The organism is Janthinobacterium rivuli, assembly GCF_009208735.1.
Taxonomy (GTDB): Bacteria; Pseudomonadota; Gammaproteobacteria; order Burkholderiales; family Burkholderiaceae_D; genus Janthinobacterium.
Genome location: NZ_WFLJ01000005.1, coordinates 227190 through 282626 on the forward strand (window position 1 = coordinate 227190; position 55437 = coordinate 282626).

Annotated in this window: 56 protein-coding genes (1 of these 56 cut by a window edge); 30 read left to right on the top strand and 26 right to left on the bottom strand. The window is 63.2% G+C overall.

The window, feature by feature from the left end:
• Positions 1–41: 41 nt before the first annotated feature.
• Positions 42–878, top strand: coding sequence for an alpha/beta fold hydrolase (locus GCN78_RS08655; RefSeq protein ID WP_193316664.1), 837 nt, complete (start codon positions 42–44; stop codon positions 876–878).
• Positions 879–923: 45 nt separating this feature from the next.
• Here GCN78_RS08655 and GCN78_RS08660 read toward each other — a convergent pair whose 3' ends face one another.
• A complete protein-coding gene (locus GCN78_RS08660; RefSeq protein WP_152251345.1) occupies positions 924–3011 on the bottom strand; it encodes a 3-hydroxyacyl-CoA dehydrogenase NAD-binding domain-containing protein in 2088 nt (695 codons plus the stop codon).
• Between the two features lie 556 nt (positions 3012–3567).
• On the opposite strand from GCN78_RS08660, the gene GCN78_RS08665 reads away from it, so the two are divergent.
• The 4 genes from GCN78_RS08665 to GCN78_RS08680 are packed head-to-tail and all read left to right on the top strand — an operon-like array spanning position 3568 to position 8490.
• A complete protein-coding gene (locus GCN78_RS08665) occupies positions 3568–5631 on the top strand; it encodes a methyl-accepting chemotaxis protein (RefSeq protein ID WP_152251346.1) in 2064 nt (687 codons plus the stop codon).
• Positions 5632–5634: 3 nt separating this feature from the next.
• Positions 5635–6459, top strand: coding sequence for a CheR family methyltransferase (locus GCN78_RS08670; protein ID WP_152251347.1), 825 nt, complete (start codon positions 5635–5637; stop codon positions 6457–6459).
• The gene (locus tag GCN78_RS08675; protein WP_152251348.1) at positions 6456–6995 is read left to right on the top strand and encodes a chemotaxis protein CheD; all 540 of its coding nucleotides are present in this window, start codon (positions 6456–6458) and stop codon (positions 6993–6995) included. Before GCN78_RS08670 ends, GCN78_RS08675 begins: the two co-directional genes overlap by 4 nt.
• Positions 6982–8490 carry a chemotaxis protein CheW gene (locus GCN78_RS08680; RefSeq protein ID WP_226939536.1) on the top strand — a complete coding sequence of 503 codons (1509 nt, stop codon included), beginning with the start codon at positions 6982–6984 and terminating at the stop codon, positions 8488–8490. The genes GCN78_RS08675 and GCN78_RS08680 overlap by 14 nt, the downstream gene beginning before the upstream one ends.
• Before the next feature lie 6 nt (positions 8491–8496).
• Here the strand turns inward: GCN78_RS08680 and GCN78_RS08685 are convergent, their stop codons facing one another.
• Positions 8497–10149, bottom strand: coding sequence for a 3-(methylthio)propionyl-CoA ligase (locus GCN78_RS08685; RefSeq protein ID WP_152251349.1), 1653 nt, complete (start codon positions 10147–10149; stop codon positions 8497–8499).
• A 297-nt stretch (positions 10150–10446) separates the two neighbouring features.
• Here GCN78_RS08685 and GCN78_RS08690 point away from each other — a divergent pair, with 297 nt between their 5' ends.
• The 7 genes from GCN78_RS08690 (at position 10447) to GCN78_RS08720 (ending at position 15869) form a co-directional block, all read left to right on the top strand.
• Positions 10447–11841 carry a protein adenylyltransferase SelO gene (locus GCN78_RS08690; RefSeq protein ID WP_461419036.1) on the top strand — a complete coding sequence of 465 codons (1395 nt, stop codon included), beginning with the start codon at positions 10447–10449 and terminating at the stop codon, positions 11839–11841.
• 9 nt (positions 11842–11850) lie between these two features.
• Positions 11851–12252, top strand: a complete 402-nt coding sequence (msrB, locus tag GCN78_RS08695; RefSeq protein ID WP_034756083.1) for a peptide-methionine (R)-S-oxide reductase MsrB — start codon at positions 11851–11853, stop codon at positions 12250–12252.
• Between the two features lie 75 nt (positions 12253–12327).
• Positions 12328–12957 (top strand): septation protein A, encoded by a 630-nt coding sequence (locus GCN78_RS08700; protein WP_046682773.1) that lies wholly within the window; start codon positions 12328–12330, stop codon positions 12955–12957.
• Positions 12954–13256 carry a BolA family protein gene (locus GCN78_RS08705; protein ID WP_226939537.1) on the top strand — a complete coding sequence of 101 codons (303 nt, stop codon included), beginning with the start codon at positions 12954–12956 and terminating at the stop codon, positions 13254–13256. The genes GCN78_RS08700 and GCN78_RS08705 overlap by 4 nt, the downstream gene beginning before the upstream one ends.
• Positions 13257–13341: 85 nt before the next feature.
• Positions 13342–14121 carry a peptidylprolyl isomerase gene (locus tag GCN78_RS08710; RefSeq protein WP_131686481.1) on the top strand — a complete coding sequence of 260 codons (780 nt, stop codon included), beginning with the start codon at positions 13342–13344 and terminating at the stop codon, positions 14119–14121.
• Positions 14122–14226: 105 nt separating this feature from the next.
• On the top strand, positions 14227–15003 hold the full coding sequence (locus tag GCN78_RS08715) for a peptidylprolyl isomerase (protein ID WP_034756072.1): 777 nt from the start codon (positions 14227–14229) through the stop codon (positions 15001–15003).
• Between the two features lie 185 nt (positions 15004–15188).
• Positions 15189–15869, top strand: coding sequence for a DNA alkylation repair protein (locus GCN78_RS08720; protein WP_152251350.1), 681 nt, complete (start codon positions 15189–15191; stop codon positions 15867–15869).
• On the opposite strand, the gene GCN78_RS08725 is transcribed toward GCN78_RS08720, so the two are convergent.
• Positions 15850–16506, bottom strand: coding sequence for a TetR/AcrR family transcriptional regulator (locus GCN78_RS08725; protein ID WP_152251351.1), 657 nt, complete (start codon positions 16504–16506; stop codon positions 15850–15852). The two genes, GCN78_RS08720 and GCN78_RS08725, sit on opposite strands and share 20 nt — an antisense overlap.
• Positions 16507–16613: 107 nt before the next feature.
• Between GCN78_RS08725 and GCN78_RS08730 the strand changes: the two genes are divergently transcribed.
• Positions 16614–17318: a DAPG hydrolase family protein gene (locus GCN78_RS08730; RefSeq protein ID WP_193316666.1), complete on the top strand. Its 705-nt coding sequence runs from the start codon at positions 16614–16616 to the stop codon at positions 17316–17318.
• 9 nt (positions 17319–17327) lie between these two features.
• Here the strand turns inward: GCN78_RS08730 and GCN78_RS08735 are convergent, their stop codons facing one another.
• On the bottom strand, positions 17328–18215 hold the full coding sequence (locus GCN78_RS08735; protein ID WP_152251352.1) for a GNAT family N-acetyltransferase: 888 nt from the start codon (positions 18213–18215) through the stop codon (positions 17328–17330).
• 146 nt (positions 18216–18361) lie between these two features.
• Between GCN78_RS08735 and GCN78_RS08740 the strand changes: the two genes are divergently transcribed.
• Both GCN78_RS08740 and ypfJ read left to right on the top strand, forming a co-directional pair.
• Positions 18362–20884, top strand: a complete 2523-nt coding sequence (locus GCN78_RS08740) for an excinuclease ABC subunit UvrA (protein ID WP_152251353.1) — start codon at positions 18362–18364, stop codon at positions 20882–20884.
• A 108-nt stretch (positions 20885–20992) separates the two neighbouring features.
• Positions 20993–21886: a KPN_02809 family neutral zinc metallopeptidase gene (gene ypfJ / locus GCN78_RS08745; RefSeq protein ID WP_152251354.1), complete on the top strand. Its 894-nt coding sequence runs from the start codon at positions 20993–20995 to the stop codon at positions 21884–21886.
• Positions 21887–21906: 20 nt separating this feature from the next.
• Here ypfJ and GCN78_RS08750 read toward each other — a convergent pair whose 3' ends face one another.
• From GCN78_RS08750 to GCN78_RS08790, 10 genes are all read right to left on the bottom strand, one after another.
• On the bottom strand, positions 21907–23364 hold the full coding sequence (locus GCN78_RS08750) for a LamG domain-containing protein (protein ID WP_152251355.1): 1458 nt from the start codon (positions 23362–23364) through the stop codon (positions 21907–21909).
• 43 nt (positions 23365–23407) lie between these two features.
• Positions 23408–23794: a hypothetical protein gene (locus tag GCN78_RS08755; protein WP_152251356.1), complete on the bottom strand. Its 387-nt coding sequence runs from the start codon at positions 23792–23794 to the stop codon at positions 23408–23410.
• Positions 23791–24681, bottom strand: a complete 891-nt coding sequence (locus tag GCN78_RS08760; RefSeq protein WP_152251357.1) for a 2OG-Fe(II) oxygenase — start codon at positions 24679–24681, stop codon at positions 23791–23793. Before GCN78_RS08760 ends, GCN78_RS08755 begins: the two co-directional genes overlap by 4 nt.
• Positions 24678–27989, bottom strand: coding sequence for a phage tail protein (locus GCN78_RS29265; protein WP_193316667.1), 3312 nt, complete (start codon positions 27987–27989; stop codon positions 24678–24680). The genes GCN78_RS08760 and GCN78_RS29265 overlap by 4 nt, the downstream gene beginning before the upstream one ends.
• Positions 27990–28062: 73 nt before the next feature.
• Complete coding sequence (locus GCN78_RS08770; protein ID WP_152251358.1) at positions 28063–28482, bottom strand: hypothetical protein; 420 nt, start codon at positions 28480–28482, stop codon at positions 28063–28065.
• Positions 28483–28670: 188 nt separating this feature from the next.
• Positions 28671–28817, bottom strand: coding sequence for a hypothetical protein (locus GCN78_RS29270; RefSeq protein WP_193316668.1), 147 nt, complete (start codon positions 28815–28817; stop codon positions 28671–28673).
• 227 nt (positions 28818–29044) lie between these two features.
• Positions 29045–29803 (bottom strand): substrate-binding periplasmic protein, encoded by a 759-nt coding sequence (locus tag GCN78_RS08775; protein ID WP_152251359.1) that lies wholly within the window; start codon positions 29801–29803, stop codon positions 29045–29047.
• Complete coding sequence (gene nadC, locus GCN78_RS08780; protein WP_152251360.1) at positions 29803–30669, bottom strand: carboxylating nicotinate-nucleotide diphosphorylase; 867 nt, start codon at positions 30667–30669, stop codon at positions 29803–29805. Before nadC ends, GCN78_RS08775 begins: the two co-directional genes overlap by 1 nt.
• Positions 30666–31799 carry a quinolinate synthase NadA gene (gene nadA / locus GCN78_RS08785; protein ID WP_070218383.1) on the bottom strand — a complete coding sequence of 378 codons (1134 nt, stop codon included), beginning with the start codon at positions 31797–31799 and terminating at the stop codon, positions 30666–30668. Before nadA ends, nadC begins: the two co-directional genes overlap by 4 nt.
• 136 nt (positions 31800–31935) lie before the next feature.
• Complete coding sequence (locus tag GCN78_RS08790; RefSeq protein ID WP_034756044.1) at positions 31936–33534, bottom strand: ABC-F family ATPase; 1599 nt, start codon at positions 33532–33534, stop codon at positions 31936–31938.
• Between the two features lie 220 nt (positions 33535–33754).
• On the opposite strand from GCN78_RS08790, the gene GCN78_RS08795 reads away from it, so the two are divergent.
• The gene (locus GCN78_RS08795) at positions 33755–34303 is read left to right on the top strand and encodes a DUF2939 domain-containing protein (protein ID WP_193316669.1); all 549 of its coding nucleotides are present in this window, start codon (positions 33755–33757) and stop codon (positions 34301–34303) included.
• A 53-nt stretch (positions 34304–34356) separates the two neighbouring features.
• Here the strand turns inward: GCN78_RS08795 and GCN78_RS08800 are convergent, their stop codons facing one another.
• The 6 genes from GCN78_RS08800 to GCN78_RS08825 all read right to left on the bottom strand — a co-directional run bounded on the left by GCN78_RS08800 (position 34357) and on the right by GCN78_RS08825 (position 40897).
• Positions 34357–35697, bottom strand: a complete 1341-nt coding sequence (locus tag GCN78_RS08800) for a PspA/IM30 family protein (protein WP_152251362.1) — start codon at positions 35695–35697, stop codon at positions 34357–34359.
• A 115-nt stretch (positions 35698–35812) separates the two neighbouring features.
• Positions 35813–36316: a hypothetical protein gene (locus GCN78_RS08805; RefSeq protein WP_226939538.1), complete on the bottom strand. Its 504-nt coding sequence runs from the start codon at positions 36314–36316 to the stop codon at positions 35813–35815.
• 29 nt (positions 36317–36345) lie between these two features.
• Positions 36346–37083 (bottom strand): C39 family peptidase, encoded by a 738-nt coding sequence (locus GCN78_RS08810; protein WP_226939539.1) that lies wholly within the window; start codon positions 37081–37083, stop codon positions 36346–36348.
• A 2-nt stretch (positions 37084–37085) separates the two neighbouring features.
• Positions 37086–37538 carry a hypothetical protein gene (locus GCN78_RS08815; RefSeq protein WP_152251363.1) on the bottom strand — a complete coding sequence of 151 codons (453 nt, stop codon included), beginning with the start codon at positions 37536–37538 and terminating at the stop codon, positions 37086–37088.
• 61 nt (positions 37539–37599) lie between these two features.
• The gene (locus GCN78_RS08820; protein WP_152251364.1) at positions 37600–39147 is read right to left on the bottom strand and encodes a hypothetical protein; all 1548 of its coding nucleotides are present in this window, start codon (positions 39145–39147) and stop codon (positions 37600–37602) included.
• Positions 39148–39514: 367 nt separating this feature from the next.
• Positions 39515–40897: a sigma-54 dependent transcriptional regulator gene (locus GCN78_RS08825; RefSeq protein ID WP_226939540.1), complete on the bottom strand. Its 1383-nt coding sequence runs from the start codon at positions 40895–40897 to the stop codon at positions 39515–39517.
• Between the two features lie 302 nt (positions 40898–41199).
• Here GCN78_RS08825 and GCN78_RS08830 point away from each other — a divergent pair, with 302 nt between their 5' ends.
• Together GCN78_RS08830 and GCN78_RS08835 are read left to right on the top strand one after the other, a co-directional pair.
• On the top strand, positions 41200–41910 hold the full coding sequence (locus GCN78_RS08830; RefSeq protein WP_152251365.1) for a hypothetical protein: 711 nt from the start codon (positions 41200–41202) through the stop codon (positions 41908–41910).
• 6 nt (positions 41911–41916) lie between these two features.
• On the top strand, positions 41917–42129 hold the full coding sequence (locus GCN78_RS08835; RefSeq protein WP_152251366.1) for a hypothetical protein: 213 nt from the start codon (positions 41917–41919) through the stop codon (positions 42127–42129).
• Positions 42130–42165: 36 nt separating this feature from the next.
• On the opposite strand, the gene GCN78_RS08840 is transcribed toward GCN78_RS08835, so the two are convergent.
• From GCN78_RS08840 to GCN78_RS08850, 3 genes are all read right to left on the bottom strand, one after another.
• Positions 42166–42858 carry a DUF3334 family protein gene (locus GCN78_RS08840; protein WP_034756036.1) on the bottom strand — a complete coding sequence of 231 codons (693 nt, stop codon included), beginning with the start codon at positions 42856–42858 and terminating at the stop codon, positions 42166–42168.
• A gap of 303 nt (positions 42859–43161) precedes the next feature.
• The gene (locus tag GCN78_RS08845) at positions 43162–43419 is read right to left on the bottom strand and encodes a DUF1488 family protein (RefSeq protein WP_152251367.1); all 258 of its coding nucleotides are present in this window, start codon (positions 43417–43419) and stop codon (positions 43162–43164) included.
• 15 nt (positions 43420–43434) lie between these two features.
• Positions 43435–44586: a sensor histidine kinase gene (locus tag GCN78_RS08850; protein WP_193316670.1), complete on the bottom strand. Its 1152-nt coding sequence runs from the start codon at positions 44584–44586 to the stop codon at positions 43435–43437.
• Between the two features lie 173 nt (positions 44587–44759).
• On the opposite strand from GCN78_RS08850, the gene GCN78_RS08855 reads away from it, so the two are divergent.
• The 11 genes from GCN78_RS08855 to GCN78_RS08905 all read left to right on the top strand — a co-directional run bounded on the left by GCN78_RS08855 (position 44760) and on the right by GCN78_RS08905 (position 52447).
• Complete coding sequence (locus GCN78_RS08855; protein WP_152251368.1) at positions 44760–45077, top strand: hypothetical protein; 318 nt, start codon at positions 44760–44762, stop codon at positions 45075–45077.
• 126 nt (positions 45078–45203) lie between these two features.
• The gene (locus GCN78_RS08860) at positions 45204–46874 is read left to right on the top strand and encodes a DUF6138 family protein (protein ID WP_152251369.1); all 1671 of its coding nucleotides are present in this window, start codon (positions 45204–45206) and stop codon (positions 46872–46874) included.
• 98 nt (positions 46875–46972) lie between these two features.
• Positions 46973–47665, top strand: coding sequence for a hypothetical protein (locus GCN78_RS08865; protein ID WP_152251370.1), 693 nt, complete (start codon positions 46973–46975; stop codon positions 47663–47665).
• Between the two features lie 25 nt (positions 47666–47690).
• Positions 47691–48017 carry a hypothetical protein gene (locus GCN78_RS08870; protein WP_152251371.1) on the top strand — a complete coding sequence of 109 codons (327 nt, stop codon included), beginning with the start codon at positions 47691–47693 and terminating at the stop codon, positions 48015–48017.
• 84 nt (positions 48018–48101) lie between these two features.
• On the top strand, positions 48102–48743 hold the full coding sequence (locus GCN78_RS08875) for a hypothetical protein (protein ID WP_152251372.1): 642 nt from the start codon (positions 48102–48104) through the stop codon (positions 48741–48743).
• Between the two features lie 87 nt (positions 48744–48830).
• Positions 48831–49697, top strand: coding sequence for an alpha/beta hydrolase (locus tag GCN78_RS08880; protein ID WP_152251373.1), 867 nt, complete (start codon positions 48831–48833; stop codon positions 49695–49697).
• Positions 49698–49792: 95 nt separating this feature from the next.
• Positions 49793–50647, top strand: coding sequence for an undecaprenyl-diphosphate phosphatase (locus GCN78_RS08885; protein ID WP_152251374.1), 855 nt, complete (start codon positions 49793–49795; stop codon positions 50645–50647).
• Between the two features lie 47 nt (positions 50648–50694).
• Positions 50695–51264: a manganese efflux pump MntP gene (mntP, locus tag GCN78_RS08890; RefSeq protein WP_152251375.1), complete on the top strand. Its 570-nt coding sequence runs from the start codon at positions 50695–50697 to the stop codon at positions 51262–51264.
• 95 nt (positions 51265–51359) lie between these two features.
• A complete protein-coding gene (locus GCN78_RS08895) occupies positions 51360–51566 on the top strand; it encodes a hypothetical protein (RefSeq protein WP_152251376.1) in 207 nt (68 codons plus the stop codon).
• A 232-nt stretch (positions 51567–51798) separates the two neighbouring features.
• Positions 51799–52128 carry a hypothetical protein gene (locus GCN78_RS08900; RefSeq protein ID WP_152251377.1) on the top strand — a complete coding sequence of 110 codons (330 nt, stop codon included), beginning with the start codon at positions 51799–51801 and terminating at the stop codon, positions 52126–52128.
• Between the two features lie 73 nt (positions 52129–52201).
• Complete coding sequence (locus GCN78_RS08905; protein WP_152251378.1) at positions 52202–52447, top strand: hypothetical protein; 246 nt, start codon at positions 52202–52204, stop codon at positions 52445–52447.
• A 21-nt stretch (positions 52448–52468) separates the two neighbouring features.
• On the opposite strand, the gene GCN78_RS08910 is transcribed toward GCN78_RS08905, so the two are convergent.
• Positions 52469–52690 carry a hypothetical protein gene (locus GCN78_RS08910; protein ID WP_152251379.1) on the bottom strand — a complete coding sequence of 74 codons (222 nt, stop codon included), beginning with the start codon at positions 52688–52690 and terminating at the stop codon, positions 52469–52471.
• Between the two features lie 147 nt (positions 52691–52837).
• Between GCN78_RS08910 and GCN78_RS08915 the strand changes: the two genes are divergently transcribed.
• The gene (locus GCN78_RS08915; RefSeq protein WP_152251380.1) at positions 52838–53551 is read left to right on the top strand and encodes an SOS response-associated peptidase; all 714 of its coding nucleotides are present in this window, start codon (positions 52838–52840) and stop codon (positions 53549–53551) included.
• Here the strand turns inward: GCN78_RS08915 and GCN78_RS08920 are convergent.
• Complete coding sequence (locus GCN78_RS08920; RefSeq protein ID WP_226939541.1) at positions 53548–54726, bottom strand: DUF418 domain-containing protein; 1179 nt, start codon at positions 54724–54726, stop codon at positions 53548–53550. The genes GCN78_RS08915 and GCN78_RS08920 overlap by 4 nt on opposite strands.
• Before the next feature lie 5 nt (positions 54727–54731).
• On the bottom strand, positions 54732–55437 hold the 3' portion of the coding sequence (ldcA, locus tag GCN78_RS08925) for a muramoyltetrapeptide carboxypeptidase (protein WP_152251382.1). It continues 212 nt past the right edge of the window; the window shows 706 of its 918 coding nt (coding positions 213–918); its start codon lies beyond the right edge, outside the window — the gene reads right to left on this strand; it ends in the stop codon at positions 54732–54734.

The following is a 55437-nucleotide window of genomic DNA, read 5'->3' on the forward strand; positions in this document are numbered from 1 at the left end:
AGCCATACCGGTCCCCGGTCCGTGCACCAAGAAGGAGTTTCATGCATCATCTATTCGTCGCACGCCCCGCGCGCACCATGCTCCTCTCCAGCGCCGGCTTGCTGCTGGCAGGCTGCTCCCTGTTGCCATCGACCCCGGTCATGCCCGGCGTGCCGGCCACGGCCGCCCTGCCCGACGCCAGCATCGCCTACACCGTGAGCGGCCAGGGCGGCTTGCCCGTGGTCTTCCAGTCGGCCATGGGCGACGCCAAGGATGTGTGGGCCACGGTGGTGCCCGAAGTGGCCAGACAGCACCGCGTGCTCGTGTACGACCGTCCCGGCTACGGCGACAGCAAAAAAACCACCACGCCGCGCGACCCGTGCACCATCGCGGCGCAGCAGCGTGCCCTGCTGGCCCAAGCGGGCTTGACGCCGCCGTATGTGCTGGTCGGCCATGGCTTGGGCGGGCTGTACCAGTATGTGTATGCGAAGCTGTACCCGCAGGACGTGGCCGGCCTGGTCTTGCTCGATCCCACGCACCCGCAGCAATGGAACCGCCTGCAGACGGACGCCTCGACCTACGCCATGCTCGTGAAGACGCGGCGCAAGCTGATGTTCAATAGTGTGGAATCGGCCGAATTCGATGCCCAGACACAATGCCTGCAACATGTGGACATGGCCAGCCCGCTGCGCGTGCCCGCCATGCTGCTGGTGCGCGACAAGTTCGGCATCGAGGAAATGGGCTCATTTGAAAACGTGGTGCGGGCCCAGGAAAAGGATTGGCAGCGTCTGTCCGGCGCGCCAGCCATCGAGCGCATCACGGGCGCCGGCTACTACATCCAGAAGGACAACCCCGTCATCGTCAACGAGGCCATCAAGATGGTGGCAAAGAAGAAATAAAAAAAGGGCAGAGAAATCTGCCCTTTTGCATTCAGCGCGCATCAATCAGCTATTGAAACCCTTGCCCTCGCCCGCCAGTTTCACCAGCAGGGGCGCCGGCGTCCACGCTTCGCCGTGGCGGCCTTTGGCATAGCCGGCAATCGTATCGAGCACGTTCGGCAAGCCGACCGTGTCCGCGTAGAACATGGGGCCGCCGCGGAACAGCGGGAAGCCGTAGCCCGTCAAGTACACCATGTCGATGTCCGACGCGCGCAGGGCGATGCCCTCTTCGAGGATGCGCGCGCCTTCATTGACCAGCGCATATACGAGCCGTTCGACGATTTCCTGGTCGCTGATCTTGCGCCGCGCCACGCCGATGTCGGCGGAGTGCTGGACTATCATGGCGTTGACCTGCTCCGACGGATACGCCTTGCGGTCGCCCGGCTTGTAGTCGTACCAGCCGGCGCCCGTCTTCTGGCCGTAACGCCCCAGTTCGCACAGCAAATCTGCCGTCTTCGAATACGTCACTTCCGGTTTTTCCACGTAGCGGCGCTTGCGGATGGCCCAGCCGATGTCGTTGCCGGCCAGGTCGCCCATGCGGAACGGGCCCATGGCGAAGCCGAATTTCTCGACCGCCTTGTCGACCTGTTCCGGCAGGCAGCCTTCTTCCAGCAGGAAACCGGCTTGGCGGCTGTATTGCTCGATCATGCGGTTGCCGATGAAGCCGTCGCACACGCCCGACACGACGCCCGTCTTCTTCAGCTTTTTCGACAGCGCCAGCGCGGTGGCCAGCACGTCTTTGCCTGTTTCCTTGCCACGGACGATTTCCAGCAGCTTCATGACGTTGGCCGGGCTGAAGAAATGCGTGCCGATCACGTCTTGCGGGCGTTGGGTGAACGCGGCGATCTTGTCCAGGTCCAGTGTCGAGGTGTTCGAGGCGAGGATGGCGCCCGGCTTCATGACGGCGTCGAGCTGTTTGAACACGGCCTCCTTGACGCCCAGCTCCTCGAAGACGGCTTCGATGACGATGTCCGCTTGCGCGATATCGGCATAGGCCAACGTGCCGGAAACGAGCGCGATGCGCTGCTCGGCCTTCTCTTGCGTCAGCTTGCCCTTCTTGACCGTGTTCTCGTAATTCTTGCGGATGGTGGCCAGGCCCTTGTCCAGCGCTTCCTGCTTCGTTTCCAGCAGGGTCACGGGAATGCCCGCGTTGGCGAAATTCATGGCGATGCCGCCGCCCATGGTGCCGGCGCCGACGATGGCCGCGCTGGCGATGCTGCGCACGGGCGTGTCGGACGGTACGTCGGGCACCTTGCTGGCGACGCGCTCGGCAAAGAAGGCGTGGCGCAAGGCTTTCGATTCAGGCGACTGCACCAGCTGCATGAACAGTTCACGCTCGTACTTCAAGCCATCGTCGAATTTCATCGTCACGGCGGCCGCCACGGCATCGACGCATTTCAGCGGTGCGGGGAACGGGCCGGACATGGCTTTCACGGTATTGCGCGAAAACTGCAGGAACGCTTCGTGGTTCGGGTAGTCGACCTTGCGCTCGCGCACTTTCGGCAGCGGGCGCACGTCGGCCACTTTCGTGGCGAAGGCGACGGCGGCGGCCAGCAGGTCGGCGCCGGGTGCGATGACTTCATCGAACAGGGCCGTGCCGGCCAGTTTCTCGGACGCCACGGGCGTGCCGGAGACGATCATGTTGAGGGCCATTTCCAGGCCCAGCACACGCGGCAGGCGCTGCGTGCCGCCCGCTCCCGGCAAGATGCCGAGCTTGACTTCAGGCAAGGCCATCTGCGCGCCCGGCGCGGCCACGCGGTAGTTGCAGCCCAGCGCCAGCTCCAGGCCGCCACCCATGCAGACGCTGTGGATGGCCGCCACGACAGGCTTGGTCGACTGTTCGACCACGTTGATCAGGGTGTGCAGAGTCGGTTCCGTGAGCGCCTTGGGCGAATTGAATTCCTTGATATCGGCGCCGCCCGAAAAGGCCTTGCCGGCGCCCGTGATGACGATGGCTTTAACGGCCTCGTCCGCCAGCGCCTGGCGGATGCCGGCCACGGCGGCAGTGCGCGTCGCCAGGCCCAGGCCATTGACGGGCGGATTAGTCAGGGTAATGACGGCAACGGCGCCGTTCACTTGATATTCAGCACTCATGTCTCTTCCTTATTGGTTTTACTCAACATATGAGGTGGTTGCAAGGGATGAAGCTGCACTATACCGCATAAAAGAACGCTCGTATTATTTTTGTCGCGTGCGCCCGGGCGCCAGCATGGTACGCCATGGTACAACATCGTTTATGAAAAGATTCTGCTGCAATCGGCCGGCGCCAGTAGAAGCTATCACTTGCATATTCATTTAAATAATAAAACTACAATAATAATAACGGCGTTTTATTATGCGAAAGAATGCGTTTGTTATATGCCGGCAAGGGCCAATTACGACAGTTTTTACATTATTTATTCCCGCCCCTTGTTTTTCGCCATATGCTGAGGAATAATAAAATTGTTGATTCAAATCAATACTCTACAATTTATCCACTATAAGGCACACCGCAGGGCAAACATGCGCGGCCGTTCATCGCGCACATTCTCACCGATTGTCACCCGATATCGACCGAGGCAATAACATCGCTGCCTTATATGGATAGCAGAAAAAATAATAACAGCAGCCTTATCGCTCCCCTTCCTCTTCTCACACCGAAGGAAATATGATGGACGCAGCCAGCCATGTCAGCCACTCCCAGGATCTGGACTTACAAGCGATAAATACTGCATTAAACCGTGTCCAGGCCGTCATCGAGTTTGAACTCGATGGCACCATCCTGCATGCGAATGATAATTTCCTGCGCGTCGTCGGCTATACCCTGGCCGAAGTGCAAGGCAAGCACCATGCCATCTTCTGCGACCCCGAATATGTGAAAACGGCCGAATACGCCGACTTCTGGGCCAGACTGGGCCGTGGCGAGTTCGACCAGGGCGAATACAATCGCCGCGCCAGGGATGGTCGCGAAGTGTGGATCAACGCTTCCTACAACCCCATCCTCGACGCGGATGGCAAGCCGTATAAAGTCATCAAGTTTGCCACCGACATCACCGCCAGCAAGCGCCGCAATGCCGATTACGAAGGCAAGATCGACGCCATCAGCAAGGCCCAGGCCGTGATCGAGTTCCGCCTCGACGGCACCATCCTCGACGCCAACGACAATTTCCTCAAGTCCGTCGGCTACACGCTCGACGAGATCAAGGGCAAGCACCACCGCATGTTTTGCCTGCCCGACTACGCCAACAGCGAGGAGTACGCGCAGTTCTGGCACAAGCTGGGGCAAGGCCAGTTCGACGCGGGCGAATACAAGCGCGTCACCAAGGATGGCCGCGAAATCTGGCTCAATGCCTCGTACAACCCCATTTTCGACGCGGAAGGCCGGCCCTTCAAGGTGGTCAAGTTCGCCAGCGACGTGACGGCCCTGAAAAAGCGCAACGCCGAATACGAAGGCAAGGTCAGCGCCATCGGCAAGGCGCAGGCCGTGATCGAGTTCGACATGCAGGGCAAGGTGCTCGATGCGAACGACAATTTCCTCGCCGTCATGGACTATGACTTGAGCGACATCCAGGGCGAGCACCACCGCATGTTCTGCGAGGCCGAGTATGCGGGCAGCGCCGAGTACAAGAAATTCTGGCAAAAGCTCAACCGGGGCGAATTCGACGCGGGCCGCTACAAGCGCCTGGGCAACCATGGCAAGGTGGTGTGGATACAGGCCACCTACAACCCCATCCTGGACCTCAACGGCAAGCCGTACAAGGTGGTCAAGTTCGCCATCGACATCACGGACCAGGTGAACCTGGAAAACAGCATCCAGTCCAAGGCCGCCAACGACAGCCGCAAGGTCAATGCCCTGCTCGACTCGGTGGCGCGCGCGGCGCAAGGCGACCTGACGTGCAAGATCGTGCCCGAGGGCGACGAGCCGATCGACCTGCTGGCGGGCGGCATCAGCAAGATGATCGGCGACTTGCGCGGCGTGATCGGCAACGTGGTGTCGGCCGCCAACGGCTTCGCCGACGCCTCGCACGCGATCGCCGAACGGGCCACGGGCGTGGCCGTGGGCACGCAGGCGCTGGGCGCCACGGTGGAAGAAATGAACGCCTCCATCGACGGCTTGACCTTTTCCATCAATTCCATCGCGGAAAACACCTCGAACGCCGACTTCCTGGCGAAAGCCACGCAGCAGGAAGCGGAAGCGGGCGCGCGCGCCGTCGCCAAGTCGATCGAGGCGATGGACTTGATCAACCGCTCCTCGGAAGACATCGGCGAAATCGTCAAGGTCATCAGCGAAATCGCCAACCAGACGAACATGCTGGCCTTCAATGCGGCCATCGAGGCGGCACGCGCGGGCGAGCACGGCCTGGGCTTTTCCGTCGTCGCCGACGAGGTGCGCAAGCTGGCCGAGCGCTCCTCGCAAGCGACCAAGGAAATTTCCAAGCTGATCAACGAATCCGTCAAGCGCGTCTCGACGGGCAGCGAAATCTCCCGCCAGGCCAGCGACGCCTTCGACAAGATCGTCTCGGGCGTGGCGAAGACCACCCTGGCCATCTCCGATATCTCGAAGGCGGCCAACGAGCAGCTGCTGACGGCCCGCGAAGTGTCGACGGCCATCCAGTACATCGCCGAGGAAACGGAAAAGTCGGCCGCCAACTGCGACAGCATCGCCCGCTCGACGGATGGCTTGAACGAGCGCGCAGGCAGCCTGAACCAGACTGTCTCCGGCTTCGTGGTGTAGGCCATGAACCATGCGGCCACCTTGACGCCCGAGGTGCTGACGACCCTGATCGCGCTGGTGCGCCAGCATACGGGCATCGCCATGACGGCGCGCAAGAGCGTCTTGCTGGAGCGGCGCTTGCAGCCACGGCTGCAGGCGCTGTCCCTGCACAGCTACCAGGCCTACCTGGAGCGCGTGGCCAGCGACCGCGACGAGGTGGCCCATTTCATCGACCTGGTGACCACCAACGACACCCTGTTCTTCCGCACGCCGTCCATCTGGGATTACTTCCGCGACCGCTACCTGCCCACCTGGACCCGCGCCCATCCGGACGGCTGCCTGGCCATCTGGTCGGCGGCCGCGGCCAGTGGAGAAGAACTGTATTCGATCGCCATGCTGTGCGAGCAATTCAAGCTGCAGGCGCCCGCTTTCCGCTACCAGATCCTGGCCAGCGACATTTCGCAGCAGATCCTCGGTGCGGCGCGGGCCGGCCAGTACAGCGGCCGCTCCGTCGAGCGCATCCGCCTGTCGCACCCGGACTTGCTGCGCAAATATTTCACACCCGCGCCGTATGGCGTCAAGGTCAACGAGGAATTGCGCCAGCACGTCAGCTTTGCCCAGCACAACCTGCTCGACGCGCTGCGCCCGGCCCAGCGCTTCGACCTGGTCTTCCTGCGCAACGTGCTCATTTATTTCGACGCCGAGCACCAGGAAACCGTGCTGCGCCAGGCACGCCTGAGCCTCAAGGACGAGGGCCGGCTGATCCTGGGCGAATCGGAAACCATCGCGCGCCTCAGCACCGGCTACCAATTCGAGTTTCCCATGATTTATAAGGCGGGTACCGCATGAGCATCATCATCGAGCATGGCCTGCCGCTGCAACATGTCGGCATGGGGCAACTCAGCGTGGGCTCGCATGGCGAGCAGTTGCAAGCCTTGCTCGGCTCCTGCATCGGCATCGGCTTCCTCTGGAAGAACGGTCCCTGCTGCGGCCTGGCCCACTGCCTGCTGCCGGAAGCGCCCGACGCCGACAGCGCGCCTGGCATCCCGAATGCACGCTATGTGAGCCAGGCCGTGCCCTCGCTGCTGCGCCTGATGGGCGTGCGCCAGGCCGATTACCCCGACATCGACGTGGTGCTGGCGGGCGGCGCCAGCATGTTTGGCCCCCCGAATGGCCATGGGCGCCTGCAGGTGGGCCGGCAAAACGCGCAAGCGGCGCAAAAATACCTGGACCAGTGCGGCTTGCGCGTCAGCTTTTGCGCGCTGGGCGGCCGTCACGGGCGCCAGTTGCTGATCGATTGCGCCAAGCACAGCTATGTCGTCACCGATGTGGTGGCGCCACCCGATTTGATTCCACGCAAGGAAGGCCTCTATGGATATGCATGAAGAAGGCGCCAGCGACACGGCCACCGAACTGTTCGGCTCCTTCCACCTGGGCGACGATGAATTCGCCCTGCCCGCCAGTTGCATCCGCGAAGTCGTCAATTACCCCGCCAAAGTCACCGCCCTGCCCCTGTCGCCCGCGTATCTGGAAGGCATGTTCACCTTGCGCGGCAGCGTCATTCCGGTGGTCAACCTCGGGCGGCTGTTCCGCGCCGATGCGCCGCGCGCCGTGGCCACGGACAAGATCGCCATCCTCGACTTCCAGCACGTGCTGATCGGCATCGTCTTCCAGGACACGGGCGAAATCCTGCGCGTGCCCGCCAGCGCCCGCAGCGCCCTGCAGTATGCGGCCGGCGACAGCCACGCCGTCATCGCCGGCACGATCCTGCTCGATGGCGGCGCGCGCCTGCTGCAGGTGCTCGACCCGCACGCCCTGCTGCGCATCGAAAACGTGCCCCACGTGCTGGCCCTGCGGGCGACGGGCGCCAAACTGAGCACGGCCCGCTACCATGCGCAAAGCGAACGCCGGCAGTGCGTCAGTTTCCATGCGGCCGGCGCCACGTTTGCCTTCGAAATGCTGGCCATTCAGGAAATCATCCGGGTGCCTGAACTGCACAGCTCCCTGCTGAATAGCGAACTGTGCCTGGGGCGCATGCATTTCCGCGGCAGCCAGGTGGCCGTCGTCGACTTCGGCGCCCTGCTGCAGGCGGCCAGGTCCGGCAAGCAGGCGACCGGCGAGCAGCGCGTCATCGTCGTGCGCCTCGATGACACGAGCGTGGGCTTCCTCGTCGACTCCGTCGACAGCATCGTGCATTTCTTTGGCGACGAAGTGTTGCCGATTCCCCTGCTGAGCAAGGCGCGCGCCGCCATGTTTGCCGGCTGCATCACGAAAGAAGGCCTGGGCGATATCATTTTCCTCGACCACAAGGGCATCCTGTCGCAGGCCGAGATCGTCGAGATGCGCGACGGCCACAAGCGCCTGTATCCGGCCGACACGGAAACGGCCAGTGCCGCCACGCGCCAGACGCAACGCCGCGTCTACATCACGTTTACGGTGGAAACCCGCTTCGCCGTGGAAATCGGGCAAGTACGCGAAATCATCGATTTCAGCGGCGCCATCACCACGCCGCCGGGCATGCCGGCCTGCATGCGCGGCATGCTGAATTTACGCCAGCAAATGATCAGCATCATCGACTTGCGCCAGTTGTATGCGATGGAACCCCTGGCGGACGCCAGCGCGGGCAAGATCCTGATCGTGGAACGGGGCGCCGAGCGCTACGGCTTCCTCGTCGACCATGTCGACAACATCATGACGATTTCCGACAGCCAGCGCTTTGCGGCGCCGCAAATCATCCGCACGGGAGCGCATGACGACTTGCGCAGCGAAATGGATGAAATGATCGATATCGGCACGGAGGCGCAGCGCCAGACCCTGTCCGTGTTCCAGTGCGATCATTTGCTGGAAAAGCTGGGGTCGGCGCTGCCGCAAGCGGCCTAGGCTGGTCTACATGCCCGGCAGCTGGTGCCCCTTGAACTGCTCGCGCAGCTTGTTCTTCTGGATCTTGCCCGTCGCGCCCATGGGCAAGGCGTCGATGAACAGCACGTCGTCCGGCGTCCACCACTTGGCGATCTTGCCCTCGAAGAACTGCAGCAAGGCGTCGCGCGTGACCGTCATGCCGGGACGCAACACCACGACGAGCACGGGCCGTTCATCCCATTTCGGGTGGAACACGCCGATACAGGCCGCCTGCAGCACGGCCGGGTGGGCCATGGCCAGGTTTTCCAGGTCGATGGTGCCGATCCACTCGCCGCCCGACTTGATCACATCCTTGCTGCGGTCCGTGATCTGCATGTAACCGTCGGCGTCGATGGTGGCCACGTCGCCCGTGGGGAACCAGCCATCCTGCAGCACCTCGCCGCCCTCGTTCTTGTAGTACGACGAGATGATCCACGGCCCTTTCACCAGCAGATGGCCGTAGGCGACGCCATCCCACGGCAATTCCTTGCCGTCGTCGTCGACGATCTTCATGTCCACGCCGTAGATGGCATGGCCCTGCTTTTGCAGTATCTTGCGCTGCTCGTCCTTCGGCAAGTCCAGGTGCTTGGTTTGCAAGCCGCCGGCCGTGCCCAGCGGCGACATTTCCGTCATGCCCCAGGCGTGGATGACCTCGATGTCGAACTTGTCGATCAGGGTATCCATCATGGCGGGCGGGCACGCGGCGCCGCCGATCACCGTGCGGCGGAAGGTGGAAAACTGCAAGTTGTTCTGCAAGGCATGGTTCAGCAGGCCCAGCCAGACGGTGGGCACGCCGGCCGAGAACGTCACTTTTTCCGCCTCGAACAGCTCGTACAGCGACTTGCCGTCCAGCGCCGCGCCGGGAAACACCATGCGCGCGCCGGACAGGGGCACGGAGTACGGCAAGCCCCAGGCGTTCACGTGGAACATGGGCACGACGGGCAGCACGGTGTCCGAAGCGCGCACGTTCAGGGCGCTGGGCATGGCCGACGCGTACGCGTGCAGCACGGTCGAGCGGTGCGAATACAGGGCGCCCTTCGGATTGCCCGTCGTGCCCGACGTATAGCACAGGGTGGCGGCCGCATTTTCATCGAACAGGGGCCAGGCGTAATCGTCGGAATGCGTGGCGATCAAGTCTTCATAGCACAGCAGGTCGGGGATGCTGCTGCTGGCGGGCATGCGCTCGCGGTCGCACATCAGGACGAAATGGCGCACGAAGGTGCAGTCGGCGGCGATTTTCTCCACCACGGGCAGGAAAGTCAGATCGAACAGCAAGACCTGGTCTTCGGCATGGTTCGAGATGTAGGCGATCTGGTCGGGAAATAGGCGCGGATTGATGGTGTGCAGCACGGCGCCCGAGCCGGACACGGCGTAATATGCTTCCAGGTGGCGGTAGCCATTCCAGGCCAGGGTGGCGACCCGGTCGCCCATGCCCACGCCGAGGCCATGCAAGGCGTTCGCCAGGCGGCGCGCGCGCTGGTGGCAATCGCGGTAGGTGTAGCGGTGCATATCGCCTTCCACGCGCCGCGAAATGATTTCGCTGCCCCCATAATGACGCGCTGCAAACTCGATAATGCTGGAAATCAGCAGGGGCTGATTCATCATCTGGCCCATCACTGGACTCAAGGGGAATGCCGACATCGTGTCTCCTGGTTTGGATACTCGGTTATTGTTGGAATTGACAGACTTTCCTTAGTTTCGTACGGTCGTGCGGAAATCGTCAACGGATTTCGATATTGCATTGCAGCATGGAATTTTTGATTCCGTTTTTTAAGCGCCCGGCGCCGCGCCACGCGCCTGGTCGCCGTGCGGTAAAATCGCCTTCCAGGCTGGCGCACCTTGCCGGTCCATTTTTTGAATGGAATTGCCATCACCGCTCATACCTTACCACTGGATAACGCCTTCGCGGCCTTGCCGCCCGCGTTCTATACGCGCTTGATGCCCACGCCCCTGCCCGCCCCGTATTTCGTGGCCGCCAGCGCGCAGGCAGCGAGCCTGGTCGGCCTCGATGCCGCGCGCCTGGCGCAAGCCGATTACGTCGAGCTGCTGAGCGGCAATACGGTTGCCGAGCGCTCCCTGCCCCTGTCGGCCGTGTATTCGGGCCACCAGTTCGGCGTCTGGGCCGGCCAGCTGGGCGATGGCCGCGCCATCTTGCTGGGCGATATCGCCACCGAACACGGTCCGATGGAGCTGCAGCTGAAAGGCGCCGGCGCCACGCCGTATTCGCGCATGGGCGACGGGCGCGCCGTGCTGCGCTCGTCCATCCGCGAATTCCTGTGCTCGGAAGCCATGGCGGCGCTGGGCATTCCCACCTCGCGCGCGCTGTCCATCATGGGTTCGCAGCAAGGCATCATGCGCGAAACGGTGGAAACGGCCGCCGTGGTGACGCGCATGGCACCCACTTTCGTGCGCTTCGGCTCGTTCGAACACTGGTTTTACCGCAAGAAGCCGGACGAGCTGAAAATCCTGGCCGATTACGTCATCGACGGCTTTTATCCCCATTTGCGCGCCGCATCCAATCCCTATCAAGCCTTGCTGGCCGAAGTGTGCGTGCGCACGGCGCACATGATTGCGCAGTGGCAAGCCGTGGGCTTCATGCATGGCGTGATGAACACGGACAATATGTCGATCCTGGGCCTGACGCTCGATTACGGCCCCTTCGGCTTCATGGAAGCGTTCGACGCCGAGCACATCTGCAACCATACGGACCAGCAGGGCCGCTATTCGTATTCCAACCAGCCCCAGGTGGGTCACTGGAACTGCTATGCGCTGGGCCAGGCCCTGCTGCCGCTGATCGGCGAAGTGGAACTGGCGCAGGCGGCGCTGGACAGCTACCAGCCCGCGTTTGCGGACAAGATGAATGCCTTGCTGCGCGCCAAGCTGGGCTTGCAAACGAGCGAGGACGACGACACGGCGCTGTTCGACAGCATGTTTGCGCTGATGCAGGCCAATCACGTGGATTTCACCAACTTCTTCCGCGCGCTGGCGACCTTGCAGGTGGCTGCTCCCGAGCATGACACGGCGCTGCGCGACATGTTCATCGACCGCCCCGCCTTCGATACGTGGGCGGCACAATACCGCGCGCGCCTGCTGCAGGAGCACAGCGTCGATGCCGAGCGCCAGGCGGCGATGAACCGGGTCAATCCGAAATACGTGCTGCGCAACTACCTGGCGCAAGTAGCCATCGAAAAAGCCCAGCAGCAGGATTACACGGAAGTGGCGACATTGCTGGACGTTTTGCAAAAGCCATTTGACGAACAGCCCGAACACCAGCACTATGCGGCCCTGCCGCCCGACTGGGCCAGCCACCTTGAAGTCAGCTGCTCATCCTAAGGAGTCATTATGACCACCAATAAAGTCAAGAAAACCGACGCCGAATGGCGTGCCATGCTCGACTCGATGCAATACGAAGTCACGCGCCACGCGGCCACGGAACGGGCCTTCACGGGCAAGTTCTGGGACCACCATGAACACGGCGTCTACACCTGCGTCTGCTGCAACACGCCACTATTTGCCTCGGACACGAAGTTCGATTCGGGCTGCGGCTGGCCCAGCTATTTCCAGGCGCTCGACCCGGCGAATGTCACGGAAATCGTCGACCGCAGCCACGGCATGGTGCGCACGGAAATCGTCTGCGCCGTCTGCGACGCCCATTTGGGCCACGTCTTCCCGGACGGCCCGCCGCCGACCGGCTTGCGCTATTGCATCAATTCGGCCTCGCTGCGCTTCGACCCGCAGCCGTGATGCTGGCAATGGCTTGGGACTTGCTCCTAAGCCATTCCTAAGATGATTTTAATAAGACCAGTGTAAAGTCTCGCCATGAAATTTCTATTCGACCTCTTCCCCCTGATCGCCTTCTTCGCCGCCTTTAAACTGGGCGGCATGTATGAAGCGGCCACGCACGATTTCGTGCAGCAATATTTGTCCGGCTTCGTGTCTGGCGGCCTGATCAAGGCCGACCAGGCGCCGTGGATACTCGCCACCCTCGTCGGCATCGTCGCCACGGCTTGCCAGGTCAGCTATCTGCTGCTGCGCGGACGCAAGGTCGACGGCATGCTGTGGCTGTCGCTGTTCATCTTTGTCGTGTTCGGCGGCGCCAGCATCTACCTGCATGACGATTTCTTCCTGAAATGGAAGCCGACCCTGATCTACTGGCTGTCCGGCCTGGCCCTGTTGATCGCCCATGTGGGATTCAAGAAAAACCTGATCCGCAAGACCATGGAAGCGCAAGTGCAATTGCCGGACGCCGTCTGGAACCAGCTGCTGGCCGCGTGGATCATTTTCTTTGGCGCCATCGGCGCGCTGAACCTGTTCGTCGCCTTCGTGCTGTACAAGGGCGACATGGCAGCCTGGGTCAGTTTCAAGGCGTTTGGCGCGACGGGCATCTTCTTTGCCTTCATCGTGGCGCAAACCCTGTTCCTCGCCAAACATATCAAGGAAGACGCATGATGAGCACCACCACCGAGAATACTTCGCCGGAAACGCGCATGCAGCGCATTCGTACCCGCCTGGAAACAGCCCTTTCCCCTCTGGAATGCGTGCTGGAAGACGACTCGGCGCGCCACCGGGGCCATGCGGGCGCCGCCTCGGGCGGAGGCCATTACAATCTGCGCATTATTTCTAGTCAATTTGAGGGGCTCAGACTCGTCATGCGCCATCGACTGGTGTATGATTCCGTGCACGATATGATGCATAATGAGATACATGCATTGGCGATTGTGGCATTGGCGCCGTCCGAGGTAGCATAAGGATGGCGTTTTTGGCGTACCCGAGCCATGTTATAGATTTCTTTCCATGCGTTTTTTACGAAACTTTCCCTAACAGGATTTAATAATGACTTTTAAGCCAGCCCGCTTGCTGATCGCACTACTCGCCGTTGTCGCGGTACCTGTTTTTGCGCAAAATGTTGCCGTTGTTAATGGCAAGCCTATCCCATCGTCGCGCGTTGATGCAGTCGTCAAGCAAGTCGTCGCCCAAGGCCAGCAACCGGATTCGCCGCAACTGCGCGAAATGATCAAGAAAGACTTGATCGGCCGTGAAGTGCTGATGCAAGAAGCGGAAAACAAAGGTTTCGGTAAAGATGCAGCCGTCAAGCAGCAAATCGAGAACGCACGCCAGGCCATCGTCATCAACGCCCTGGTCGGCGATTACCTGAAAAAGAACCCTGTCAACGACGCTGAAATCAAGGCGGAATACGACAAGTTCGTGGCCCAGACCGGCGACAAGGAATACCATGTGCGCCACATCCTGGTCGCCACCGAAGCGGAAGCGAAAGACATCATCGCCAAGCTGAAAGGCGGCGCCAAGTTCGAAGACCTGGCCAAGCAATCGAAAGATGCCGGCTCGGCCGACAACGGCGGCGACCTGGACTGGGCAGCACCATCGTCCTTCCCGAAAGTGTTCTCCGACGCCTTCGTGAAACTGCAAAAAGGCCAGGTCACCGACACCCCGGTGCAAACGCCTAACGGTTTCCACGTGATCAAGCTGGACGACACCCGCGCGGCAAAACTGCCAACCCTGGAAGAAGTCAAACCACAGATCGCCGAAGCGCTGCAGCAAAAGAAACTGCAAGCGTATCAGGAAGAAATGATCAAAAAAGCGAAAGTTCAGTAAGAACTGACCTCCCCGGCGCCCTTTTCGGCGCCGGTCGTGTATTCTGCGCCTGAATGCGCACTGCACGGCAGACGCAAACTTTTTGTATATCTATTAGGAATGAACATGATTTTGAAGCCAGCCCGCCTGATCTTAGCCCTGGTCGCCGTCGTCGCGATCCCTGCGTTCGCGCAAAACGTGGCCACCGTGAATGGCAAGGCCATCCCATCGTCGCGTGTCGACCAGGTCGTCAAGCAAGTCGTCGCCCAAGGCAAGCAAGCCGATTCGCCGCAACTGCGCGAAGCCATCAAGAAAGACCTGATCGGCCGCGAAGTGCTGATCCAGGAAGCCGACAAGCAAGGCTACGGCACGCGTCCGGAAGTCAAGTCGCAGATCGACAATGCCCGTCAAAGCATCATCATCAACGCCCTGCTGGCCGACTACGTGAAGAAAAACCCTGTCAAGGACGCTGAAATCAAGGCCGAGTACGACAAGTTCAAGGCGCAAGCCGGCGACAAGGAATACCATGCACGCCACATCCTGGTGGCCACCGAAGCGGAAGCGAAAGACATCATCGCCAAGCTGAAAGGCGGCGCCAAGTTCGAAGAACTGGCAAAAGTATCGAAAGACGGTTCGGCAGCCAATGGCGGCGACCTGGACTGGGCTAGCCCTGCTTCCTACGTGAAGCCATTCTCCGACGCCATGGTGGCCCTGAAACCAGGCCAAGTCACGCAAACGCCAGTGCAATCGCAATTCGGCTTCCACGTGATCAAGCTGGAAGAAACCCGTCCGACGAAGTTGCCGGCACTGGAAGAAGTCAAGGGCCAGGTGGCCGAGTCGCTGCAACAGAAGAAACTCGCCGCCTACCGCGACGAACTGATGAAGAAAGCCAAAATCCAGTAAAAACGCCTGATCTAAGCTACTGCGCGTCGCGCTTTGCGGCCTGCGATGCTCACCGTACTATCCGTACGGTTGCGCGTCTCGGCCACAAATCGCTGCCGCTCGCTACGCTTCTATCAGCCGTTTGGATGGCTGGACAAGAGCGCTCTTCGGGGCGCTTTTTTTACGCCTGCAAAAAGCGAGTTGCGATGGATTTACATGCAGAACTGAAAGCCGCGCTGGAAGCGGTTGCCGACCCCAGCCGCGCGGCGCCCATGCAAGCCTATATGCGCGACCAGTTCGTGTTCCTGGGCGTGGCGGCGCCGCAGCGGCGGCTGGCCGCCAAGGCCTTGCTGGCGGGCTTGAAGGGCATCGGTGCCGATGCCCTGCTGGAACACGCGCAGCTGCTGTGGCAACAGCCGCAGCGCGAATACCAGCACGTGGCGCTCGATATGCTGGCCCTGCACCGGCGCCAGCTGGGTATCAAACACATCCCCGCCCTGCTGGCGCTGGCGCGCGAGCGGGCCTGGTGGGATAGCGTGGACGGCATGGCGGGCATCGTCGGCGAGGTGCTGAGGGCGGAACGGCAGCGCGGCGGCGACGGCCATGCGCACATGGATGACGCCCTGCGCCATGCGGACTTCTGGCTGCGCCGCATCGCCATGCTGCACCAGCTGGGCTGGCGCGCCGACACGGATGCCGCCTGGCTGTTCGACGCGGCCCTGGCGCTGGCCCATGAAGACGAATTTTTCATCCGCAAGGCCATCGGCTGGGCCTTGCGCGATTATGCGCGCCACGCGCCCGAGGCCGTGACGGCCTTTGCCAACGCGCACCGCCAGCAACTCTCCACCCTCACCCGCCGCGAAGCGCTCAAGCACCAGCCACCTTGAACGCCTGTCCGCCCAGCAATCGCAGCGCCGCGTCGATGCGCTGCGCGGCATCCCAGGCCGGCACGGGTGCCAGCAAGCCCAGCGCCATCTGCCGCAGCGGCTCGGCGATCACCATGGCCAGCATCAGGCCGGCCACCTCCTGCCCATCCGGCAGCAGCAGATGGCCGCGCGCCGCCTGGCGCTGCAGCCAGTCGGCCAGCAGGGCCGTGCCCCGCTCGATGCCGTTGCGCTGATACACGGCCAGCAAGTCCGCGCGGGCGGGAAACTCCGTGCACAGCAGGCGGAACAGTCCCACGGCGTCCGCCGTCAGCACGCGCGCCGCCACCGTCTGCAAGATCTCTTTCAACAAGGGCAGTACTTCGCCAGGCGCGGCCGCATCGTGCGCCATGGCCGGCAGGAAAGCGTCCGTCCAGCCGCGCACCACCAGGGCAACCAGTTCCTCGCGGTTGGCGGCATATTGATACAGCGACTTTTTTGCCATGCCCGCGTGGCGCGCCACCGCTTCCATGGTCGTGGCCGCATAGCCTTCGTTCAGCAACAGCCAGGTGGCCGCCTGCACGGCCGCTTCGCGCCCCTCTTCGGGCGGGCGCGCCGGACGGCCTCGCCCGCGCAAGGCCTTGCTCTCTTCTTCCTGCATGCCGTCTCCAAGCTTGATAGATGGGCAATTCTACACCGAAACACATTTAGGAAACGTAAAACGTTTCTTTAATATATAATTGGTTCACCTCAACAAAGGAGAACGACATGACGAGCTACACGCATACTGAATTCCCATGGAGCATCACCGGCACGGGTGACTTGCTCGATCCCTTCCCCCTGCACCTGGAAACGGGCATCACGCGTCTGGAAAATGGCTGCCTGCTGGTGGCGGCGCGCACGGAACTGCACGGCTGCAGCGGGCGCATGCTGGACTGGTGGTTTACGTTTTTCGAGACGACGCAGCACATCAAGTGGTGGCACCCGCACGATCACGTGGCCCATCACGGCTGGAACAGCGCGTGGAAAAAGGGAGAGCGTTACTACGGCGCTTCGATCGAGGCGGTGGAGTCCCTGGGCGACATTCCGCCCGTGAAGGCCAAGCTGAAGTTCCATGATCCGAAAGACGTGTTTGATGCGCAGCAACTGCGCCAGGCACAGGACAGCGGCGCCCTGTCGGCCGCCATCTGCGCGCGCATCGGCTTTGGCGATTACGTCGTGCTTGACCCGAACGGCGATCCGCTCGATGGCGAAATGCTGCACCTGGCGCGCGACACGCCCACGGGCTGCGTGCTGCGCAGCCGTTTCCTGCTAGGGCGCAACAGCCTCAATCCCGTGCGCGACGTGCCCGACGTGCTGGGCCTGAATCTGCTGCGCCATTGCTACAGCGAATTTACCTATCTGTCGCGTTTCCTGCCGTCGCTGTACTACGGCGAGCACGCCAACGGAGAGCAAGCGCCGCTGCCGTGGTAAAGCGCCGCATCACAGCCGCTTGTGCATGCGCGCCAGCGGCAGCTTGATGTCATCGGGCAAGTCCAGATGAAACTCTGCGGTCACGGCAAAGCCGCTGGCCAGGTACAGCGGCACGCCGGGCAAGGTGGCGGCCAGTTCCAGCGCACTGAAACCGGCCGCCAGCGCCTGGCGCTCGCAATGGCGCATCAGCATGCTGCCCAGGCCCTGGCGGGCGGCGCTGGGCTCGACAAAGAAGGCGCGGATGCGGCCCGGCTGGCTGGCCGCATCGAGCAGCGGGTCCGGTCCGCTCTTGGCGCGGTCGGCGCCATACAGGGTGGCGCGCCGGCTCCAGCCGCCGCAGGCCAGCATGGCGCCATCGCGTTCGATGACGAAATACGTCCGGTCGGCAACGAGCTGCGTATCGACGCCGAACACGTGGCGCGTCACGGCCTCGGCTTGTTCCGGCGTATAAAACCCCGCACTCAGGGTCACGCCGGAGCGGGCGATCAGCGCATTCATGGCCGGCACGTCGGCAGGCAGCGCCACGCGCAAGCGCGTCAAGGTGCCAAAGCTGAACCAGGCACGGCTGATGCGTCCCTGCGCCACTTCATACGTCGCCACCAGCTCCTGTGCCGACACGCCGTCGTCCGTGTCGCCATGCACGATTTCATGGTCGATCACCAGCTTGCCGCAGGCGATGCGGTTGAGCAACTGCGCCCGCGGTGTGCTGGCGGCGAAGCGGGCCGTGAAACGGGAAGCGATTTGCGCGCTGCCCGTGGCCAGCAAGGTGTCGGGATGCTGGAATTGCTGTGCATCATCGGCATAGATGGCCAGCAAGGCGGGCACGTCGTGGGCGTTATAGGCGTCGAGCTGGGCCTGGACGATGGCGGCGGGCGTGGCGTGCAGAAGGTCGGTCATGGCGCGCTTCCGTGGAAGATGGCTGATTTTACAACGTTTTCTTTGCCACCTGCATTGTCCTCCCACAACGCGCTTGTGTGCGCGGTGGAACGGAAGAGTCTGCGGAGAAGCGCCAGAATGGCCTTTTATAGCGATGAGGCCGACCCATGTCCCGACAACGATCGTCCGCCGCCCCCCTGGCCGGCCACGTCAGCGTGCGCGGCGCGCGCGAACACAACCTCAAGAACGTGGACGTGGACATCCCGCGCGATGCGCTGGTGGTGTTTACGGGCGTGTCCGGCTCGGGCAAGTCCTCGCTGGCCTTCGGCACGCTGTATGCGGAAGCGCAGCGGCGCTACCTGGAATCGGTCTCGCCGTACGCGCGCCGCCTGTTCCACCAGATGGCCGTGCCCGAGGTGGACCGCATCGACGGCTTGCCGCCCGCCGTGGCCCTGCAACAGCAGCGTGGCGCGCCCAGCACGCGCTCGTCGGTCGGCAGCGTCACCACCGTGTCCAACCTGCTGCGCATGCTGTATTCGCGCGCGGGCGACTATCCGAAGGGCCAGGCACTGCTGTACGCGGAATCGTTCTCGCCCAATACGGCGGAGGGGGCCTGTCCCGCCTGCCACGGACTGGGCCGCGTGTATGCCGTCACGGAACACTCGATGGTGCCGGACGACAGCCTGAGCATCCGCGAGCGGGCCGTCGCCGCCTGGCCCACGGCCTGGCATGGCCAGAACTTGCGCGACATCCTCACCTCACTGGGCCATGACGTCGATACGCCATGGCGCGCGCTGCCGCGGCAACTGCGCGACTGGATCCTGTTTACGGACGAGCAGCCGGTGGTGCCCGTGTATGCGGGCCTGACGCCGCAGGAAACCCGCGCGGCACTCAAGGCCAAGCTGCCGCCCAGCTACATGGGCACGTTCACCGGCGCGCGCAAATACGTGCTGCAGACGTTCGCCAGCAGCCCCAGCGCGCAGATGAAAAAACGCGTGGCGCGCTACATGCTGGGCGCCGCCTGTTCCCTGTGCCACGGCAAGCGCCTGCGCCTGGAATCGCTGAGCGTGCGCTTCGCCGGCCGCGATATCGCGGACATGTCGCGCCTCAGCCTGGCCGAGCTGGCGGCCCTGATGGCGCCCTACGCGGACGGCAAGGCCAGCCTGCGCGATGGCAAGCGGCACCCGGAAAAGGCCATCGTCGCGCAGCGCATCGCGCAAGACCTGGGAGCCCGCCTGGAGGTCCTGCTGGACCTGGGGCTCGGCTACCTGAGCCTCGAGCGCGGCACGCCCACGCTGTCGCCGGGGGAATTGCAGCGCCTGCGGCTGGGCACGCAGGTGCGCTCGAGCCTGTTTGGCGTCGTCTACGTGCTCGACGAGCCGTCGGCGGGCCTGCATCCTGCCGATACGCAGGCGCTGCTGCGCGCGCTGGCGCGTCTGAAGGCGGCCGGCAACTCGCTGTTTGTCGTCGAACACGACCTGGACGTCATCGCCAAAGCGGACTGGATCGTCGACGTGGGCCCGCATGCGGGCGAGCATGGTGGGAAAATCCTCTACAGCGGCGCGCCCGCAGGCTTGCGCGCCGTGGCGCAGTCGCAGACGCGGCGCTACCTGTTCAAGCAGGAAGCGCCGCCGCGACGCACGCCCCGCGCGCCCGCCGGCTGGCTGGAGGTGGCCGGCGTGACGCGCAACAACCTGCGCGGCCTCGATGCGCGCTTTCCCCTGGGCGTGCTGTGCAGCGTGTCGGGCGTGTCCGGCTCGGGCAAGTCCACGCTCGTCAGCCAGGCGCTGGTGAAACTGGTGGGCGCCGCCCTGGGCCAGGGCACGGCAACGGACGAGATCGACGAGTCGCCGCTGGCGCAGACGGCGGCGCCCACGGGCGGACGCATCGCCGGCGGCCTGGACGCCATCGGTCGCCTCGTGACGGTGGACCAGAAAGCCATCGGCCGCACGCCCCGCTCCAACCTGGCGACCTACACGGGCTTGTTCGACCACGTGCGCAAGCTGTTTGCCGCCACGCCGGCCGCAAGGCGCCGGCATTTCGACGCGGGGCGCTTTTCCTTCAACCTCGGCAAGGGCCGCTGCGCCAACTGCGAAGGCGAGGGACAGGTCATGGTGGAACTGCTGTTCCTGCCCAGCGTCTACACCCCCTGCCCCGTGTGCCAGGGCACGCGCTATAACGCGGAAACGTTAACCGTCGATTACCGGGGCAAGGATATCGCGCAAGTGCTGCAACTGACGGTCGACGATGCGCTGGCCTTCTTCGCGGGCGAGGCGGCCCTGGAGCGCCCCTTGTCCGTGCTGGCCGACGTGGGCCTGGGCTATTTGCGGCTGGGCCAGTCGGCCACGGAACTGTCGGGCGGCGAAGCGCAGCGGGTCAAGCTGGCGACGGAGCTGCAGCGCCCCCAGCGGGGCGACACCCTGTACATCCTCGACGAGCCCACGACGGGCCTGCACCCGGCCGATATCGACCGCCTCCTGGCCCAGCTCGATACCCTGGTGGCCGGCGGCAACACCGTCATCACCGTCGAACACGACATGCGCGTGCTGGCCGCCAGCGACTGGATCATCGACATCGGCCCCGGCGCGGGCGACGACGGCGGCGTCATCGTGGCCAGCGGCACGCCGGCGCAGGTGGCGAAAACACGGGCCAGCCGCACGGCGCCCTTCCTGAAAAAAGCCCTGCGATAAGCCTGTGCGCAGCCACGTTTGCTGAGATAATCACGACACATAGTTACAAAAACAGCCGCAGCGTCTTGTGCGGCATCAATAAAAATCATTGCAGCAGGAGTAAAGATCATGAAATGGGAAGGCAATCGCGAAAGCGACAATGTGGAAGACCGCCGTGGCGAAGACGGTGGTGGCGGCGGCGGGGGCGGCGGCTTCGGTTTTGGCGGGCGCTCGATCGGCATCGGCACCATCGTCATCGCCCTGGTCGGCTCGTATGTGCTGGGCGTCAATCCCTTGACCTTGCTCAATCTGCTCAGCGGCGGGGGCGGCCAGGTCAGCACCCAGCAAAGCCAGGCGCCCGCGCGCCAGCCGCCCGAATCGGACGAGATGGCCCGCTTCGTGAAAACCGTGCTGGCCGATACGGAAGACACCTGGAGCGCCCTGTTCAAGGCCGAAGGCGGCAGCTATGTGAAACCCAAGCTGGTGCTGTTCTCCGGCAGCACGCCGACGGCCTGCGGCACGGGCCAGAGCGCCAGCGGTCCCTTCTATTGCCCCGGCGACCAGAAAGTCTACCTGGACCTCGATTTCTTCAATCTGATGCAGCAGCGCTTCAAGGTCTCGGGCGAGTTTGCCGAAGCCTACGTGATCGCGCATGAGGTGGGCCACCACGTGCAGAACCTGCTGGGCTTGTCCGAGAAGGTCGACAAGGCGCGCCGCACGCAATCGGAACGCCAGGCCAACGCCATGTCCGTGCGCCTGGAATTGCAGGCCGACTGCTTTGCCGGCGTGTGGGCATATCACGCCAATCAGGATCGCAAGATCCTCGAGCAAGGCGACGTGGAAGCGGCCCTCAAGGCGGCCACGGCCATCGGCGACGATGCGCTGCAACGCCAGTCGCAAGGCCATGTCGTGCCCGATTCGTTTACGCACGGCACCTCGGAACAGCGCGTGCGCTGGTTCAGCAAGGGCATCGAGAGCGGCCAGATTGCCCAGTGCAACACGTTCGAGGCGCGCCAGCTGTAGTGGCCGCTTCCCGCAGGCGCTTAGCCTACCGGCTTCCTGAGCGCACCGCGATAGTCGAGCGGGCCGCTGGAGCCTGAACGGCTGGAACCCTGGAACACGGGCTGGTTTTGCGGACCGTCCGGCCAGTAATACGCGGTGCTGCTGGAAGCGAGGAAGTTCAGTGACGCCGTGCAGGGATTGCCGTCGGTGGGCCAGTTGATCGTTACTCCATCGATGACGACGCCAGTGATCAGTTGCGTTCCCTGGACAACAAAACCCATGCGCGTCAGGTACAGCGCTCCCGCCGCCTCCCAGGAGCCGCTGTCGCCGCCCCATTTGGTGGCTGTGTCATAGATGCCGGAAAATTGGCCCAGCATGGCGGGCGCATGGCCGGCGCGCACCGGCGGCCCGTCGTTCGAGGCCACCACGCCGCCCGAGGTGTGCATGCTATTGCAGGTGGCGGAAAAATCGTTGCTCAGACCGAATTCCGCGGACCAGTAACCCGCCAGGGCGGCCGTGCCGGGCGCCAGGCGCAACTGGTAGTTGGCTGCGTTTTGCTCCTGGCTGAGCGCCGCGCGCCACAGCCTGACCTCCGCCAGCGCTCCATGAAAGGCACGGAACGGTTCTTGATCCTGGTCCACGCTGCCGATGGTCAGCCGGTAGCCATTATCGACATTCAGGGGCGCGGCGGCGTTGCCGCGCGTGCTGCCTGCCATGGCCGCGCCGCCATCGAGGTACAGCGTAATACTGGCGCCCTGGCGCACGGCGGCCACATGGTGCCAGCCATTGTCGCAGACATTGCTGGCAACGCTGTCAAACTCGAAGAAACCGTAGCCACTATCGGTGGCGAACTTGATGCTGCCATCGGGCCGCACCACCAGCAGAAAGCCTCCGTTGCCGGCGCCGCCCGCCGTTGGCTTTTTGCCCAGCACGCTGCCTCCACTGCGGGTGCGGAACCAGGCCTGCACGCTGAAGTCGCCGGCGCCCATGTGATAGGCGGGATTGTCATTACAGTACAGATAGCCATTTTCCAGCTGCAGCGATCCCACCGCCGCCACCGGCGCCGGATACAGCGCGGCGATGGCGCCGGCCACGTCGGCCGCGGCAAAGCCGCCGGCCAGCAAGGCCGGGCGCATGGCGTCCGATGACAGCGCGGGATAGACCTGGCTGTCAAGCAGCAGCGTCCCCACCGCCAGCGCCGACAGGGCGGGAAAGCCAAACGCCAGGCCCATGGCCACGTCGGCCGGCGTGCCGCCGAAGTCATTTTTCAGGATACGCGCCAGCTCCAGCGGCGAAATGTCGGCAAACACGGCCACAAGCGCCCCTGCCAATATTCGGGCGTCAACCAGCGAGGCCAGGCCAGGAAGCGGCATGCCCAACGTAAAAACGGCCGGAAAATTCTCCTTGCGCAGAGTTTGCACGGCCTGCTCGGCGCCCTGCCCCTGACGCTTGTACTGCGTCAATTGTTCAGTCAAATATGCTTGTGCGGTCGTATCCATGGTGGCTGTTTTCCTTGAGAAAGTTCAACGTGGTGGTGGTGAATCAACTGGTGCGACGAATGGAAATGGTGAGCGCGCAGACAGAAACGGCAAGATTGGCGATCGGATTCCAGCACTGCACCCATTTGCCCTCTTCCTGTTTGCCCAAGGTCACGCTCACCTGGAAGGCGTTGCTGCTGTCAAACGCCAGCTCCTGGAGCGCGATGTTCATGTCGCCGATGCCCTGCGGCAGGGCATCGGCGCCCAGCTGCGGCGCCAGCGCCTGGGCCGCCCAGCCCATGAACTGCGCGATGGGCAAGGTCGCCACGGCCTTGCCATCGGCGGCAGAAAACTGCAAAAGGAAATTCTGCGTGCCGATCTGCCCGTCACCGCTACCGAGGCGCAGTTCGCCGGTCACGGCAATGGCCAGCGTACCGTCCGCGTCACTCATGGCCAGCCCTCCGCCAGCGTTCCCGGTTGCACAAAATGGTCGACCGGCAAGCCGTCGGCGTCACGCGCACCGCCGGCGATATCGCCGCCGCTCCAGCCCCTGGGCCCGTGGCCATGGCGGCGCGCCGCGTCTTGCGCCTGGCCGTGATACCACAGGATCAGCGAATTGCGTTCGAATCCGTGATTCGACATGAAGCGGTGATAGGAGCTGGGACTGCAGGCGAAGGCGAGCAAGCGGTTCGCCAGCGGGGCGATGCGTTCGACGGTGCTCACCTGCCCTTGCGCTTCACATCCCAGTTCGGTTTCGCCGCCCATGCCGTCTTGCCAGCCGTCGGCGCCGAAATAGTAGATCAGCGTCACGGCGCGGCAGCGCTGCACCGTCGCGGCCCCGCCTGCCATCCCGCCATCCATGTAGTTGCATTCAAAGTGCCAGGGCCGCATGCCCGCACCCACGCCAGGCGGGGACGAGAAATACGCCAGATTGTAGTCGTCGTGCCAGGCATCGGAGCGGCTGCCCGGCAGGTGATGATGGAATTCGGCCACCATCTCGTCGCCCAGAGGCAAGTCAAACAGGCGCTGGCAATGATCGCGCAGGCGCGGGTCGAGAAACAGCGCCAGGGCCGGCGGCGCCTGGCGGCCGATCACCCAACAATAGGCATCGTAGCCGGGAAAACGCGCCAGCCGATCGGTAACAAATTGCTCGGACAAGCCGCGCGCGCGCAAGGCAGCAAACGCCCCCTGCAGCCGCTGATAAGCGGGCGCGGACAGGAATTGGTCCAGCACCACATGCGCAAAAGGCGCACTGCGCACGGCGGCCCCGTGCAGCGAGTTCAAGGCCAGCGTAGCTTCGCCGTCCGCGTTGAGGTCGATATCGATGTCGGGCTTCATGATTCCAATCCATAGGCCTGGCGCAAGGCGGCCACCAGTTGCATGACCGTCAGCGCGGGATACATGACGCGCAGCGCGCCGCTACACTGCTGCGCGGTATAGCCGGCCTGCGCCAACGCCCTGGCCAGCGTCGCGACATCGGCTTGCGGCAAGGCGGCCAGCACGGCCCTGCCGGCTTCAACGGCGCTCTGCCCTGCGGCCAGCGCCGCGCGCGCCGCCTCGCCCGGGCCATCAAAGACATACGCTCCTTGCAGGGCCTGCACCAGTTGCTGCACGCCCAGGCCCGCATAGGCGGCGCGCAAGCCCTGCGTCGTTTCGGTGGCGATATAGCCGGCGTGCGCCAGCGCCATGGCGTTTTGCGCCGGGCTCAGGCCGGGGAAGTTGGCCAGCAATAAAGGTCCCGCCTGCGCCCCTCCCTTGCCCGCCGCATGCAGCTGCATGGCATACGCCTGTGGCGTCGCCGTGCCATATGCCGCCAGCAGCGCGTCGAGCAGCTGCTCGACCGACAGCGTGGGATAGGCGCCGCGCAAGCCTTGCGCTGTGGCCTGCGCCGTGTAGCCGGCCTGCGCCATGACTTGCGCTAGCGGGGCCGCATGCAAGCCCGGAAAGCGCGCCAGCATGGCGCCGGCGCAATCGGCGCCGCTTGCGTGCAGTGCGAATTGCTGTTGAGCAAACTGTAACGGCGTCAGTGGCGGCGCGACGGTGATTTCCAGCGGCGCACTGAATGCGCCCTGCATCACCAGCGCCAGGCTGGCCAGGGCGAGCACCCTGGCAGTGACCGTGCCCGGCGGCGTGGCGGGAGGCAAGGCGATCCGGCCTTGCGCGGCGCTCGACGCCGTCTGGCCGTCGGCGATCACCTCGCCCGCGGCGTTCGTCACCTGCATGCGGTAGTGCGCGGCGCCGTCCACCGGCGCCCATTGCAACACGATATCGGGCTCCTGGTAGCTGCCGGTCGTCATCACCACCTGTCCCAGCACAGTCAGGGCAGCCGGCGCGCTTGGCGGGCTTGGCAAGGCCTGGCCCGCTTGCACGGCTTGCACGGTGGCCTGATATTGTCCGGCCGGCGCCTGCGCATCGAGCACGAATTGCGCAGTGGGCAAGGCGCCGGCGGCCACCTGCTGCTGCCGCACCTGGTCCAGCGGGTCGCGCAACCGGGCCACATAGGCAAGCCTGGCGTCGCCCGCCTGCCAGCCCAACGTCACGCTGCGCTGCGCCAGTTGCAGCATGGGACTATTCGGCGCGGCCAGCTTGCTGACGGCGACAGCCTCGCTCCACGCGCTCGGCATGTCAAGCGTGCCGTTGCGCGCCTGCATGCGCAAGGCATAGTTGCCGGCGGGCGATGCGGCGGCGATGGGCACATCGGCCTGCCGCAAGCCGGCCGCCACCGGCGTTTCCTGCTCGGCGCCACCGGGCGCCGTCACGCCGATGATGAAGGCGGCCGCCGCGTCCTGCGCCGTCCACTGCAAGCTGATGGCGTCTGTGCCGGGCACGGCCAGCAGGGACGCCGGCGGCGCCAGGCGCAGCATCGTCGCGTCCGGGCTCCAGGCGCCGCTGCCGGCGCTATTGATGCCCTTGACGGCAACGCTGTAGCGCCCCGCCAGCAGGCCGGTCGAAGGATCGAGGCCGGCGGACAATCCCGCGACACTGACAAAATCGAGCAGGGTGCCGTCGGGACCGCACAGTCTGGCGCCGTAGCTGCTGGCACGATCCGCGGGCTGCCAGCTTGCCAGCACCTTGCCGCCCTGGAAGCTGAGCACCGGCGCGGCCGGCGCAGCGGGGACGGCCGGCCCCGGTCCTGGCCCAGGTCCAGGCGGTGGTGGCGGCGGCGGCGGTGGCGGTGGCGGAGGCGGTGGCGGAGGCGGAGGCGGCGTCGTCGGCCAGTTGTTGCACAGCAAAGTGGACGCCACGGACTTCAGCACGGCCGGGGCCACGGTGGCAGCAAAGAAGGCGGCCGACTTTGCAGGATCGTCGAGCAGCGCCTTCACCAGCGAGGTGGCGGCGCCGACGATGGCATCGATAATCAGCTCGCCCAGGGCGTCAAAGGAAAAACTGTCGGGCTTGGTGATCGGGATGCTGATCGGCGCAGGAAAGTCGACCGAGACCACTGGCTCACCTGCCACCAGGATGGTAAACGTCCCGCGCAGCTCTATCTTCAATCCGTTGGTGGAGGAAAAAGATGGCTTTACCTTGAAAGCGGAAGTGACGACCTTGTCGAACACCAGACCGACGAAGGCGCCACATCCATTTGTGTTGCTCAGTTTTTGCAGCGTCTGCAGTAATTGCAAGTCCGCCTGCAAGGTATCGGGCGGCGCCCAGTTGCTGACCTGGAAACCATATTTCTTGCTATAGGTGAAACTGATACTGGGGTCGGTGAACGGACCATAGATGCCCTTGGCGCTCAGGACGCCGCCAAATTGGGTATAGTCGCCTACTTCCTGCGTGATCGTCAGGATGCTCGACAGATTGAACCTGGTCTGCAGGAATTGCAGGCCGACACTCAGCTGCGCTCCCTTGTCGCCCCCCTGGCTGAACACGGTGACTTCGGGTGCGTGGGCAAAGCTGCTGTCATAGATCTGCAGAAAACCCAGGTCGATGGGCGCGCTCAGGCTGCCGCTGATGCGCACGCCACTGCTGGTGCCGCCCGTCGTCACGGCCACCGACACGAAGGCGCTGAAATCCATGATGGAGATCTGCGTCTGGTCCAGCACGAAGCCTTGCGTCGGGAATCCCTCAAATGGCGCGGTGGCATAATACAGTCGGATGGGCTTGTCTGGAGCCTGGCCCGAGAATTCAATGGGAATCAAATGGTCCCAATCCACTCTCAGCGCGGCCGAGGACAGGAAGGTGCCGATGGAAATGGGCTGCGCGATGGTCGCGCTGACCACGACCAGCTTGCCTTGCTCGAACCAGATATCGCCCGTCAGGCGCAGGCTGCCGAAATCGAGCCGGATCTGGAAGTGGAGCGAGGCGCCGGACGCACCACGCTTGAACGCCAGCGTCCAGTCCTTGACCGTGACGCCCGTCAAGCCCAGCGGATCGCGCCAGTCCATCTGTACGGTGCCGCTAAACGACAGATCACCGGATTGGCTATCGTATTGCAAGGATGCCGCTGTCAACAATAGCTGGGGGAAATTATCCGGCAAGGACAGGAAGCTCGCCCGCATGAGCTCGTCGATCATCTGGCGAAAATCGATACTGGAATTTTTCTCCAGCTCGGCCAGAATACTAGTGCCTGGCAGCGATAGCCTGGCCGACAGGCTTCCCTGTCCCAAGACGATCGTACCGGCAATATTGACCAGGGTGCTCATGCGATATGCATTCCGCGTTGAAAAGTGGATAAACCGCGCGGCAGGCGCCGCGCGATGCAAGCTGGCGGCGACCTCAGGCGGGCGTGCGCACGATACTCAGCGCCACCCCTTGCAGGCTGATGGCGATGCCCGAGATCGGCGTCCAGTCATCCTTCCATTTCTTGTCAGCGTCGACCGAACCGAGACTGGTGGCGAGCGTCAGGTTGCCATTGGTGTTCATATCGAGTTGGGTCACCGCCACCGACAGCGTTTTCAAACTGGTGGGCAGGTCGGCGTCCGTCACTGTCAGGCCGACTGCCGTGGCGGCCCAGGTGATGAAATCGCCGACGACGATGGTGATGGCATCCTGAGGCGCCTGTGGACCATACTTGAATTCGAATTCTTGCGCTTTGGCTGGTGGCAATTGCGTTTCGATCGGAATCGAGATGTTCTTGGTGGGATCGGTGGAAGTCCCGATTACGATATTTCCCTTGAGCGTAGTGGTCACTGTCATGGCATTTCCCTTAAGTTTCGTTAACAAACCAGGTGTGCTGCATGCTTAAATTAGCCACAAAACGCTGTCGCGCTATCGTTAAGTGACGAAAATTCATGCTCGTGTAAGCCGTCCGCATCACGCCAGCAGTGCGCCATCGCCATTGCCCGCAATCAGCGAGCCCAGCTGCGCGCAGACGACCTTGATCGTCACGCTTGCGGCAAACGCCGCAAGCGCCAATAAATCGGATGCAGTGGACTGCGATACGCGCCGGCCGGCACCGGCACGGGCTTGTGAGCGTCGCCGGGCAGGCCGCCCCACGGCGGGATGAAGTGGAAAATTGTCGCATACGGCATGGCGCGCTCCCGGCAAAATGAAAGCCGGCAAAACCGATGCTCAGGGCATCGGCGGCCAACTTTCCCTGTGGCTGAACGGCGGCATATGGGTGCGGCGCGGCTCAGCAGGGAAAGACAGTATGCAGTTAAAAAATTGATTAATAGTCATCAAATGTCACGATGACATAAAAACTTGAAATAAGTGTCAGGCGCTATGCGTCAACGCGGCCATGCCGCGGGAGAGGCGCTCAAGGCACGCTCACATCGAAGCGCTTGGCCATTTTTTTGAGTTCGCCGCTATCGATCATGCTATTCAGTTCCTGATCGAACTGCAGGCGCAGCTTGTCGAAGGCGGGCGAGCGGGGAAAGGCGAAATAGCCGTTTTGTGTGTCGATGACTTTGGGTAAAGGTTTCACCTGGCGGCCATAACCGAGGCGGGCGATCACGGGGTCGGTATTGCGGCGGTTGCTGACGAACACGTCGACGTGATTGTGCACCAGCATCTTCAAGCCATTTTCCACGTTATTGGCCACGCTGACCTGCAAGCCGGGCCGCACGCGCTCCCACTCCGCGCCATAGGCCCAGCCATTGAGCAGCACCACCCGGCGGTTCTTCAGCACGCTGTAATCGCCATCCCAGCCGAAGCTGGCGTCCTGGCGCGTATAAAACACCATCTGGTCCTGATAGAACGGCTTGTCGGAAAACGCCATGCTGGCGATACGCTCGGGCGTCTTGTAGGGGCCGATCAAGATGTCGGCCTGGCCCTGCACCAGCATGGCTTGCGCGCGCGCCCATGGCACCATGCGAAAACGCACGGTGTTGCCCGTGCGCGCCGCCATCAGGCGCAGCAGTTCCGCGCCCAGGCCGGCATATTCACCGCTATTCTGGTATTCGAACACGCGCTCGAACTGCGCGCCCACGGCCAGCAGCTCGCGCGCCTGCAGCGGCACGCCAAATGCCGGCCACAGCAGCGCCAAGGCCAGCAAGCGCCGCCCTGCTCCGCGCATCAGCCGACGATGCGCAAGGAGTAATCGGTGGCCCGCACGTCCTTGGTCAGGCTGCCGATCGAGATGCGGTCCACGCCCGTTTCGGCGATCGCCCGCACGGTATCGGCATTGATGCCGCCGGATGCTTCGAGCAAGGCGCGGCCGTTGGTGAGGGCCACGGCGTCGCGCAGCATGTCGTTGCTGAAGTTATCGAGCAAGACGGAGACGGCGCCCGCGTCCAGCGCTTCCTGCAATTGCGCCAGGGTTTCCACCTCGATCTGCACGGGCACGCCCGCGTCGAGGTTGCGCGCGTTTTCCAGGGCCTGGCTGACGCCGCCCGCGGCCGCGATATGGTTTTCCTTGATCAGGATGCCATCGTACAGGGCCAGGCGCTGGTTCTTGCCGCCGCCGACCCTCACCGCATACTTTTGCGCCAGGCGCAGGCCAGGCAAGGTCTTGCGCGTATCCAGAATGGACGCCCTGGTGCCGGCCACCACATCGACATAGCGGCGCGTGGCCGTGGCGACCGCCGACAGCAGTTGCAGGAAATTGAGGGCGCTGCGCTCGGCCGTGAGCAAGGCGCGCGCCGGCGCCTCGATCGTGCACACGACGCTGTCGGCCGTCATCATGTCGCCTTCGGCGTAATGCCAAACGATGTCGATGCTGCGGTCCAGGCTTTTCATGATGCCTTCGAACCATGGCGCACCGCACAGCACGGCCGCTTCGCGCACGACGACTCTGGCCGTGACGATGTGGTCGGGCGGCACCAACTCGCCCGTCAGGTCGCACTGGCCCACGTCTTCCAGCAAGGCGGCCAGCAAATTGCCTTCAAAGGCGCGCGCCAGGGCCGGATCGAAAGGAGCGAAAGAATTAACGAGGGTACTCATGCTGGACCGATTCCTTGGAACAATGTGGTTTCTTTTGCCAGGTCCGCGCCCGGCTTGAGGCCCGCCTTCTTGGCGGCGGCGAAGTCGAGCATGCGATTGATCGAACGCACGGCCAGCTGGCCGACGGCGGGATCGACGTGGATTTCGTTGTGCATGTTTTCCAGCGTTTGCGCCAGGTTCAGCAAGCCGTTCATGGCCATCCACGGGCAGTGCGCGCAGCTCTTGCAGGTGGCGCTGTTGCCGGCCGTGGGCGCTTCGATGAAGCGCTTGCCCGGCGCGGCCGCGCGCATCTTGTGCAGGATGCCGTTGTCGGTGGCGACAATAAACGTGTCCGTGTCCATGGTTTGCGCCGCCGCGATCATTTGCGACGTGGAACCGACCATGTCGGCCAGCGCCACCACGTTGGCGGGCGATTCCGGATGCACGAGCACCTTGGCTTGCGGATACTCTTCCTTGAGCAAATCGAGTTCGATGCCCTTGAACTCGTCGTGCACGAGGCAGCTGCCCTGCCACAGCAGCATGTCGGCGCCCGTTTCCTTCTGGATATAGGAACCCAGGTGCTTGTCGGGCGCCCACAGGATTTTCTTGCCCTGCGCATGCAGGTGGGCAACGATGTCGAGACCGATGGACGAGGTCACCATCCAGTCCGCGCGCGCCTTGACTGCCGCGCTGGTGTTGGCGTAAACCACCACTGTGCGGTCCGGATGGGCGTCGCAGAAGGCCGTGAATTCATCCACCGGGCAGCCGAGGTCGAGCGAGCAGGTCGCGTCGAGGTCGGGCATCAAGACCGTTTTTTCGGGACTGAGGATCTTCGCCGTTTCGCCCATGAAACGCACACCGGCCACGACCAGGGTCTTGGCCGGATGGTCGCGCCCGAAGCGGGCCATTTCCAGGGAATCGGAGACGCAGCCGCCCGTGGCTTCCGCCAGGTCTTGCAGGTCGGCATCAACGTAGTAGTGGGCAACGAGCACGGCTTCGCGCTCGATCAGCAAGCGCTTGATGCGCGTGATCAGTTCGGCTTTCTCGGCCGGGGACGGCGTCGCTGGCGTGCGTGCCCAGGCGTGGGCAGTGCAGCTGGCTCCGTCTTGCGGATGTTCGTACTCGACGGATTTGATGGCTAAAGTTTGCATGGCTGTGTCAAACAAAAACGGGATAGACCGGCACGATTGCAATGAAGCAGGTGCGCCGGAACGAAAGGACCGCGGCGCATCGGTATGGTGCTGCCGGATGGCGACTGGCGCGCCATCCGGCATCTTGCCTCAGAGTTTAGTCAATACCCTGGCTCTTCAAATAATCTTCGTAGTTGCCGCGGTAATCGACCACTTCATCTTCCTTGATCTCGATGATGCGGTTGGCCAGCGAGGAGACGAATTCGCGGTCATGCGACACGAAGATCAGGGTGCCCGCGTATTTTTCCAGCGCGATGTTCAGCGATTCGATCGATTCCATGTCCATGTGGTTGGTCGGCTCATCGAGCATCAGCACGTTGTGGCGGCCCAGCATCAGCTTGCCGTACATCATGCGGCCCTTCTCGCCACCGGACAGCACCTTGACGGCCTTCTTGACATCATCGCCGCCGAACAGCAGGCGGCCCAGGATGGAGCGCACGGCCTGGTCGTCGTCGCCCTCTTTCGTCCACTGGCCGATCCAGTCGGTCAGGTTCGTGTCCTTGGCGAAATCTTCCGTCGGGTCTTGCGGCATGTAACCGACGTTGGCGTTTTCCGCCCACTTCACGCGGCCCTGGTCTGGCTGCAGGCCGGCGATGTCGCCCGCGATGCAGCGCAGCATGGTGGTCTTGCCGGCGCCGTTGGCGCCGATGATGGCGATGCGCTCGCCCGCCTCGACCATGATGCTGAAGTTCTTGAACAGCTGGCGGTCGAAGCCTTTCGAGATGTTCTCGACTTCCACGGCCAGGCGGTGCAATTTCTTTTCGCCGTCGAAACGCACGAACGGGTAGGCGCGCGACGATGGCTTGATGTCGTCGACCTTGATCTTTTCGATCTGCTTGGCGCGCGACGTGGCCTGGCGGGCCTTCGACTTGTTGGCGGCGAAGCGGCGCACGAATTCCTGCAGCTCGGCAACCTTGTCTTTCGCTTTCGCGTTGTTGGCCAGCTGCTGGTTGCGCGCCTGGGTCGAGGCGAACATGTATTCGTCGTAGTTGCCTGGATAAATCTTCAGGGTGCCGTAATCCATGTCGGCCACGTGGGTGCAGACCTGGTTCAGGAAGTGGCGATCATGGGAAATGATGATCATGGTGGAATTGCGCTCGTTGAGCACGTCTTCCAGCCAGCGAATCGTGTTGATGTCCAGGTTATTCGTCGGCTCGTCGAGCAGCAGGATGTCCGGGTTCGAGAACAGCGCCTGCGCCAGCAGCACGCGCAGCTTCCAGCCTGGCGAGACATTGCTCATCGGGCCTTGATGCAGGTCGATGGCGACACCGGCGCCCAGCAGCAGTTCGCCGGCGCGCGATTCGGCCGTGTAGCCGTCGTATTCGGACACTTTGCCTTCCAGCTCGGCCGCCTGCATGTAGTCGTCGTCCGTCGCTTCCGGGTTCGCGTAGATCGCGTCGCGTTGCTGGATGGCTGCCCACATTTCCGTGTGGCCCATCATGACCACGTCGAGGACGCGCATGTCTTCAAACGCGAATTGGTCCTGGCGCAGCTTGCCCAGGCGCTCGTTGGTATCGAGCATGACGTTGCCGCCGGAAGGATCCAGGTCGCCGCCCAGGATCTTCATGAACGTCGACTTGCCGCAGCCGTTCGCGCCGATCAAACCATAGCGGTTGCCGTCGCCGAACTTGACGGAGATATTCTCAAACAATGGCTTGGCGCCAAACTGCATCGTAATGTTAGCTGTAGAAAGCATTAGTGAGGTCTTTATCCAGTGAAAACAGGTAGTTAGGTACTTTTCTCCCATTATACAGCACCCACCCTCTTCCACTCTATAGTGGCCCGGCAAGCCCGGCTGGAGCCATTGCGGAGGTATACAACGCCAAAATAGTGACAAAAAAACAGGATTGCCGTATCCGCTTTTAGCAGCTACGCTGCGTGGCATGCGTTTTTCCCCTCCACCTCACAGGCATCCCTTGAAAAAAATCACCATCGCCGCCGCTGCGGCCGCCATCGCCGTCGCTGTCACCGCCTATGCCTCGCCCTACTATGCCTTGCACCAGATCAAGACCGCTCTGGCCGAGCGCAATGCCGAGGCCCTGGCCGCGCACGTGGACTTCCCCGCCCTGCGCGCCAGCGTCAAGACGCAGCTGGAGGCCAGCATGGCGCGCAGCATCGAGGCGACGGCCGGCAGCGGCAACCCGCTGGCCGCCCTGGGCCAGTCGATCGCCAGCGCCATGCTGGGCAAGATGGTCGACACCATGGTCTCGCCCGCCGGTGTCGTCGCCCTGGTCAACAAGAGCGCCGTCAGCCCGCAAGCGGATGCCGACGGGAGTGCGGATGCACCCGCCGATGGCGCGCGCAAGAAGGCCGACTATGCGGCAGGCTATGCCGGCCTGAACACCTTCGTCGTGCGGGCCAGGGATGGCAATGCGCAGGAAGGCGCGCTGGTCCTGCTGCGCCATGGCGTGTGGGACTGGAAACTGAGTTCGATCGAGATTGCGTCGGCGATGGCTGGCCGCTAACGGCGGGGCGCGGCAGCGGCAGCCTGTAGCGCTGCCTTGCCTGCCGCCCGCCATCAAAAGGTCATCGGCAACCTGACCGAGATGGACACATCGGGCGTATCGCGCGTCAGACCGGCACCCACCGACACGTTCAAGGTCCTGTCCTTGCCAAGGCGATACGAAAAACCCATCAGCAAGGTGCCGAGCTGGGTGCGCACGGAACCGGGCACGGTCACCCCATTTTGACGCGTGCGTCCAACGCTGCTGTGATCGTAGCCCAGGCTGAGCGACGCCTTTTCATTCAACGCCAGACCGATGCCGAAATTCACGCCGAAAATTTTGCCCGGCTCGATGGTGCCCAGCGGTTCGCGCGCGCCATCGAGCACCAGCCGGCTGACGCCGGTGCGCTTGAAGCTGTGCAGGTAGCTGATGCTGCCAAAGAATACGGCTGGATCGGAGGGAAACAGCCAGGTCAGGCTGGGCTGCAGGGAATAGAAACCGGAGCCCGTGGGCAAGTCCAGCGGCAAGCCCGTCCCGGTCGCATTCTCGCCGACGCAACGCTGCGTACAATCGGTGACGACCTGGAACGGATCGCGTCCGGTGCGCGACTTGAAGCGCAGTCCGGCCACGTAGTATGGTTTGTCGGCGCCGCCATCGTTCAGCTGGTAGCGGGCGGCCATCTCGATATCGCCCAAGGCGCGCCCGCTCGTGTCGAATACCCGCTCCGAGGCCGTGCCGGTAAACAGTTCGCGGCTGACGGTGGCATCCGAGCGATACACATACGGCACCCTGGCCTCGACTTCAAGACGGTTGCTCAGGCCAGTACGCACGGCCAGCGCACCGGTCAGGGTATTGCGCTTGACTTCGCGCACATCGATCAAGCCGATCAACAAGGCGGGAATAATGGTGTAGCCGACCAGGGCGACCCGGTTGCTGGATGAATAGCCGAATTGCATCGACGGTTCCAGCACATAGCTCCCCTTGGGCGTCAGCACCCCAGGCTGCTCGAACAGGGGCGCCACTTCGGGCGGCCGGACAGGCGGGCTTGGCGCCTGCCCCACCGGCTGCGGCGTCGGTGACGGCGGCGGCACCTGCGGAGCGGACCCGACATCCTGAAGGTCAGCCTGCGACAAGTACGCCGTCCGCAAACCCGTGCCCCGCTGCCTGGCCAGCCGGTTATTATCGACAGGTTCGGTTCCCTGCAGCACGTCGATGCGGCGCTGCTGCTCGTGCATCGAGGCGCGCAGCGCCTCCAGCAGGTGCAGCTGTTCAGCCAATTGCGCTTTCAGGCTTGCCAGCTGCGCCGCCAGATCGTCCTGGCCGGCGTCGGGTGCCTGTTGGGCCTGAACGGCTGCACACAGCAGGATAGCCGATACACCCGCCGTACCAAATCGCAATAAGTAAAGATGCCGCATAGTCTCTCCCGATGACAAGCGCTGCCTGTCAGTAGCCGGCCAAGGCGACACCAGCGCAAGGGCCGGGCGCTACTGCACGATGCCGCCCGGGGAATCCAGGCGGCTTGCTGAAAACCTATTTGGGACCGGCAACCGTGCCCAGCGCATTTTGCAAGGTATCCTGGAAGTTCGCCAGCTTCAGCAATCCAAGACTGTTCACGCTGCCATTCACGATCGTCTGGGTACGCAAGACCTGGTCGTTCAAGCTGTTCTGGATCACGGTACCGGCCATCGTTTGCGCCATCGGGCCGGGCGCAAATACATTGCCGGCGCCATTTTGCACGATGTTCATCGACGCGATGGCCGTACGCGCCAGACTCGCTTCCTCGACGCTCAGGTGCGCCACGTCGGCAATCGTGAACGCCACGCTGGACACCACGCTGCCATTGATGCTGACCAGGCGCTCGATGCCCAACGACAGGCTCAAACCGCCCGGCATGTCGAAGCCGCCCCGAGCCTGCTCCAGCGTTTCCTCGCTGACTGCCGTCCATCCCGCTTCCGGCAGGATGGCGCGGGCATTCTGCGCGGCAACTAGCAGGCACGCCAGGCCTGCAGCGGCAAACCGTTCCTTCTTGTGCATACAACCTCCAGCGTGGCGTTGGCCCGCCATTAGAAATTCCCGCCGTCGTTCTTCGGCATGGTGAGCTGATCGAGGCCGCCGCGGCTGATCGCCAGGCCCAGTGGCGCTGGCGGCGCCGCGCGCCAGTCATCGACATCATTGAAGCGGGCCGCCTGCGTCGCCTCGTCAGCCACCGCCCCCGGTGCGGACGGCGTCGCGCGACCGTGGATCACAAACAACAAACGGCCCTGCCAGATCGCCTCGAAACCGGCGCGCGGCATGGCACGCGTGCCGCCGGCAGGATCGCCGATCAGCACGCGGCTCTGGTTCAGGCCCTTGACCACGACAAAATGCCGGTAACCTTTTTCGGCCACCAGCACGATGGCGGGAAAGCCCGCCTCGGCCAACTTATCCAACGGCAACTGAAACCCGTCGGCCAGAAAGCCGCGGCTTGCAAGAAAACGCTTGATATCGAGTAAGGAAAATCCCTCTTTACGAATCTTTTGCTGATCACCTTGCTGGTACATGTGCTCAAAAACATACGCTTCCGTCACAGGGTCGGCGTAATGATGGCTCAGCAGGGTCGCCACCGCGGCGGAGCCACAGCTGAAGTCATATTGCTGATGCAAGGTACGCTGGAAACGGGCCTCGCGCATGCTGACGACGGGCACCTCAAAGCGCGCGCTGCCGAAGGCGCCGATATCGGCAGCGCCAGCGCCTGGGGATGCCAGGCCGCCAAGCAAGGGCAGGCACAGCATGAGCAGCGGGAATGTGCGGAGTGTGGCCATGCCTAGTGCAACTGCAAATTGATGATGGTGGCGTTCTGGATCAGCACATTCGCGCCCGAATTCTGAATCACGATCGGAATCCCGGAAGCGTTGGCAAACGCGGCGCCATCGATCGTGTTGGCACCCGTGCTGACGTAGTTGGCCGAGTTGCCACTGACGAAACCGCTCAGGCGCGCTTCATTGGTAATCGTATCGGTACCGCCACGCGCCTGGTCCAGCGCGGATTCGCCAGCGGCCCGGCCAAGGCCCACGGCAAAGGTCCCACCCGCCGTCAGCGGCATCAGCGTGGTCAGCGAAGTGGGCCGAGCAGCAATAATCGGCAGACTCAAGTCTGGCCCGGCAAGCAAGGGCAGCGCCATTGCTTCCTGTCCAGCCATGGCACCTGTGGAAAGACAGGCCAGGCTGGCACAGCATATCGAATGAAAAAAAAGGCGCATGCTCATCCCCTTGTTCATGACTTGCGACGCTCCGCCGCGGCCTTGCCACGGCGGAGCCTGACACTAAACAGCCGCCAGCCTAGTGGCCCACTGCCAGATTGGCCTGCACCGTCACGCTTTGCTGTATCAGCGAAGAAATGCCGCTGTTCTGGCTGATGACCAGCAAGCCTGCTGCCGACTGCGCGGTACCGCTCATGGTGTTGGACATGTCGAAGGCGCCTGCATTGACGGCCACCGCACCGCCGGCACCGCCCGTGCCGCCCATGCCGGAACCGCCGGTTGCCGCGCCGCCCGTGTTGGTGCCGCCGCTACCGGCCGCGCCGCCGCTATTGCTGCCGCCGCCGGCACCGCCAGCACCGCCTGCACCGGCAATGGCACTGCCGTTCGATGGCGAACCATTGCTTGCGCTGCCATTGCTCGAGCTGCCGCCAGCCGCACCGGCACCACCCGTGTTTTGCGCCATCCCGCTGCTGCCGCCATTGCCACCTGCGGCACCAGCGGCGCCGTTGCCGCCCGTGCTGGTACCGCCCGCACCAGCACCGCCAGCGCCACCGGTACCGCCAGTTGCGGCGGCCCCGGCGCCGCCCGTGCTCGTCAACGCTGCGCCAGCACCGCCGGCACCGGAGCTACCGGCACCGCCCGCGGCCCCCGCGCCCCCGGTATTGGTGCCACCTGCTCCACCGGCACCGCCCGTCGCCGTGCCACCATTGGAAGTGGAGACGCCGCCACCGGAGTTCTTGGCCAGGCTGCCGGCACTGCCGCTACCGCCAGAGCCGCCAGCGGCGCTGCGGCTATTGCCACCGTCACCGCCCGGGCCGCCGATGGATTTGCCGCTATCACCGCCGTTGCCGCCTGTCGTGCGTCCGGTATCGCCGCCGGAACCGCCATAGGCTGCACCGGCGAGGCCGCCCTTGCCGCCGTTGCCGCCATAGATATCGCCGCCGGCCGCACCACGGCCACCGGCACCGCCCTTGCCGCCAGCACCAGCGTCCCCGCTGCTGGCGTTCTTGGCCAGTCCACCCGCGCCTCCTGCCCCGGCCGTGCTGTCACCCACCATCGCAGCGCCATTGATGGCACTGCCATTCCTGGCGCTGCCGCCTTTCGCACCCGATGCGCCGTCGCCGCCGATGGCCGCGCCGCCCGAGCCGCCCTTGCCATAGGCATCGCCTCCCTGTGCGCTGCCGCCGATGCCCCCCTTGCCGGTACCACCGTTGGTATTGCCATTGTTGGTGGCGTAATTGCCGATGTCACTGACCTTGTTGCCCGACACCGCGCCACTCAGGGTGCTCGCTGCCGTCGCCGTCGATGTATTGAAGGCATTTGCCACGTTACTCGTGCTGGTGCCGCCATTATTTGCCGCGGATGCGCCCAGCGCCGTGGCTTTCGCGTTGCCGCTGCTATTGTTTTGCCCTGTGCTCTTGTCGTTATTCTGGTCCGAGTTATTGTCTTGCGAGGCAGTGGAATGCCCGTTCGCCCCGGGTCCTGCGCCGGACTGTGTCGTGGTGTTGCTCGCGGTCTGGGTATTGTTACCCTTGACATCGTCGACCTTGGTCGACCCGCTGTTCTGGGCATGAGCGCTGAAACCGAAGGCCAGCGCTACCGCTGCCGCGATGAGAGATTTATTCATTGCAGTTTCCTCTTTAAAAGTTAATCAGGATGCTGGCACCAGACTGAAGCGTCGGGTCCACAGCTTCACTGCAAATTTGGTGCCATCAACAGATAAATTGGCCAAGTCATTGAATTACAAGACCTTATTCGAGGCTCTCCGGTTTGCATGGCTATCTTCTAGGAAATCTGGCAAACAAAACACGAAAAACTGTCACAACCGTGCGCCACCCGCTTTCCAGTTCCGGCTTGCAACAACCGCGATATCGACGCAGAATCAATCACTTACAAGACGCCACGCCCATCTTTGCGACCGTCTCAATCCTGTTACACCGTCACAGCGGCGACGATCCGCACGCAGGGCAAGGGACTTGCCCTGGGCGCCAGGTTCAACACTCAATGTTGAGCTTTTTGATCATCCGGTACAGCGTCATGCGCGACACGCCCAGGTCGCGCGCGGCCTTGCTGATATTGCTGCCAGCACTGGCCAGGCAAGCCTGTACAGCTTCGCGGTCCGCGCGCCAGCGAATACCGTCGAGTGCAACATCGGCGCTTGGCTCGTCGGCAACGGACAAGCCCAGGTCTTGCGGCATGATCGCCCTGCCTTCCGCCATCACCATGGCGCGTCGCACCCGGTTGATCAATTCGCGCACATTGCCCGGCCAGCCATGATTGCAAATCGCTTCGACAGCGGCGTTGCTGAAGCCTTTCACCATCGGCGCCCGCTCCGACACATAGGTGGAAAAAAAATGGTTTGCAAGCAACATCAAGTCTTCCTTGCGTTCGCGCAAAGGAGGGACATCGAGCGCCAGCACGTTGAGCCGGTAGTACAAATCCTCGCGGAACCTTCCCTGCTGCACGGCCTCCAGCAAATTGACATGCGAGGCGGCAATGACGCGCGCATCAACGGCGGTGCTGTGCGTGGCGCCGACACGGTAGATTGTCTTTTCCTGCAAGAAGCGCAGCAAATTGGTTTGCAGGGGGAGCGGCAAGTCGCCTATCTCGTCAAGAAATACCGTGCCTCCGGCCGCCGACTCGATCAAGCCCCGCTTGTCGCGCGTGGCTCCCGTGAAGGCGCCCCGTACATGGCCAAACAGCTCCGATTGCGCCAGGCCGGCCGGAATCGCGCCACAGTTAATCGGCACGAAGGGGCCAGCCGCCCGCGCGGAATGGACATGGATGGCTTGCGCCGTCAGCTCCTTGCCACTGCCCGACTCGCCCCAGATCAGCACCGGCGCGCTGGCCCCGGCGACCTTGAGAATCTGGCTCCGCAAACGGCCAATGGCGACACCGCTGCCCTTGAGCGCCATATCAGGCTGTTCCAGCGCGCACCGCGGCGCATCCGGCAGCTCGCGCAAAGTGGCATAGCCGTATGCATGGCCCAGGGTATGCCGCAGCCGCAGCATGTCGACAGGCAAAGTGTGGTAATCATGGCAATGGTCGCGGATCAGGCGCCGGCAGGCGGCCATCTGCAAGGCGCATGGCGGAAAAATACCCACCCATTGCATATCCCAGTGCTGATGCAAGAAACTGTCGAGCTCTCCCAGCCCGTCGAACGAAGAAATCAGTACCCCGACCGGAAAAGTGTGCGTGCGCAACGCACGTGCCGCGGCTGCCAGGCCCGTCACGGTGCAGACTTGCCACCCTTCCCACGCAGTACCAAACTGCTGCATGCCTGCCTCATGCAGTAAACCATTGCCACTCAAATCAATACACAATAACTGTCGTTTCAACATCCAGCCTCCAAATGTGCTGTGATCATCGGAAAACATCGCGCCACCGCGTCCCGCAAGGAGAGGCATCCTGCGGGGCAGTGAATGGAAACCTTAACAATCAATGACTTAAGGATTGGCAACGAGAGACGAGCGATGAAGCAGCTCTCAGGCAGGGTAGCGAGCTTTGTGTATATGTGTGACAATCTTATTGATGCATATCACTGTGGTACTAAAAAATACTTTTCTTTGATAGCGAGTTTGTATTTTCTGCCACACTGTTATTTCTCATAGTCATCAAAGGTACGGCTAAGCCGTTTGGCATCGTTTTCTTCACGGAAGACGCCCCTCCACGAGATTCCATGCTGACAAAACATGCCATGACGCTGACCATCGCCGCCTGCCTCTCCAGCACGGGCCTGGCTGCCGGCCCCCTTGATCAAGCCGAGCGCAGCCACTCCATCGCCGCGCGCATGCAGGCGGAAACGTCCAGCGCCACCGATCCCGACGCCCCCGCGCCGCTGCCCGTGCCCAGCGACATCTCGCTGGCCGAGCTGGAACGCCGCCTGGCATTGGGCCAGGCGCAAGCCGCTGAAAAACACTACACGAGCGCGCTCGATCCGGCCGCGCTGGCGGCCCTGGCGCGGCAGATGGATTGCCAGGATATTGTCGGCGTGCAGCCGTTCGGCTTCCCGCTGGATCGGGCGCAGCCCACCGTCCTGAGCGGCGCCCACCTGCTGGCCCGCTGCCCGCAGCGTGCCTACGTGACCATCACGGCCATGTCGATGGCGGGCAAGACGGGCAAGCGCGCCAGCGTCGCTGCGCAAACGTTCAAGCAGACGGTCGATGGCCGGCCCGCGCGGCGCCTGTATTACAAGGCGCCCAACGGCCGGCAAAAGGAAACGCTGACCATCATCGATGGCAGTTATGCCTATGCGCTTGAATACTGGTCGCTCGACGACAGCCAGCAGAGCGGCATCGCGGGAGTACGGCGACTGGAAAAAGTATCGTCGTTACCCCTCGCCCAGCCTCGCGGCGGCGCGCACGACGTGCTGGCATGGCCGGGAATGTGATAAGCAATGAATTTCAGCAAAAGCATCAGGACAGCAAGCACCGTGCTGGGGACGGCGGGCGTGTATGCTTTTTTGATCGCATCCCTGTGCAGCATGTTCTTTGAGATGACATCAGACACGGCCCTTGCGTGGATCGGCGGTCCGATGTTTGTTGTATTTAGTATTCTGGGGCGTATATTTTTACCAGACAGCTTGCGCAAGGCAAACGTCATCGACTAGCGGCGGCAAGCATGCCGCCGCTAGTGGCAAGGCAGCTTACATGCCCAGCGACTTGAGCAGGTCGGCGTTGTCGTCGTCTTCCGGTTCCGCCGCAGGCGCCGGGGCGGCGTTCCGTTCGCGGTTCGCGAATTCGCCATCCATCAGCGAGTCGGCATCGACTTCGCGCGAATCGAAATCATGCAACTTGATGAACTCGGTACGGTCGATCGCCAATTCCAGGTAGAAAATATTGTTCTTTTCCGTATAGAAAGTGACACGGCGCATTTCCGGACGGTCCAGCGGCGTGTCGACGCTGAGCATCACCTGCTTGTTCAGCACCAGCATCTTCGGCTGGCTCTGGGTGATATTCGTCTGCAATTCGCGCCGCACCTTGCCCGTGAAGTCGCCCACGATCTGGTTCATCAGCTCGCCCATGATGTTCGACACTTCGTCCGACGTGTAGAAGCTGGCCAGCTCCGACTTCGGCATCCCCATGTGCAACATGTAGCGCTCGTAGATTTCCATCGCCGTATCGGCGGCAAAATTGAGCACGACCAGGCCCGTGAAACCGCCATCGAACATCACGAAGCAACCGATGTCCGGCTTCAGGCCCGTCTTGGTGATGCGCTGCACCATGCCTGAATAATTGACCTTGCTTTGCGTTGCCACGTTGAGCACCCGAACCACCGAGTTGCACAAACTCATCAACAAATCTTCTGTACCGTACACAACATCCTTTTCTGCATCCATGAGCAACCTCTCCTACTATTTTAAAGATGACAGCACCGTTCCCTGCCCGCCGCGAGCCGAAACACGACGTTTCGCTCAGCTGGCGGACGACTTCACCTTTGCATGCCTGACCTTGCGTGGCAGCGCGCGCAGCGTTGCCGCCGGCACGCACCGCCCTCTTACCTTTTTCTGTATAGAAATAAGTATCATGCGCAGAATACCCAGATGTAACATTTCCGTCCAGCCATACCTGCATTTACTTGACGATCTGTGCGGAAATACCATATCTGGCCTCAGCACGGGCGCCGGCACAGGAAATAGTAACTAAAAATCAAGTGCGCGCAAGACCACGCCGCTGACCAGCAGGTCGCGGCTCAGGTGAGCGAAGGCGCGCTGGCCGATGCGCAGGCGGTGCGTGTCGAAGATGGCCAGCAAGTCGCCACCCTGCTCCTGATCCAGGCTGCGCAATGCCGTGTCGGTGATGCGGCAAGTCTTTTCCACGCCGAAGACGGTCAGATGGAAGCGGACGGCGTCACCCGCCGGCTCGATCGCGATGCTGTCGCGCAGGATGTCATAGGGCATGGCTGGGGCACCGGGTCAGGTGGCGGCGTTGCTCGCCGCAGCGGCATGCCGTGGCAAGTCGATGATGAAGACGCAGCCGTGGCCAAGCACGCTTTCCACGCTCAGGCTGCCGCCATTCGCCTCCACGCTGCGCCGGACGATCGACAGGCCCGAACCCGGGCCGGTCTTGTTGGCGCCGCCCTGCGTGAAGGGCAGGAACAGGTCATTTGCGGCCTCCGGCGTCAGGCCGGCGCCGTTGTCCTCCACTTCAATCCTGATCCGCTCGCCTTTCCCATATGCGCGCACCACCACCGTGCCATTCGGCGCGCCAAACTTGAAGGCATTCTGCAGCAGCTTGCCCACGGCGGAGAGCAGCAAGTGCTGGTCCGCGTGGAGCTGCAGCAAAGGATCGACCTCTTCCACGACCAGGGTGCAGCGGATCAAGTCTGCCTCCAGCTTGGCCGAATAGCGCAGTTCATCGATGAAGTTGTTCAGGAAGAAAACCGAACGTTGCAAGGTCAAGCCCGCCTCCACCCGCACTGTCGCCAGCGAGCCGTCGATCAGGGTACGCAAACCCACGAGGCTGCGGTCAAGCACGGCTCCGGTCGCGCCTGCCACGCCCATGCCGCCCTGCTTGAGCGCGGCGACGGCCAGGCCGGCCGTTCCCAGGTGATTGCGCAACTCATGGGCCAGGTAGCCGATGCGCTCGCTCAACGCCAGCGCTTGCTCATTGGCAATCAGCACGTCGCGCCGCTGGGTAAATTCGGAGACGGCTTCGGCAATGCCGTTGTCGAGACAGCGGTTCAGCGTCCTGAATTCCTCGACGGCGAATTCCTCGCCCAGCTCCACGGCCAGATCGCTGACAGCCTGGCACAGGTCGCCATAATCGTGCACCACCTGGCTGACGGAATAGCCAAGCGCCAGCAATTGCCCGCCGTGCGTGGTGGCGCTGTCGGCCAGTTCCGATGTTGCCTGCGCATTGCCATCGGCGGGGCCGGAAATGGCCAGGCTCTGCGCCATCTGGCCCGCCTCTTCGGCCTTCAGGGTGCGAATGAGCTGGCCCAGGAAGATGGGGATGCCTTCTTTTAACTGTCGCTCGGTCGGAAAACGCAGGGGGCGCTTGGCGACCTTGTCACGGCAACGGCGCTCCAGCTCGGCGCGATGTTCTGCTAGGAATAAATGCATCATGGCGTTTCCAGCAATCTATAGTGAGTGACTAGTAACCAAGACTACCGCGAGCACAGGCAAGCGACCGTCTGTTACCGTACACTGGCGCTTGCTCGCCTATCGCTGCGTGCGGGACGCATCCGGCCTGCCCATGTGCTATTGTCATCGGATACCTTACCAGGCAGGAGTCATGCATGAGCAACATCGTTACCAGCGTCTCGTTCCGCTACATTGATCCGCGCCACAAGGAAGCGGGACCCAGCCGGGAATTCGTCAACCAGAACATTCTGCTGCCGCCGGGCGCCCACCTGCCGCGCATGGGCGAAGCGATCGAACTGATGCATTGGGACTTGAAGCGCGACATGAAATCCGGCGTGTATGCGGTCCTGTTCGTCCACACGCGCATCGCCTTGTTTGATGGCAACGACAAGCCGTCCGGCTGGCACACCACGATCACCGTGGGGCCGCAGTCCGACGACATCGATGCGCGCTTCCTCACCGCCCCCTCCTGACGTTCGTGCGGCCCTTGTTGCGGCCAGGCGTGAGCGCCTAAAATAGTGCTTTTTATTAAATAAACATGACCGTGACGGCAGCCGGTGGCGCCGTCACGCGCAAGACAGGGAAAGACGACGACATCGATGAGTACACTTGTAGAGCAGGCAACACAGGAAATGACGGCGGCCATCCACGCCTGGTTCGATGAGCGCCTGCAGCGCACCGACCTGGAGCAAGCCGTCAAGCGCACGACCTTGCAAGTGGGCATCTTCAATGAGCTCCTGCTCGACTACAAACCGGGCCGCACCACCGCCGACGAATTCGACCTGGGCCTCGACGACGACGCACGTCCCAGGACGCCGCTGCGTCTTGACGATGCGCAAGTGCGCGAGCTGATCGCGCCGCAGCTGACGGCGCTGGTGCAAACCCGCCTGGCGCCGCTGGTGGATACGCCGATGATCGATTACCGCTTCACCGTCCGCGGCAAGTTCCAGACGGCGCAGGGCAAGCTGCACCTGACCTTGCTGGAATACGTCAACGACGGCAAGCGCCTGGTCTTGCTGGAGAACATACACGCGTACGTCACGCAAAAACTCGAGCGCGGCACCCGGCCGACAAAAAAGCTGGAAACGTTCTTCCTGACGCGCCACCTGCTCGATCCTTACCTGTTCCCGCAGCCCGATATCGCGTGGACGATCGCGCAATTCGAGCGCATCGAACAGTTGAACAAATCGCGGCCGCAAGCGCTGGCCGAACATCGCGGCGACATCATCCAGGCCGTGTCGGCCTGGGCCGAAAAACAGTTCCTGCCGCAGTTCTACGACGTGCAAAAATCCAGCTACAGGGGCACGGAATACGCCTTGAAGGCGGGCGCGGCGCCCGATGCGCAGGCGCTGGCGCCGATCGACCTGCTGCTGTACGGCGCGGTGATGATATTGCGCCACGAACCGAGCTACGCCAAATCAACGGGCCTGAAATTCCTGGAAATCGCGCGCGAACTGGGCAGCGAACGGGCCGTGCGCATGCTCAAGGAAGGCAGCGGCACCTTCCCCGATGCCGACATCCACGTGAAAAATGCGCTGCTGGAATGCCGCGCCAACGATGTGTTTGCCACCATCAGCATCACGATTGCCCGGGAAGAGGAAGAAGCGTATGCACAGGCGCTGGTCTTCATCACGCATTTGCTGAACAACGGTTTTCCGAAAAACTACCAGATCAAGCTCAAATCCAGGGTCAAGACCTATTTGCCGATCAAGGGACTGGCGAAATCCGACACGCACCGCTTTTTCGCCAATGCCCTCGCCTGGCCTGGCCTGCAAGCGCAACTGGAAGCCTATGCGCGCGCCGCCATCGAGCAATTCGAGTTCTATGCCGACACGGAAGGCGAAAAGAATTGCATGCCCGGCACGTACGCCACGTTTGGCCTGGGCTTGCTCGACTCTCGCCACTTCCCTCTGGTGCGGCACTACATGGCCAACGTCGACGAGGAACACCAGTCCGTGCAAGACCAGTTCACGGCCGCCTTCGCCGAACGACATGGCGTGACGACGGCATCCATTCCCGTGCTGGCGGCGTGCCTGCGCGCGTGCACGGACAACGCAAAGGTGAAAATCCAGGCGGAACTGGAGGATCCTGAGAAACTGGAACTGTTCTGCCAGCAACTGCAGGGACTGGAAGGCTATCTGGTCGAGCACATGCTGTATCCGATCTGGGGCAAGCTGGAAAAACTGGCGGCCCTGGCGCGCAAGGCGGAGGGCCGGCGCAGGGAGCTGCTGCTGGCCTTGCTGGAAGCGGCCAGCAAGGCGCACGCCTGAAGTGTGCAACGTTATGACTTTCACCATATATAATGCCGTTCGCCAGAATTGCCTCAAAGCATCTTTTGGCGCCTGACATTGAATCGTGGAGAAAATACATGCATCAAACGCAACAAACATCGCGTACCGCCCTGCTGGCAGCAAGCCTTGCCGCCGCCGTGGCGCTGGCCCAGCCCGCCATCGGCGCAGAGACCACCGCCGTGGAACTGGCGCCGCTGGACGTGGCCAACCTGTACATCAAGACCATCATCAACCAGGATGAAGCCAGCGTCGCCAAGCTCAACGCCTACCTGCGTCCTACCCGCCTGGCGGGCCAGCAAAGCGCCGAATATGCGTCGTACAGCGGCTTGAAGGAGGCCGATGCCAGGTTTCCAGCGGAAACCGGCAAGCTGATCGCCGACCTGTTCCCCGCCGCCATGCGCGCGGCCGTGACGCCGGCCGCCGAGCTGCTGGCGGCGAACGTCATCGCCGCCAAGAATGGCGCCGCGTGCCAGGCCACCAAGGCGGACCCGGTGACGGTGGAAAACGGCATGCAGACGGCCGCCGTCAGCTTCGAATGCCAGGTCGTCAAGGTACCGGTGGCATGGGCGCCTGCCGCCCAGCAACTGGCGAAGACCGGCTGCAAGGTCGAGCAATGCAAGGCCGGCCTGCAAAAGATCGCCGCAACCTACACGAGCTCGCCAAAACAGACGTGGCGCGCCGTGTTTGCCGTCAGCCGCGAAAAGAACTCGGAAGCCTGGCGCAACGATTTCGCGCGCGAAACCTTCGATGAAATCTGGGAATACCTGTAATCCTCGCCTCGTTTAGAATGGCTGGATGAACAAAGTCACTCCGGTACCACAGCCCGCAGGCCTGGCCCTGCTGCGCCTGCTCGATCCCGACCACGTGGAAGGCGCGCTCAGCAAGCAAGTATTGGCGCAAGACCTGGCCAGCCTGCACGGCAGGCAATTGCTGGCGCTGCTGCGCCGGCTGCGCGCCGCCCAGTCCAACCAGCAGCACTATGCGGGCGCCAGCGCCGAGCAGACCGAACAGCAGTTCGGCGCCGCCATCGCCGCCGTCAAGGCGGAACTGGCCACGCGCCCGCACATCCCCAACAAGCAGGAAGCGAAGGCCCTGCGCCAGGCGGCCGCAAAGCGGCGCTGAACGGGCCTACGGTGCGCAGGCCGGCGCGGCCCGCCTTCTATAATCGGTGACGATACATTGTTTCCCGCACTGAAAGGATTCCCCATGCCCACGTCAATCTCCCGCCATGTAATCGGCTGCGCCCTGCTGGCCTTGTCCAGCCTGGCGACCGCGCAGGCTGACCATGCCCCACACATCGGCCCCATCGACGCGCGCGCCGTGTGGCAGGAACGCTCGCTGTCGGCCTGCCGTAGCGAAGAGTCGCCCACCGCGCCCGACGTCTGCCTGCTGCGCACCATGCAGCGCAGCGGCGCTCGCCCGCAAGCCATCGCCGCCGCGAAAATGCTCGTCAAGGCGAACAAGGCCGGTTTCATTTCCGCCTGGCGCCCGCTGGGCAAGGCGGCTCTGGCCACTGTCACCTATCCGTTTCGCGCCAACACGAATGAAGGCACTTTGCTGATCGGCAGCGATGGCGCCGCCATCGACGTCGACGAGGGCTCCGTGCGCGAGGAAGACCGCGCGACGCCCGCCTGGCGCGCGTTTACGGCCGCCCATCCAGACTCTGTCCCGTTTGCGCCCGCCGAGTTCGTCGGCAGCACGGCCACCGGCGATGGCGGCCAGAGCGTGCTGTTTTCCACGCCCCTGATCACCTGCCACGCCTGCGTCGACGATGGCGCCCTGCTGATCGCCTATACGATTGACAAGGATGGTATCGTGCGCGAGCGAAAACTCTTGACGATCAAGTAAGGCTGCATCAAAGATAAGATAGAATTGCTTGATGGCATGTCTATACGAGTACATGCCATCGATCCAACTTACTTATCACAGGAAAACATGCGCCGCTCTTGCCTTGCTCTGCACCTCACCGCCGCCCTGCTGCTGTCCAGCCCCTTCCATCTCGCCACTGCCGCACCCGCCGCCAATGCTGCCGCCAGCGCGGCCACGCCGCTCGTCATCGGTGAAAGTTTCAACATCGATTCGCGGGCGCTGAAGGAAAAGCGCCACATCAATGTGTACATGGCGCGCGCCTGGGATACGCCGCCCGACGCGCCCTTGCCGGTGCTGTACATGCCGGACGGCGGCGTGGCCGAAGACTTTTTACATGTGGCCGGCTTGCTGCAAGTGTCGGTGGCGAATGGCACGATGCGTCCCTTCATGCTGGTCGGCATGCAAAACACGCAGCGCCGGCGCGATTTGACGGGACCGACCGAGAATGCGCAAGACCGCAAGATCGCCCCCGTGGTGGGCGGCTCGCAAGCCTACCGCGCCTTCATCCGCGATGAGCTGATGCCGGAAATCAAGCGCCGCTACCGCACGACGGGCGAGACGGCCATCGTCGGCGAATCGCTGGCCGGCCTGTTCGTGGTGGAAACCTATCTGCTGGAACCGCAGCTGTTCGACCACTACCTGGCGTTCGACCCCAGCCTGTGGTGGAACCATGGCGCCCTGCCGCGCGAGGCGGCGGCCCTGCTGGCCAAGGGCAAGCCAGGCAAGCGCGACCTGTACCTGGCGTCCAGCAGCGAAGCGGGCATCGCCGTGGAAGTGCAGCGCCTGGCCGACGTGCTGGACAAGCAGGCGCCTTCCGGCTTGCAATGGCATGTGGAAAAGATGCCGGAAGAAAGCCATGGCACGATCTATCACCCGGCGGCATTGAAGGCCTTCCGCGCCGTCTTCAAGCCGCAGGCGCCGGCTGGACAATAAAACATGGACAAACTGTAATCCGGCGCGGGGCGTGCCCGCCGCAGCTGGCGGGTAAAATCGGCGACCCTTCTTCCTCCCGCCGAGTACAGATATTCATGAGTTTTTTGCAATTATTTATTCTTTCCATCGTCCAGGGCTTCGCCGAGCTGCTGCCCGTCTCCAGCTCCGCCCACGTCATCATGGCGGAGAAACTGATGGGCCTCGATCCCACCTCGCCGGAGCTGACCATGCTGCTGGTGATGCTGCACACGGGCACCATGTTCGCCGTCATCGTGTATTTCTGGAAGTCCTGGCACGCCACGTATTTCAGTTCGGCCAACGCTTTTCGCAGCAATGTCCTGCTACTCGCGGCCGCCACGGCCCTGACGGGCATCGTCGGCTTCGGCTTGCTGAAGGGCATTACGCACGTCATGAGCAAGGACGCGCCTGGCTTTGAAATCGAACACCTGTTCGGCAATGCCAGGCTGATGGCCGCCGCCCTGGCTGCGGCCGGCGTGCTGATCATCGCCTCTTCGCGCCTGCAAGCGCGCCAGCATGGCACCTTGTCCATCGGCAAGGCGATGGTGATCGGCGCCGTGCAGGGCCTGTGCCTGCCTTTCCGCGGCTTTTCCCGCTCTGGCGCCACCATTTCAACGGGCATCGCCATGGGCGTGCCGCAGCGTCGCGCCGAGGAATTCAGCTTCGCCCTGGCCGTCGTGCTGACGCCCGCCGTGCTGGTCAAGGAAGGCTGGCGCTTCTACCAGGCAGTGGCAAATGGCAGCCTCGACCATCTGGAACACGGCAACAGCCTGCTGCACCTGCTCGGCCCCAGCCTGCTGGGCATGCTGCTGTCCTTCCTGGCCGGCTTGCTGGCCCTGCGCTGGCTGTCGCGTTGGCTGGAACAGGGGCGCTGGCATTTCTTTGGCGCGTATTGCCTGGCCGCTTCCTTGGTAGTGCTGTACGTAGGGTAAAATCGCCGGGTTTCTCACATCCCCGCCAGCTCTACTGAAAGCCTACGATGAATTTCGCCGCCACCGCCGCCCTCTCGCTTGCCATGTCCACCGATGCCTTCGCGGCCGCCGTGGGCAAGGGCGCCGCCCTGCACAAGCCGCAATGGCGCGAGGCGCTGCGCACGGGCCTGATCTTTGGCGTCATCGAAGCCATCACGCCCATCATCGGCTGGGCCCTGGGCAGTGTGGCAGCGCCTTACGTGGAAGCGTGGGATCACTGGATCGCCTTCAGCCTGCTGGGTATCATCGGCTTACTGATGATACGCAATGCCCTTGGCGAGGCCGACGAGGACGAAGCGCCGGCGCAGTCGCACTCGTTCTGGGTGCTGGCCGTGACCGGCCTGGCCACCAGCATCGACGCCATGGTGGTCGGCGCCGGCCTGGCCTTGCTGGGGGCGAATATCGTCGTGACGGCGGCCGCCATCGGCTTTTCCACCTTCGTCATGGTGACCTTGGGCGTGATGCTGGGCCGCGTGCTGGGCACGGTGGCGGGCCGGCGCGCCGAACTGGTGGGCGGCCTGGTGCTGATCGTCATCGGCTGCGTGATCCTGTACGAGCATCTCGGCCACCCGGCCTGAATCCGCGGCGCGCACGGCACAGCCGCTGGCGGCGGCGTCGGCCCGCTTTGTGCTACATTGAATGCTCTGCATTCATGTCTCGCAAGGTGACCATCATGGAAACTCTGGAGCTGCTCTTCGCCTCGCTGGTGCGCGAGACCGCCGAATCGATACGCGACCACCACATTCCCTTTGCCATCAAGCACGACGAGCGCGCCTATTACGCATGGCTTGATGCGCATCCGATCAATGGCTATATCCAGGAAGCGTACCGCGAGATCGAGGAGACAGCCCAACAGATCCGCGCCATTCGCGCTGGGTGATGACGCTTGCCGCAAGCTACTGCGCGGGGCGCTGTGCGGCTGGCGATGCTCACCGTACCAGAGTACGGTTGCGCTTCTCAGCCACACATCACCGCCGCTCGCTACGCTTGCGCCAAGCGTCGATACGCTAGGTGAACGCTTTCAGAGAACGTATTGATCCAGATCAAACACTCTGCTGTTCCTATCGAATTGATGGCCCGATGCCGTGACAATGGAATGGGAGGCGGGAGACATGGATCAGGATCAAAAACACCAGATCAGGGGTTATGAATTTCATGTGACGGGGGCGCTGGAGAAGGATGGGCGTTACCGGGGCATGATCTTGATCAGCAAGCGCGGCGATACCTTGCAGGTGTACGCCAAGCCCGTGCTGATTGAAACGCCGAGCAGTTTCAAATCCGTGCATGCGGCCTTGATCGAGGCGTCGGCGTATGCCCAGGAACTCATCTATAACGGCGCCATCAAGGCGCTGCTACCGGCCGATGCGCCGCTGGCGGGGACGCAGAATGGTTCGCAGGCTGGTACGCAGGCGCCGCGGCCGCCGGATTTCGTCGGCAACTGATGTTGACAAGACCAGGCAGCCACCCGGGGTGGCGCGTATAATGACGCGCTTTCCCGGATGAACATACAGAACCATGGAATTTGTGAATTTACCGCTGGTCTTCCTCGTCGGCTGCGCGCTGATCGCCTTGCTGGCCAAGAAAAATGGCTACTCGTGGTACCTGTTCTTCTTCGCGATTGCCGTGCCCGCTCCCCTGTTGCTGCTGGCCTTGCCACATGTGCTGGGCGTGGAGATCGCTTCCCTGACTTCCGTACGGCTGGGCGCCGCCCTGCTGCTGCCGTTCGCGGGCTTGCTGCTGGCCCTGCGGCACAAGCGCTAATACCGTCGCGCTAAGGCCGCTTCAGCGTACCGGTATACCATCGGCCAAACGCCAGCCGACGGACAGCGCCAGTTGCTGCGCTTCTTTTTCGTTGCTGCAATCATCATAATCGCAAGTGTCCGCGTACGCGCCGCACGTCTGGTTCTGGCTGACATACGAGCCGACCCAGCGGCCATCGCGGCGCTGGCTGGCCGTGGCGCTGATGGTAAAACCTTTGTGGATGGTGGGATTTTCAAAAGACATAATTCCTCCGATATCAAAATAGCGTCAGGAACCTGACTGGCCTCCACTGTGCGCCACCCGCCGCCCGCAGTCTGTACGTTTGATCACACACAGGAAGCGCGCACGCGCAGGCCCGCGTGGCGCCAGGCGATCGGGTATGATTTCAGCATGTGTGGACGATTCGATCAAAATGACACGGCGCGCGTGCTGGCGTCGTCCTTCGGCTGGACGGACGCGGTGTTCGACAGCGAGGCCGAGCCGCACCTGAACGTCTCGCCCGGCACTTACCGTCCCATCTTGCACATCGCGGATGGCGTGCACCGGGTCGACGATGTCTTCTGGGGCTACCGCCCCGCCTGGGCCGCGCAAGCCGTGCCCGCCCCCGGCAAGAAAAAAATCCCCATCGCCATCAATGCCCGCCTGGAAAAACTGGCTGGCGCCTACTGGAAACCCTTGCTGCGCGCGGGGCGCGGCATCGTCTGCGTTTCCGGCTGGTATGAATGGACGGGAGAGAAAGGCAGCAAGCAGCCGTGGCACATCCACCGCAAGGATCGCGCGCCGCTGTTCCTGCTGGCGCTGGCCCAGTTCGGTCCCTACAAGTTCAACCGCGAGGAAGCCGGTTTCGTGCTGGTGACGGCCGACAGCCTGGGCGGCATGGTCGACATCCACGACCGCCGCCCCGTGGCCGTCAGCCGGGAAGACGCGCACCGCTGGCTCGACCCCGCGCTCACTGCCGAGCAAGCGCTGCACCTGGCGCGCAGCTGCATGCTCGACGTGGACCTGTTCGAATGGCATGCCGTCGACAATCCCCTGGTGCCGTCCGCCAGGGCCAAGGCGCCGCCGGCAGCGGCGCAAAGTACATTCGACTGGGGTACGGATTAAGGCAAGCGCGCCAGCCGGCGCCACAGCGCTTCCATGGGCCCCTGCCTGAAATGGCGCAGCCAGTAACGGCTCAATAGCACCTGTCCCGCCATGATCGCGACCGCCAGGCCCAGCATCTCGGCCGGACGCAAGGTGGCGCCCCAGCCCAGGCCCGGCCCCTGCAGCAGCCAGGTGCCGATCAGCGATTGCAGCAAATAATTGCTCAGCGCCATGCGCCCCACGGGCGCCAGCCATGCGCCCAGCCAGCGCAGCATGAAGGGGCCGGCCAGCATCAGCGCGGCCACATAGCCGGCCGCCAGCACGGGGCCGCCGGCAAACAGGCCTACCTCGAACAGGGCCGTGTCGAACACGGTTTGATACGGATCGGCCACTTGCCACGCGATGGCGCCCGCCGCCAGCAGGTTGAACGGCAAGCCCACGCCCAGCCCCACGGCGCGCACGCGGCGCCACAGGACCAAGTGACGGTGCGGCCGCGTCAGCCAACCGCAGCGCACGGACAAGATGCCCAGCAAAAACAGCACTATGATATGCGGCAACATGACGGCCGCATACAGCAAGGAGACGAGGAAATCGTTGGCGCGCAGCCTGGCGACGCCCCACGCGCCGCCCTGCGTGTAGATGGCGTGGCGGTCCGCAAAGGCTTGCAGCTCGCGCGCGGTGTCCGGCGCGCCGCCCGGCTGGCCCACGGGAATCAGCAGGCACATGAATAATAGAAAACCGGCCGCCACCAGCCAGGCGCGGTTGCGCACGCGGCTGAGCCTGGCGGATGCCAAGGGCAGGATCAGCATGCCGGCGACGGCATACGAGGTCAGCACGTCGCCGCTCCAGATCAGAAAGCCGTGCAGCAGGCCGAAGGCCAGCAGCCAGCGCAGCCGGCGCCGGTAGGCCGCTTGCGCCTGCTCCCAGCTGCCCAGCTGGCGCCGCAGCGAACGCGCCTGCAAGGCGAAGCCGGCGCCGAACAGAAAGGCGAAGATGGGATAGAACTTCAATTGCGCCAGCGCCGCCACGCCAAAAATGACGAGCTGGTCGAGCACGGGCGGCTGCGCCGGCAAGGTGCCATAGCGCAAGGAAAGGGAGCCCCAGGCGAAACTCCAGATATTCACCAGCAGGATGCCGAACACGGCGATGCCGCGCAGCACATCGAGCTGCAGCAATCTGCCGGGTTTGGCGCTCACGACGTTCAGGGGCGCGCCAGGGTCGGGTAATCGCTCACCTGCAGGCTGAAGCCGGCCTCGTCCGATTGCAGCCGCGCGTGGCCGCCGAACGGCAAGGTGACGCGGCGGCGGATGTGGCCAAATTCCAGCCCCGTCAGCACGGGCACGGGCAGCCGTTCGCGCACGTAGGCCAGCATGGCATCGAAATCGTAGCCCCTGTCCATCGGGCTCAATTTATAGGCGGAAAAGTCACCGAGCACCACAGCCTGCTGGCGCTGGATCACGCCCGCGTGCAGCAATTGCAGCAGCATGCGCTCGACCCGGTACGGGTGTTCGTTGACGTCTTCCAGGAACAGGATGCCGCCATCGACCTGCGGGAAATACGGCGTGCCCAGCAAATGGACCAGCATGGCCAGGTTGCCGCCCCATAATTTACCGCTCACCTCGACCTGCGGATTGCCAGCGGCCGTGCCCGTGACCGTGTGCGTGGGGCCTGCCAGGCAGGACCACAATTGATCGAGCGTAAATTGCTCGGGCTCGTCGCGGATGAAATCGTCGCAGAGCATGGGACCGGCGAAGCTGGCGCGGCCCGTCTTCGCCAGCAAGCCCATATGAAAGGCCGTGAAATCGCTGTAGCCGACGAACAGCTTGCGGCTGGCGGCCATGCGGTCGAAATCGATGTCGGGCAGAATGCGGCTGATGCCGTAACTGCCGCGCAAGGCGATCACCACT

Excerpts from the sequence above, each read along its gene's own strand:
- GCN78_RS08655 (WP_193316664.1), top strand. The coding sequence starts at position 42 with ATGCATCATCTATTCGTCGCACGCCCCGCGCGCACCATGCTCCTCTCC.
- GCN78_RS08660 (WP_152251345.1), bottom strand. The coding sequence starts at position 3,011 with ATGAGTGCTGAATATCAAGTGAACGGCGCCGTTGCCGTCATTACCCTG.
- GCN78_RS08665 (WP_152251346.1), top strand. The coding sequence starts at position 3,568 with ATGGACGCAGCCAGCCATGTCAGCCACTCCCAGGATCTGGACTTACAA.
- GCN78_RS08670 (WP_152251347.1), top strand. The coding sequence starts at position 5,635 with ATGAACCATGCGGCCACCTTGACGCCCGAGGTGCTGACGACCCTGATC.
- GCN78_RS08675 (WP_152251348.1), top strand. The coding sequence starts at position 6,456 with ATGAGCATCATCATCGAGCATGGCCTGCCGCTGCAACATGTCGGCATG.
- GCN78_RS08680 (WP_226939536.1), top strand. The coding sequence starts at position 6,982 with ATGGATATGCATGAAGAAGGCGCCAGCGACACGGCCACCGAACTGTTC.
- GCN78_RS08685 (WP_152251349.1), bottom strand. The coding sequence starts at position 10,149 with ATGTCGGCATTCCCCTTGAGTCCAGTGATGGGCCAGATGATGAATCAG.
- GCN78_RS08690 (WP_461419036.1), top strand. The coding sequence starts at position 10,447 with ATGCCCACGCCCCTGCCCGCCCCGTATTTCGTGGCCGCCAGCGCGCAG.
- msrB (WP_034756083.1), top strand. The coding sequence starts at position 11,851 with ATGACCACCAATAAAGTCAAGAAAACCGACGCCGAATGGCGTGCCATG.
- GCN78_RS08700 (WP_046682773.1), top strand. The coding sequence starts at position 12,328 with ATGAAATTTCTATTCGACCTCTTCCCCCTGATCGCCTTCTTCGCCGCC.
- GCN78_RS08705 (WP_226939537.1), top strand. The coding sequence starts at position 12,954 with ATGATGAGCACCACCACCGAGAATACTTCGCCGGAAACGCGCATGCAG.
- GCN78_RS08710 (WP_131686481.1), top strand. The coding sequence starts at position 13,342 with ATGACTTTTAAGCCAGCCCGCTTGCTGATCGCACTACTCGCCGTTGTC.
- GCN78_RS08715 (WP_034756072.1), top strand. The coding sequence starts at position 14,227 with ATGATTTTGAAGCCAGCCCGCCTGATCTTAGCCCTGGTCGCCGTCGTC.
- GCN78_RS08720 (WP_152251350.1), top strand. The coding sequence starts at position 15,189 with ATGGATTTACATGCAGAACTGAAAGCCGCGCTGGAAGCGGTTGCCGAC.
- GCN78_RS08725 (WP_152251351.1), bottom strand. The coding sequence starts at position 16,506 with ATGCAGGAAGAAGAGAGCAAGGCCTTGCGCGGGCGAGGCCGTCCGGCG.
- GCN78_RS08730 (WP_193316666.1), top strand. The coding sequence starts at position 16,614 with ATGACGAGCTACACGCATACTGAATTCCCATGGAGCATCACCGGCACG.
- GCN78_RS08735 (WP_152251352.1), bottom strand. The coding sequence starts at position 18,215 with ATGACCGACCTTCTGCACGCCACGCCCGCCGCCATCGTCCAGGCCCAG.
- GCN78_RS08740 (WP_152251353.1), top strand. The coding sequence starts at position 18,362 with ATGTCCCGACAACGATCGTCCGCCGCCCCCCTGGCCGGCCACGTCAGC.
- ypfJ (WP_152251354.1), top strand. The coding sequence starts at position 20,993 with ATGAAATGGGAAGGCAATCGCGAAAGCGACAATGTGGAAGACCGCCGT.
- GCN78_RS08750 (WP_152251355.1), bottom strand. The coding sequence starts at position 23,364 with ATGGATACGACCGCACAAGCATATTTGACTGAACAATTGACGCAGTAC.
- GCN78_RS08755 (WP_152251356.1), bottom strand. The coding sequence starts at position 23,794 with ATGAGTGACGCGGACGGTACGCTGGCCATTGCCGTGACCGGCGAACTG.
- GCN78_RS08760 (WP_152251357.1), bottom strand. The coding sequence starts at position 24,681 with ATGAAGCCCGACATCGATATCGACCTCAACGCGGACGGCGAAGCTACG.
- GCN78_RS29265 (WP_193316667.1), bottom strand. The coding sequence starts at position 27,989 with ATGAGCACCCTGGTCAATATTGCCGGTACGATCGTCTTGGGACAGGGA.
- GCN78_RS08770 (WP_152251358.1), bottom strand. The coding sequence starts at position 28,482 with ATGACAGTGACCACTACGCTCAAGGGAAATATCGTAATCGGGACTTCC.
- GCN78_RS29270 (WP_193316668.1), bottom strand. The coding sequence starts at position 28,817 with ATGCCGTATGCGACAATTTTCCACTTCATCCCGCCGTGGGGCGGCCTG.
- GCN78_RS08775 (WP_152251359.1), bottom strand. The coding sequence starts at position 29,803 with ATGCGCGGAGCAGGGCGGCGCTTGCTGGCCTTGGCGCTGCTGTGGCCG.
- nadC (WP_152251360.1), bottom strand. The coding sequence starts at position 30,669 with ATGAGTACCCTCGTTAATTCTTTCGCTCCTTTCGATCCGGCCCTGGCG.
- nadA (WP_070218383.1), bottom strand. The coding sequence starts at position 31,799 with ATGCAAACTTTAGCCATCAAATCCGTCGAGTACGAACATCCGCAAGAC.
- GCN78_RS08790 (WP_034756044.1), bottom strand. The coding sequence starts at position 33,534 with ATGCTTTCTACAGCTAACATTACGATGCAGTTTGGCGCCAAGCCATTG.
- GCN78_RS08800 (WP_152251362.1), bottom strand. The coding sequence starts at position 35,697 with ATGCGGCATCTTTACTTATTGCGATTTGGTACGGCGGGTGTATCGGCT.
- GCN78_RS08805 (WP_226939538.1), bottom strand. The coding sequence starts at position 36,316 with ATGCACAAGAAGGAACGGTTTGCCGCTGCAGGCCTGGCGTGCCTGCTA.
- GCN78_RS08810 (WP_226939539.1), bottom strand. The coding sequence starts at position 37,083 with ATGGCCACACTCCGCACATTCCCGCTGCTCATGCTGTGCCTGCCCTTG.
- GCN78_RS08815 (WP_152251363.1), bottom strand. The coding sequence starts at position 37,538 with ATGAACAAGGGGATGAGCATGCGCCTTTTTTTTCATTCGATATGCTGT.
- GCN78_RS08820 (WP_152251364.1), bottom strand. The coding sequence starts at position 39,147 with ATGAATAAATCTCTCATCGCGGCAGCGGTAGCGCTGGCCTTCGGTTTC.
- GCN78_RS08825 (WP_226939540.1), bottom strand. The coding sequence starts at position 40,897 with ATGTTTTCCGATGATCACAGCACATTTGGAGGCTGGATGTTGAAACGA.
- GCN78_RS08830 (WP_152251365.1), top strand. The coding sequence starts at position 41,200 with ATGCTGACAAAACATGCCATGACGCTGACCATCGCCGCCTGCCTCTCC.
- GCN78_RS08835 (WP_152251366.1), top strand. The coding sequence starts at position 41,917 with ATGAATTTCAGCAAAAGCATCAGGACAGCAAGCACCGTGCTGGGGACG.
- GCN78_RS08840 (WP_034756036.1), bottom strand. The coding sequence starts at position 42,858 with ATGGATGCAGAAAAGGATGTTGTGTACGGTACAGAAGATTTGTTGATG.
- GCN78_RS08845 (WP_152251367.1), bottom strand. The coding sequence starts at position 43,419 with ATGCCCTATGACATCCTGCGCGACAGCATCGCGATCGAGCCGGCGGGT.
- GCN78_RS08850 (WP_193316670.1), bottom strand. The coding sequence starts at position 44,586 with ATGATGCATTTATTCCTAGCAGAACATCGCGCCGAGCTGGAGCGCCGT.
- GCN78_RS08855 (WP_152251368.1), top strand. The coding sequence starts at position 44,760 with ATGAGCAACATCGTTACCAGCGTCTCGTTCCGCTACATTGATCCGCGC.
- GCN78_RS08860 (WP_152251369.1), top strand. The coding sequence starts at position 45,204 with ATGAGTACACTTGTAGAGCAGGCAACACAGGAAATGACGGCGGCCATC.
- GCN78_RS08865 (WP_152251370.1), top strand. The coding sequence starts at position 46,973 with ATGCATCAAACGCAACAAACATCGCGTACCGCCCTGCTGGCAGCAAGC.
- GCN78_RS08870 (WP_152251371.1), top strand. The coding sequence starts at position 47,691 with ATGAACAAAGTCACTCCGGTACCACAGCCCGCAGGCCTGGCCCTGCTG.
- GCN78_RS08875 (WP_152251372.1), top strand. The coding sequence starts at position 48,102 with ATGCCCACGTCAATCTCCCGCCATGTAATCGGCTGCGCCCTGCTGGCC.
- GCN78_RS08880 (WP_152251373.1), top strand. The coding sequence starts at position 48,831 with ATGCGCCGCTCTTGCCTTGCTCTGCACCTCACCGCCGCCCTGCTGCTG.
- GCN78_RS08885 (WP_152251374.1), top strand. The coding sequence starts at position 49,793 with ATGAGTTTTTTGCAATTATTTATTCTTTCCATCGTCCAGGGCTTCGCC.
- mntP (WP_152251375.1), top strand. The coding sequence starts at position 50,695 with ATGAATTTCGCCGCCACCGCCGCCCTCTCGCTTGCCATGTCCACCGAT.
- GCN78_RS08895 (WP_152251376.1), top strand. The coding sequence starts at position 51,360 with ATGGAAACTCTGGAGCTGCTCTTCGCCTCGCTGGTGCGCGAGACCGCC.
- GCN78_RS08900 (WP_152251377.1), top strand. The coding sequence starts at position 51,799 with ATGGATCAGGATCAAAAACACCAGATCAGGGGTTATGAATTTCATGTG.
- GCN78_RS08905 (WP_152251378.1), top strand. The coding sequence starts at position 52,202 with ATGGAATTTGTGAATTTACCGCTGGTCTTCCTCGTCGGCTGCGCGCTG.
- GCN78_RS08910 (WP_152251379.1), bottom strand. The coding sequence starts at position 52,690 with ATGTCTTTTGAAAATCCCACCATCCACAAAGGTTTTACCATCAGCGCC.
- GCN78_RS08915 (WP_152251380.1), top strand. The coding sequence starts at position 52,838 with ATGTGTGGACGATTCGATCAAAATGACACGGCGCGCGTGCTGGCGTCG.